The 57,671-nt window shown below is 60.6% G+C and carries 46 protein-coding genes (2 of these 46 only partly in view); 26 read left to right on the top strand and 20 right to left on the bottom strand.

What is annotated here, in order from left to right; all coding sequences use genetic code 11:
- Together DMY87_RS10500 and htpX are read right to left on the bottom strand one after the other, a co-directional pair.
- Nucleotides 1-326: the start of an RsmB/NOP family class I SAM-dependent RNA methyltransferase gene (locus DMY87_RS10500; protein ID WP_110791247.1), read on the bottom strand. It extends 1,066 nt beyond the left edge of the window; 326 of the gene's 1,392 nt are visible here — the first part of the coding sequence; it begins with the start codon at nt 324-326; the stop codon falls past the left edge of the window.
- Nucleotides 317-1,276: a zinc metalloprotease HtpX gene (htpX, locus tag DMY87_RS10495; protein ID WP_110791462.1), complete on the bottom strand. Its 960-nt coding sequence runs from the start codon at nt 1,274-1,276 to the stop codon at nt 317-319. Before htpX ends, DMY87_RS10500 begins: the two co-directional genes overlap by 10 nt.
- Nucleotides 1,277-1,398: 122 nt before the next feature.
- Here htpX and DMY87_RS10490 point away from each other — a divergent pair, with 122 nt between their 5' ends.
- Entirely contained in the window at nt 1,399-1,605 is a 207-nt protein-coding gene (locus DMY87_RS10490) for a DUF1674 domain-containing protein (protein ID WP_110791246.1), read from the top strand.
- A gap of 40 nt (nt 1,606-1,645) precedes the next feature.
- Entirely contained in the window at nt 1,646-2,110 is a 465-nt protein-coding gene (locus DMY87_RS10485; RefSeq protein WP_245408884.1) for a thermonuclease family protein, read from the top strand.
- Between the two features lie 42 nt (nt 2,111-2,152).
- Here the strand turns inward: DMY87_RS10485 and DMY87_RS10480 are convergent, their stop codons facing one another.
- Entirely contained in the window at nt 2,153-2,899 is a 747-nt protein-coding gene (locus DMY87_RS10480) for a GntR family transcriptional regulator (protein WP_245408883.1), read from the bottom strand.
- A 122-nt stretch (nt 2,900-3,021) separates the two neighbouring features.
- On the opposite strand from DMY87_RS10480, the gene DMY87_RS10475 reads away from it, so the two are divergent.
- Complete coding sequence (locus DMY87_RS10475) at nt 3,022-3,708, top strand: type 1 glutamine amidotransferase (RefSeq protein WP_110791244.1); 687 nt, start codon at nt 3,022-3,024, stop codon at nt 3,706-3,708.
- On the opposite strand, the gene DMY87_RS10470 is transcribed toward DMY87_RS10475, so the two are convergent.
- The gene (locus DMY87_RS10470; protein ID WP_110791243.1) at nt 3,691-4,626 is read right to left on the bottom strand and encodes a LysR family transcriptional regulator; all 936 of its coding nucleotides are present in this window, start codon (nt 4,624-4,626) and stop codon (nt 3,691-3,693) included. The genes DMY87_RS10475 and DMY87_RS10470 overlap by 18 nt on opposite strands.
- Nucleotides 4,627-4,749: 123 nt before the next feature.
- On the opposite strand from DMY87_RS10470, the gene DMY87_RS10465 reads away from it, so the two are divergent.
- Together DMY87_RS10465 and DMY87_RS10460 are read left to right on the top strand one after the other, a co-directional pair.
- Entirely contained in the window at nt 4,750-5,682 is a 933-nt protein-coding gene (locus DMY87_RS10465; RefSeq protein ID WP_110791242.1) for a ring-cleaving dioxygenase, read from the top strand.
- Nucleotides 5,683-5,741: 59 nt separating this feature from the next.
- On the top strand, nt 5,742-6,350 hold the full coding sequence (locus DMY87_RS10460; RefSeq protein ID WP_110791241.1) for an alpha/beta hydrolase: 609 nt from the start codon (nt 5,742-5,744) through the stop codon (nt 6,348-6,350).
- Between the two features lie 62 nt (nt 6,351-6,412).
- Here the strand turns inward: DMY87_RS10460 and DMY87_RS10455 are convergent, their stop codons facing one another.
- From DMY87_RS10455 to DMY87_RS10425, 7 genes are all read right to left on the bottom strand, one after another.
- Nucleotides 6,413-7,429 carry a zinc-binding alcohol dehydrogenase family protein gene (locus DMY87_RS10455; protein WP_110791240.1) on the bottom strand — a complete coding sequence of 339 codons (1,017 nt, stop codon included), beginning with the start codon at nt 7,427-7,429 and terminating at the stop codon, nt 6,413-6,415.
- Between the two features lie 79 nt (nt 7,430-7,508).
- A complete protein-coding gene (locus DMY87_RS10450) occupies nt 7,509-8,480 on the bottom strand; it encodes an ABC transporter permease (RefSeq protein ID WP_110791239.1) in 972 nt (323 codons plus the stop codon).
- A 50-nt stretch (nt 8,481-8,530) separates the two neighbouring features.
- The gene (locus DMY87_RS10445) at nt 8,531-10,084 is read right to left on the bottom strand and encodes a sugar ABC transporter ATP-binding protein (protein WP_110791238.1); all 1,554 of its coding nucleotides are present in this window, start codon (nt 10,082-10,084) and stop codon (nt 8,531-8,533) included.
- A gap of 100 nt (nt 10,085-10,184) precedes the next feature.
- Complete coding sequence (locus DMY87_RS10440; RefSeq protein ID WP_110791237.1) at nt 10,185-11,171, bottom strand: ABC transporter substrate-binding protein; 987 nt, start codon at nt 11,169-11,171, stop codon at nt 10,185-10,187.
- Between the two features lie 189 nt (nt 11,172-11,360).
- Nucleotides 11,361-11,807: an RbsD/FucU family protein gene (locus DMY87_RS10435; RefSeq protein ID WP_110791236.1), complete on the bottom strand. Its 447-nt coding sequence runs from the start codon at nt 11,805-11,807 to the stop codon at nt 11,361-11,363.
- A gap of 9 nt (nt 11,808-11,816) precedes the next feature.
- Entirely contained in the window at nt 11,817-12,836 is a 1,020-nt protein-coding gene (locus DMY87_RS10430) for an aldo/keto reductase (RefSeq protein WP_110791460.1), read from the bottom strand.
- A 28-nt stretch (nt 12,837-12,864) separates the two neighbouring features.
- A complete protein-coding gene (locus tag DMY87_RS10425; RefSeq protein ID WP_110791235.1) occupies nt 12,865-14,370 on the bottom strand; it encodes a UxaA family hydrolase in 1,506 nt (501 codons plus the stop codon).
- A 249-nt stretch (nt 14,371-14,619) separates the two neighbouring features.
- On the opposite strand from DMY87_RS10425, the gene DMY87_RS10420 reads away from it, so the two are divergent.
- Nucleotides 14,620-15,507, top strand: a complete 888-nt coding sequence (locus DMY87_RS10420; RefSeq protein ID WP_110791234.1) for a GntR family transcriptional regulator — start codon at nt 14,620-14,622, stop codon at nt 15,505-15,507.
- A 3-nt stretch (nt 15,508-15,510) separates the two neighbouring features.
- On the top strand, nt 15,511-16,599 hold the full coding sequence (locus DMY87_RS10415; RefSeq protein ID WP_110791233.1) for a mannitol dehydrogenase family protein: 1,089 nt from the start codon (nt 15,511-15,513) through the stop codon (nt 16,597-16,599).
- Nucleotides 16,600-16,610: 11 nt separating this feature from the next.
- Here DMY87_RS10415 and DMY87_RS10410 read toward each other — a convergent pair whose 3' ends face one another.
- On the bottom strand, nt 16,611-17,534 hold the full coding sequence (locus tag DMY87_RS10410) for a helix-turn-helix domain-containing protein (protein ID WP_110791232.1): 924 nt from the start codon (nt 17,532-17,534) through the stop codon (nt 16,611-16,613).
- Nucleotides 17,535-17,683: 149 nt separating this feature from the next.
- On the opposite strand from DMY87_RS10410, the gene DMY87_RS10405 reads away from it, so the two are divergent.
- From DMY87_RS10405 to DMY87_RS10360, 10 genes are all read left to right on the top strand, one after another.
- The gene (locus DMY87_RS10405) at nt 17,684-18,916 is read left to right on the top strand and encodes an ABC transporter substrate-binding protein (RefSeq protein WP_110791231.1); all 1,233 of its coding nucleotides are present in this window, start codon (nt 17,684-17,686) and stop codon (nt 18,914-18,916) included.
- Between the two features lie 85 nt (nt 18,917-19,001).
- Nucleotides 19,002-19,910 (top strand): carbohydrate ABC transporter permease, encoded by a 909-nt coding sequence (locus tag DMY87_RS10400; protein WP_183041950.1) that lies wholly within the window; start codon nt 19,002-19,004, stop codon nt 19,908-19,910.
- A complete protein-coding gene (locus DMY87_RS10395; protein ID WP_110791230.1) occupies nt 19,910-20,761 on the top strand; it encodes a carbohydrate ABC transporter permease in 852 nt (283 codons plus the stop codon). Before DMY87_RS10400 ends, DMY87_RS10395 begins: the two co-directional genes overlap by 1 nt.
- Nucleotides 20,758-22,863, top strand: coding sequence for an alpha-galactosidase (locus DMY87_RS10390; RefSeq protein ID WP_110791229.1), 2,106 nt, complete (start codon nt 20,758-20,760; stop codon nt 22,861-22,863). The genes DMY87_RS10395 and DMY87_RS10390 overlap by 4 nt, the downstream gene beginning before the upstream one ends.
- On the top strand, nt 22,856-23,947 hold the full coding sequence (locus tag DMY87_RS10385; RefSeq protein WP_110791228.1) for an ABC transporter ATP-binding protein: 1,092 nt from the start codon (nt 22,856-22,858) through the stop codon (nt 23,945-23,947). Before DMY87_RS10390 ends, DMY87_RS10385 begins: the two co-directional genes overlap by 8 nt.
- On the top strand, nt 23,947-25,878 hold the full coding sequence (locus DMY87_RS10380) for a beta-galactosidase (protein ID WP_110791227.1): 1,932 nt from the start codon (nt 23,947-23,949) through the stop codon (nt 25,876-25,878). The genes DMY87_RS10385 and DMY87_RS10380 overlap by 1 nt, the downstream gene beginning before the upstream one ends.
- Nucleotides 25,879-25,995: 117 nt before the next feature.
- Nucleotides 25,996-26,853 (top strand): SDR family oxidoreductase, encoded by an 858-nt coding sequence (locus tag DMY87_RS10375; protein WP_110791226.1) that lies wholly within the window; start codon nt 25,996-25,998, stop codon nt 26,851-26,853.
- A 42-nt stretch (nt 26,854-26,895) separates the two neighbouring features.
- Nucleotides 26,896-27,702: an alkaline phosphatase family protein gene (locus tag DMY87_RS10370; protein WP_110791225.1), complete on the top strand. Its 807-nt coding sequence runs from the start codon at nt 26,896-26,898 to the stop codon at nt 27,700-27,702.
- 68 nt (nt 27,703-27,770) lie between these two features.
- The gene (locus tag DMY87_RS10365) at nt 27,771-28,487 is read left to right on the top strand and encodes an SDR family oxidoreductase (RefSeq protein WP_110791224.1); all 717 of its coding nucleotides are present in this window, start codon (nt 27,771-27,773) and stop codon (nt 28,485-28,487) included.
- Nucleotides 28,481-30,019, top strand: a complete 1,539-nt coding sequence (locus tag DMY87_RS10360; RefSeq protein WP_110791223.1) for a cryptochrome/photolyase family protein — start codon at nt 28,481-28,483, stop codon at nt 30,017-30,019. The genes DMY87_RS10365 and DMY87_RS10360 overlap by 7 nt, the downstream gene beginning before the upstream one ends.
- Before the next feature lie 15 nt (nt 30,020-30,034).
- On the opposite strand, the gene DMY87_RS10355 is transcribed toward DMY87_RS10360, so the two are convergent.
- Nucleotides 30,035-31,780 carry a glucan ABC transporter ATP-binding protein/ permease gene (locus DMY87_RS10355; protein WP_110791222.1) on the bottom strand — a complete coding sequence of 582 codons (1,746 nt, stop codon included), beginning with the start codon at nt 31,778-31,780 and terminating at the stop codon, nt 30,035-30,037.
- A 288-nt stretch (nt 31,781-32,068) separates the two neighbouring features.
- Between DMY87_RS10355 and DMY87_RS10350 the strand changes: the two genes are divergently transcribed.
- Nucleotides 32,069-32,806 (top strand): LuxR family transcriptional regulator, encoded by a 738-nt coding sequence (locus DMY87_RS10350; protein ID WP_110791221.1) that lies wholly within the window; start codon nt 32,069-32,071, stop codon nt 32,804-32,806.
- Nucleotides 32,807-32,921: 115 nt separating this feature from the next.
- Nucleotides 32,922-36,383, top strand: coding sequence for a pyruvate carboxylase (gene pyc / locus DMY87_RS10345; protein ID WP_110791458.1), 3,462 nt, complete (start codon nt 32,922-32,924; stop codon nt 36,381-36,383).
- An 89-nt stretch (nt 36,384-36,472) separates the two neighbouring features.
- On the opposite strand, the gene DMY87_RS10340 is transcribed toward pyc, so the two are convergent.
- The 3 genes from DMY87_RS10340 to DMY87_RS10330 form a co-directional block, all read right to left on the bottom strand.
- Complete coding sequence (locus DMY87_RS10340) at nt 36,473-44,968, bottom strand: glycoside hydrolase family 94 protein (RefSeq protein ID WP_110791220.1); 8,496 nt, start codon at nt 44,966-44,968, stop codon at nt 36,473-36,475.
- Nucleotides 44,969-45,254: 286 nt separating this feature from the next.
- A complete protein-coding gene (locus DMY87_RS10335; RefSeq protein ID WP_110791219.1) occupies nt 45,255-46,427 on the bottom strand; it encodes a pyridoxal phosphate-dependent aminotransferase in 1,173 nt (390 codons plus the stop codon).
- 13 nt (nt 46,428-46,440) lie between these two features.
- Complete coding sequence (locus tag DMY87_RS10330; protein WP_110791218.1) at nt 46,441-47,085, bottom strand: TetR family transcriptional regulator C-terminal domain-containing protein; 645 nt, start codon at nt 47,083-47,085, stop codon at nt 46,441-46,443.
- Between the two features lie 145 nt (nt 47,086-47,230).
- Between DMY87_RS10330 and DMY87_RS10325 the strand changes: the two genes are divergently transcribed.
- On the top strand, nt 47,231-48,394 hold the full coding sequence (locus DMY87_RS10325; protein WP_245408881.1) for a M20 aminoacylase family protein: 1,164 nt from the start codon (nt 47,231-47,233) through the stop codon (nt 48,392-48,394).
- Nucleotides 48,395-48,401: 7 nt separating this feature from the next.
- Here the strand turns inward: DMY87_RS10325 and DMY87_RS10320 are convergent, their stop codons facing one another.
- Nucleotides 48,402-49,265 (bottom strand): DMT family transporter, encoded by an 864-nt coding sequence (locus tag DMY87_RS10320; protein ID WP_110791456.1) that lies wholly within the window; start codon nt 49,263-49,265, stop codon nt 48,402-48,404.
- A gap of 215 nt (nt 49,266-49,480) precedes the next feature.
- Here DMY87_RS10320 and DMY87_RS10315 point away from each other — a divergent pair, with 215 nt between their 5' ends.
- The 4 genes from DMY87_RS10315 to DMY87_RS10300 all read left to right on the top strand — a co-directional run bounded on the left by DMY87_RS10315 (nt 49,481) and on the right by DMY87_RS10300 (nt 53,464).
- Nucleotides 49,481-50,671 carry an MFS transporter gene (locus DMY87_RS10315; protein WP_110791217.1) on the top strand — a complete coding sequence of 397 codons (1,191 nt, stop codon included), beginning with the start codon at nt 49,481-49,483 and terminating at the stop codon, nt 50,669-50,671.
- A 104-nt stretch (nt 50,672-50,775) separates the two neighbouring features.
- Nucleotides 50,776-51,363, top strand: coding sequence for a TetR/AcrR family transcriptional regulator (locus tag DMY87_RS10310; protein ID WP_165826200.1), 588 nt, complete (start codon nt 50,776-50,778; stop codon nt 51,361-51,363).
- A gap of 93 nt (nt 51,364-51,456) precedes the next feature.
- The gene (gene ispG, locus DMY87_RS10305) at nt 51,457-52,722 is read left to right on the top strand and encodes a flavodoxin-dependent (E)-4-hydroxy-3-methylbut-2-enyl-diphosphate synthase (protein WP_110791215.1); all 1,266 of its coding nucleotides are present in this window, start codon (nt 51,457-51,459) and stop codon (nt 52,720-52,722) included.
- A gap of 76 nt (nt 52,723-52,798) precedes the next feature.
- Nucleotides 52,799-53,464 (top strand): YiaD family glycine zipper/OmpA-like lipoprotein, encoded by a 666-nt coding sequence (locus DMY87_RS10300; RefSeq protein ID WP_110791214.1) that lies wholly within the window; start codon nt 52,799-52,801, stop codon nt 53,462-53,464.
- A 61-nt stretch (nt 53,465-53,525) separates the two neighbouring features.
- Here DMY87_RS10300 and DMY87_RS10295 read toward each other — a convergent pair whose 3' ends face one another.
- From DMY87_RS10295 to DMY87_RS10285, 3 genes are read right to left on the bottom strand one after another with little or no spacing between them, the layout of a single operon-like run.
- Nucleotides 53,526-54,158: a LysE family translocator gene (locus DMY87_RS10295; RefSeq protein WP_110791213.1), complete on the bottom strand. Its 633-nt coding sequence runs from the start codon at nt 54,156-54,158 to the stop codon at nt 53,526-53,528.
- Nucleotides 54,159-54,217: 59 nt separating this feature from the next.
- On the bottom strand, nt 54,218-55,273 hold the full coding sequence (gene hisC / locus DMY87_RS10290) for a histidinol-phosphate transaminase (RefSeq protein ID WP_110791212.1): 1,056 nt from the start codon (nt 55,271-55,273) through the stop codon (nt 54,218-54,220).
- A gap of 1 nt (nt 55,274) precedes the next feature.
- Nucleotides 55,275-56,189 (bottom strand): polyprenyl synthetase family protein, encoded by a 915-nt coding sequence (locus DMY87_RS10285; protein WP_110791211.1) that lies wholly within the window; start codon nt 56,187-56,189, stop codon nt 55,275-55,277.
- 228 nt (nt 56,190-56,417) lie between these two features.
- Here DMY87_RS10285 and mtgA point away from each other — a divergent pair, with 228 nt between their 5' ends.
- Nucleotides 56,418-57,071 (top strand): monofunctional biosynthetic peptidoglycan transglycosylase, encoded by a 654-nt coding sequence (gene mtgA / locus DMY87_RS10280; RefSeq protein WP_425353493.1) that lies wholly within the window; start codon nt 56,418-56,420, stop codon nt 57,069-57,071.
- Between the two features lie 71 nt (nt 57,072-57,142).
- On the top strand, nt 57,143-57,671 hold the 5' portion of the coding sequence (locus DMY87_RS10275; RefSeq protein WP_110791209.1) for a glutathione S-transferase family protein. 119 nt of this gene lie beyond the right edge of the window; only the first 529 of its 648 coding nucleotides appear in the window; its start codon is at nt 57,143-57,145; its stop codon lies beyond the right edge, outside the window.

The raw sequence follows: 57,671 nt of genomic DNA, 5'->3' as shown, positions 1-57,671 counted from the left end.
GCGCCTTCCGGGAGAGGGCTATCGAGGAGTTCCTTCAGGATCAGTTCGATGCGAGGCAAATGCCGCAGCGCCGTCTGCAGGATGGCTCGCACGAGACTCCTGTCCGCATCATTGAGGGCGGTGAAGGCAGGATTGCCATGTTCTGCATCCAGCATCCCGTCCAGAGACGTCTTGCGGTCGATGACCGCGGCAAGAATGCGGCTGGCCGCCATGCGAGCGTCGAGACCAGGCTTCGCCTCAAGTTCCGGACGCTGGCGTTCACTGCCGCTCCTCGGTCCGTGACGCTTCGAATTCGGCTTGCCTGTGCTTTTGTCGTTCAAGACCACGGTCCCCTGGATGAATCGGTCGGCCCTCGACCCCAGCCTGTAGTGGGAACGGAACGCGCTTTGCGCGTTGCCTTAACAGCGGGTTCGGGCGACGTCGATCCCCTTGCGTCGATATCGGTCATTGCGAGCAAGGCCTCGATGCGGTTGCGGGTGTCTGGATGGGTTGAAAAGAGGTTGTCCATCCGCTGGCCGCTCAAGGGGTTGATGATGAACATGTGAGCGGTCGCGGGATTGCGCTCGGCATCGATGTTTTCGATATGGGATGCGTCGCCGGCGATCTTCTGCAAGGCGGATGCAAGCCATCGGGGATTGCCGCAGATTTCGGCGCCTCTGCGGTCCGCCGCATATTCGCGGGTACGGCTGATCGCCATCTGGACCAGCATGGCGGCCAGCGGAGCCACAATCATGGCGATGAGCACTCCAATGAACCCAAGCGGATTGCGGTTGTCACGGCCGCCCGAAAACAGGAACGCAAAATTCGACAGCATGGAGATGGCGCCTGCCAATGTCGCCGTGATCGTCATCGTGAGCGTATCGCGGTTCTCGATATGGGCAAGTTCGTGGGCCATAACGCCTGCGACTTCTTCAGGTGTCAGGCGCTGCAGAAGCCCTGTCGATGCCGCCACCGCAGCGTTTTCCGGGTTGCGGCCGGTCGCGAAGGCGTTGGGCTGAGGGCTGTCAAACACATAGACCTTCGGCATCGGCAGACCCGCCTTGGCGACAAGGTCTCGCACCAAGACATAGAATTCCGGTGCCGTGCGTTCATCAACCTGCTGGGCGCGGTAAGCACGCAGGACCATGCTGTCGGAATTCCAATACGAAAAGAAATTCATGCCCGCTGCGACCAGAAAGGCGATCATCATGCCGCCACGGCCGCCGATCAGGAAGCCAACCCCCATGAAGAGGGCTGTCATGAAAGCGAGCAGCATCGCAGTGCGCATGGTGTTCATGTGAAAGTCCTCCGGCGGATGATGCGGCAACGCGAACATTGCCGTTTTCGCCTTTTGATTTAAAAAGCGGATGCTCCAATTTCAATGCAGGAGCGGAAATAGCGCATCCGAGGTTGTTTACCATGCAAGACGAGCAAGACAGTACACCGCCCGTTGAAGAGGCGACACGCGCATTGAGCCCGGCGGCTCTGCGGGCGCTGGCGGAAGCGGAGAAGCGCCGCAAGAACACAGAGCAGGCGCAGCCCGCTCCGGAGATCGGTGGCCGCGGCGGCGCGGATCCTGCTCGTTTCGGCGACTGGGAGATCAAGGGTCGCGCGATCGACTTCTGATAAGAAAAAATACCTATTGAACTTGGTAATATTCGGGAATATGTTCCTTTTTATGGGCAAATTCTCGGTTTCTGCGATTTATTTCCTGATCCTCGGCTTCGGAACCAGTTCTGAAGCCGCAACTCGTTTCATTGATGGCCCTGTGGAGGCCCAAGTGATCAGGGTAATCGATGGTGATACCGTCCTAGTCGACGCGATGCCCTGGCCGGATCATCACATCAGCACCTATGTACGCCTGCGCGGTATCGATGCACCTGAGCTTAAGTCCAAATGTGCAGCATTTCGAAATGCTGCGCGGCAGGCGCAAGAGCAACTGATGACTTTAATGGTGGGACAACCACGGGTGACGCTGACGGCAATCTCCGGTGACAAATATTTCGGACGTGTGGTCGCTGATCTCAATCTCGACGACGGCAGACGTCCCGCAGATCTTCTTCTCGAAGGCGGACTGGTGGAGCCGTATCACGGCAAGACGAAGTCCAAGCGGCCCTGTCCGGATTCATGAAGGCGGGTGAATTACGTGCCCGTCCAGTCCATACCCAGCCATCTAAACTTTCGGCGAGATCGCGCCGTCATTGAGAAAGTGGCGTCCGAGGTGGCCGATCCCATCCTGGATATCGGCGATGATTGCAGCTTTCAGGGCGCCGGCATCCCTGAATCTGATCGCTTCCATCGCCTCGGCGTGCCGGTCGATCCTGTAGCTTTCTTCCAGGTTCGCGGTTGCGAGGCGCATGAAGGGTCCGAGGCGCAGCCAGACGGATTCCATCAGGTCTATGAGGACCGTGCCGGCTTTGGGTTCGTACATTGTCCGGTGAAAAGCGAAATTCAATTCGGTGGAACGCAGCAGGTCATCTGCGGCATAGGCGTCGCCGATATCAGAATCAATCTTTTGAAGAAGAAGAAGGCGATCTTCGTCGATATGCGGCAAGGCTCGCTCAGCAGCGAGGGGCTCCAGCGCCAGGCGTGCTGCGATGATTTCCTCGAATTTGGCCGGCGTCATGCGGGGTACGCGGACGCGGCGGTTGTCCAAATGTTCAAGTGCGCCTTCGGCCACCAAGCGATGCAGCGCTTCACGGACAGGCATGGTGCTCACACCGAGGTCGGCCGCGACACCTTGCATCGTGATGGCCAGGCCCGGTGCTACAGCGCCGCACATGACGCGCGCGCGCAATGTCCGGTAAACTCGTTGCTTGACCGATTCCTCCGTCTTGCGATCGCCTGCTACCATTTCGTGTTCAGATCCGTGCTTGAATGCCATCTCTATAAAGGGCTGGCGAAGCGTTGATACAAGCATATTTTACCTTGTCCCCATTGCTTCCCTTGAAATTTGATCAAACTCGCATTTGTTATAATTATCAGGCATAGCGCTGCTTCGCTGCGCGTGGGAGATGCCCCGACCAGGGCCAAGGATCAAAGATGACAGAAAAGACCATCGGCATTCTCGTAACCGGCCACTCTCCGGCCGAGTTGGCAGAGACCTACGGCAACTATGCCGACATGTTCGCTCGGCTGCTGGGCGGCTTCGATTTTGCCTTCAAGCGCTACTTCGTGGTCGACGGAGAATTTCCTGCGTCACCACGGGACGCCGATGGTTGGCTGCTGACGGGCTCCAAGTTTGGCGTTTACGAAGATCACGACTGGATCCGCCAGCTTGAGGGTTTCATTCGACAGGTGCATGCCGAGAAAGTGCCCATGGTGGGGATCTGTTTCGGCCACCAGGTGATGGCCAAGGCGCTCGGTGGTCATGTCGAAAAGTTCAAGGGCGGCTGGTCTGCCGGTCCCGTGTCCTACAAGCGGTCCGACCTCGACGAAGAGCAGGTCCTGCTGGCTTGGCACCAGGATCAGGTTCTTCGTGTGCCCGATGGCGCCGAAGTGGTCGGTAAGACCGATTTTTGCGAGAATGCTGTTATCCGCTATGGCGATTGGGGCCTCTCCTATCAGCCGCATCCGGAGTTCTCGCCACGCTTTTTCGAAGGCCTTGCGGAGGCCCGCAAGTCTGCCATTCCTGAGCCGCTTTTCGAGCGGGTCAAGAAGGTTGACGTGCCGATCGCAACCGATCGGATCGCTCGAGAGATTGGCGAATTTTTATCCCGTGACCGGTGATGGAGCTGAGCGCGGTTGTTCGCCGTCCCAGCTTTCCTTGATGAAGGCTTCGAAGAAGTCCGAAAAGGTCGCGACCCTAAGGGGTAACTGCTCATAGGGCGGGTAGTAGAGCGTCAGCCAAATTTCCGGTGTGCTCCATCCCGGCAACACTTCGACCAGTTTGCCCGCGTACAGGTCTTCCTCGACGATGAAGCGCGGCAGAAGCGCTATTCCCTCGCCGGCAACAGCGAGCCGGCAGAGGAAATCTCCGTTGTTGATCGAGAAACGGCCTTTGGCTTCGACCGTTCTCACCTGGCCGGGTCGGCTTAGCTCCCAGGTCTCAGTTTTTAGTTGGTCATGGTAGCTCAAACACTCCAGTGTCGTCAGATCCTCGGGCGTTTTCGGGGTGCCGTGACGATCGAGGAATGACGGGGAAGCCACAAGCAGACGCGACACGGGGCGGATCTTCCGCCAGATTGTCGATTTATCCGTCGGTGGACCCGAAATGCGGATCGCCAGATCGTAATTCTCCTGGACGATATCGATGAAATGGTCCGAGAGCTCGATCGCGACGCTGGTACGCGGATGGATGATCGAGAACTGCGACAGTACCGCCGGTAGAACCTTCATGCCGAGCGACATCGGCGCCGATACACGAAGGGAGCCTGCCGTCACCTTTTGAAGGTCCTTGGTCTCCTCCGTTGCGCGGGCCAAGCCTTCAACGAGAGGGGCGACACGGGCCGCATAGGCTGCGCCAGCGGACGTAAGGGAGACCTTCCGCGTGGTCCTCAGCAGGAGCTGAATCCCGAGCTGATCCTCGAGTGTGGAGATGGTGCGTGTGACCGAGGCTGGAGTCATGCCGAGAAGGCGCGCCGCCGCGCTGAAGCTGCTTTGGTCAGCGACAGTCAGAAAGGTCCTGATGGCTTCGAGTTCGCCCATCGGATTGTTGCTCCCAATGAAATAATATCCGCAATATTACAGCTATTCTCAACCGAAAAGCCATTACCCATATTCGATCCAACAGAACAAAGCCGGCGTGATTGCCGGGAAAGGATCAGAGCCATGCTTACCCAGATCAAAGGCCTGCACCACGTTACCTCGATGGCTGCAGATGCCCAGGAAAACAATGACTTCTTCACCAAGACGCTCGGTCTGCGCCGCGTCAAGAAGACCGTCAACTTCGACGCTCCCGATGTCTATCACCTGTATTATGGCGACGAAGTCGGTAATGCGGGATCGGTCATGACCTATTTTCCATTTGCCAACATGGGCAAGGGTGGTCGCGGAGCGGGTGAAGTCTCTGAGACCGTGTTCTCGGTGCCGAAGGGCACACTCGGCTTCTGGCAGGAGCGCCTGTCGAAGGAAAGTGTGAAACAGCTCGGCTCCTATTCGCTCTTCGGGGAAGACCGTCTGCGCTTTGCCGGTCCCGATGGTGACGGTTTTGCTCTCGCGGAAGTCGATGGTGACAACCGTCTTCCCTTCGCGGGTGGCCCGGTTGCGGTATCGGAAGGCATTCATGGCTTCCGCGGCGTGACCATGCGTCTTCGCGATGAAGGTGCCACCGGAGAACTCCTGACATTCATGGGCTATCAGCCGATCGACAGGCAAGGCGAATTCATCCGTTATGCCGTACCTGGCGGTAACGGTGCCGACTATATCGATCTCGAAGTTCTGCCGGGTGCTTCGCGTGCCATGCAGGGTGCCGGTTCGGTCCACCACGTCGCGTTTGCAGTCGAAGACCGCGCGGCGCAGCTCGAAGTGCGAAAGGCCCTGCTCGATACGGGTTACCAGGTGACACCGGTCATCGACCGTGACTACTTCTGGGCGATCTATTTCCGCACGCCGGGCGGCGTGTTGTTCGAAATCGCCACCAACGAACCGGGGTTCAACCGCGACGAAGACACCGCCCATCTCGGCGAGGCGCTGAAGCTGCCGACCCGCTACCAGCCGCATCGCTCGCAGATCGAGGCCCATTTGCCCCCGATCCACGACTAATCGCACACGGCGGACGATGCCTGAATTCAAGGCATCGTCTCTGCCGCGGAGGAACTCTCATGGCAATTGACAGCTATATTCACCATTCTCAGGCCCCGCAGGGAGCCGCACCCCTCGTTTTCACCTTCCATGGTACAGGTGGAGACGAAAACCAGTTTCCGGGGCTGGTGAACCGGATCCTGCCGGAGGCAGGCATTGTCTCGCCGCGCGGAGATGTCTCGGAATACGGGGCTGCCCGCTTCTTCAAACGTACCGGGGAAGGCGTCTATGATATGGCCGATCTCGCCCGGCGGACCGTCCAGATGGCGGCCTTCGTCCGCGCCCACAAGGAGAAGCACCCGGGTCGACCGATTTACGGCCTCGGTTATTCCAACGGCGCCAACATTCTGGCTTCCGTCTTGTTCGAGGCACCAGAACTCTTCGACCGAGTCGTGCTGATGCACCCGCTCATCCCGTTCGATCCTCCGGCGCAGCCGGGGCTTTCGGATGTTGCGGTGCTCGTGACTGCCGGCCAGCGGGATCCGATCTGCCCACTGCCTCTTACCGAGCGACTAGCTGGCTATCTGGGAGCGCAAGGCGCGTCTGTGCAGACATTCCTTCATTCCGGCGGTCACGAAATCTCGCAAGCCGAAATCGATGCCGTCGCGGGCTTCCTGCAGAAGGCGTGACATGTAGACTTGAACGCAAAAGGCCCGCAGCAGATCTGCGGGCCCTTTGGTGTCATTGAAGCTCACCCGATCTGGATCAAGGCCTTGATAAGGCCTGACTTCTCTCTCGCCCAGCGCGGCAGATCCGTTGCAAGATCCGGAAGCGTCGTGCGGTGGGTGATCAGTTGGTCGATCGGTACGAGGCCATCCGCAATCGATTTGCGGACATGGTCAAAGTCTTCGCGTGTCGCGTTGCGGCTCCCAATCAGCATCATCTCGCGCTTGTGAAATTCAGGGTCTGAGAAAGTGATGTCTTCCTTCACAACACTGACAAGGACGAGGCTGCCGCCATGGGCGACGAAACGGAAAGCGCGCTCCATGGATGCGCGATAGCCTGTGGCATCGAAGACCACATCAAAGCCATCCCCCCCTGTCAGTTCCGCGACTGCTTCCTCAAGCGTATCATCAGCCAGCAGCCCCGATGCAAAGTTCAGGCGATCTGCTGCCATCGCCAGGCGCTCGCGGCTTGTGTCGAGCAGCGTTACCGCGTGGCCGGCAATGCGGGCAAAGATCGCGGTGCCGAGGCCAATGGGGCCGGCGCCGATGACAAGCGTGCGTGAACCCGAAGGCGCCATGGAACGGCGAACGGCATGTGCGCCAATGGCCAGGAACTCCACCGTAGCGGCGGCTTCCGGCGATAGGTCGTCTGCCGGATAAAGATTGCCGGCTGGAACCGTGATCTCCTCGCACATAGCGCCATCGGTGTGTACGCCCAGCACGCGAATGTTGGTGCAGCAGTTGGGCTTCTCCTTTCGGCAGGCGATGCAGGTGCCACAGGCGATGTAGGGATTGACGATGACCTTCGTGCCGGCGGTCAGGTGAACGCCTTCCCCCGCTTCCAAGACCGTGGCCGAGATCTCGTGACCCATCACGCGCGGGTATTCAAGGAAGGGATGCTTGCCTTCGAAGATGTGGTAGTCGGTCCCGCAAATGCCGACATGGCTGATGGCGATGCGCGCTTCACCCGCTTTCGGGTGCGGCGCCGAATCGCGATCGACGATTTCTAGACGGCCAGGTTCGACACACAATGCGGCCTTCATGCTGGTTCCTTTCGGCTGCCCGGCAAGGGTTCGGAGAAAATCGGGGATGTCATTCGCGACATCCCCGCCTCGGGAATTCTCACCGGCTTCCGCGACGGCGGAGCTGGTCGAAATAGACGATGAGGATGATCAGGGCGCCGGTGATGATACGTTGCCAGAACGAATTGACATTCATCAGGTTGGCGCCGTTGTTGATGGTCGCCAGGATGAAGGCGCCGAGAAGCGGACCCTGGACCGAGCCGACAGCGCCGAAGAGGCTCGTGCCGCCGATCACCGAGGAGGCGATGGCCTGGAGTTCCCAGCCCTCAGCCTGGGTGGCATTGCCAATCCCGATGCGTGAGGCGAGCAGGATGCCGACGAAGGCTGCGCAGGTCGAGGACAGGATATAGGCCATGTAGATGGTCCGGTTGACGTTCACACCGGATAGCCGCGCAGCTTCGCTGTTGGAGCCGACGGCAAAGAGATAACGGCCCCAGCGGCTCAGATGCAGGAAGACATAGGCCGGGATCGCCACCACGATGACCATCCAGAAGAGGCTCGGTACGCCCAGGAAATCGGCGCGGGCAAAGTTGGTGAAGGCCTCGTCACTGATCGAGATGGTTGACCCATTGGTGATCAACAGGCCGATGCCGCGCAGTGAGGTCAGCGTCGCCAGTGTTATGATGAAGGGTGGCAGGCCCATGCGCACAATGCCAAAGGCGTGGAACATGCCAATGGCAACGCCCATCAACAGCGTCAGAACGATGGCCAGCCAAACGGGCAGGCCGACAGAGAGCAGCCAGGCGATGATGACACTGGCAAAGCCGACCACCGCTCCGACTGACAGGTCGATGCCGGCGGTGATAATGACGAAGGTCTGGCCGACGGCCAGGATCGCTGTCATTGCGCCCTGACGCAGTAGATTGCTGATGTTATTCGGCGTCCAGAAGCTGTTTGTGGCAAAGCCGAGAAGCAGCCAGAGGAAGAGCAGAAGTCCGAGCAGCGTGAGGCTGAAGAGGATGCTCATGCCCCTCTTCGGTGCAACCTTGGTCTCGGTGGTGTCGATGCTCATTTCTGTCCTCCCAGTCGTCTTTTCATGTCTTTGTGTTCGGAGATCTCGTCTCAGACGCCGATCGCCTCAGTCAGCACGTCTTCATGCGATGCAGTCCGGTAATCATGGCTCGCCACGAGTTTGCCCTGGCGGAAGACGTGAAGGCGGTCTGCCAATTCGTAGACCTCGGGCAGGTAGGACGAGATCAAGATGATGCCGGCGCCCTGTTTGAGGAGTTCGGCAAAGAGGCGGTAGATTTCAGCCTTGGTCCCGACGTCGACGCCGACGGTCGGTTCATCGAAGATGAAGAGGCGGGCGCCATGGCTCAGCCACTTGCCGATGACGATCTTCTGCTGGTTGCCCCCGGACATTGCCGAGGCGAGCACACCGCGTGTCGGGGTCTTGATCTTGAGGTCGTTGATCTGCTTGTCGGCATTGCCTGCTTCGAGCTTCGGGCTGATGGTCAGGCCCCGGCTCAGGCGGCCGAAAACCGGCAAATTGATGTTGAGGCCGATCGGCAGGTTCAGGCAAAGCCCCTGGTCGCGTCGGCTTTCAGGCGCCAAGGCAATGCCGAGGTCCATTGCCTTGCGTTCGGTGTCGATGGTGACCTTCTTGCCGTCCCAGAAGATGTCACCGGCTGTCGGCTTGTGGCGGCCATAGAGCCCGAGCGCAAATTCGCTGCGGCCAGCGCCGATCAGGCCATAGAGGCCGACAATCTCGCCTGAGCGGACGGCAATCGACACATCCGAGAAGCCTGGGCCGGACAGGCCTTTGGTCTCCAGGATGGTCGCGCCGATCGGCAGCTTTTCCTTGTGGTAGATCTGCTCGATCGAACGATTGATCATCAGGGAGATGAGTTCGGCATCGTTCGTCTCGCCGATCAGCCGGGTGCCGACATGGGTGCCGTCGCGCAGGACCGAGACGCGGTCCGCCAGTTCGAAGACTTCTTCCATGCGGTGGCTGATATAGACAATCGTCACACCTTCGGACTGCAGGCGGCGGATGAGGCGGAAGAGCTGGGCCGATTCCTGGCGCGTGAGGTAGGCGGTCGGCTCATCGAAAATCAGGAAGCGGATACCGCGCATGGCGGCGCGGGCTGTGGCGACGAGCTGTTGCTGGCCGATCGTCAGATTGCCGAGGGTTTCCCCGGCCGGTAGGTTGAAGCCTAGGTCGTCAAGGACATTCTGGGCGGCTGTCGTCATGGCACGCTTGCGCATGATGCCGCCTGATGACATCTCGTCGCCGAGGAACATGTTTGCGGCGACGGAGAGATGCGGGCAGAGAACGACCTCCTGGTGCACCGCATTGATGCCGCGCTGGATCGCCTCGTTCGGCGTAGCAAGCGCAACCGGCTTGCCGCACCAGCGGATTTCGCCTGAAGTGCGCGGAATGACGCCGGTCAGAAGTTTGATGAGCGTGGATTTGCCGGCCCCGTTTTCGCCGACGATGGCGTGGATCTCTCCGGCGAGGAAGGTGACGGTCGCGGGCTTCAGCGCCTCGACGGCCCCATACTTCTTTTGCAGGCCGATGAGCTCCAAGATCGGCGTTCCCGGCGGAATGCGATCGGTCTCCAGCAGTTCCGGCTGGCCGTCGTGCCGGTGGCTCACATCGTGCAGCGAAGTCATGTCATTCCTCCCGTCCTATGGCGAAAGCGGCCGGCGCCTCCTGCGCCGGCCGTTTCCGGTCCGGCACGCGCAGCAGGTGCCGCGCGTGCCGAGATCTCGATCAGTTGACCTTCGGGTTCAGAAGGGCGTCGATCTTCGGATCGGCCATATTGGCCTTGGTCACCAGGTTCGCGCCGGTGTCGACGAAAGTTTCGACCTTTTCGCCCTTCGACACGGCGAGAGCGGTTTTCACGCCGTCGTAGCCCATGCGGTACGGATCCTGGACGACTAGGCCTGCGAGAACGCCTTCCTTGAGGAAGCCGACGGTCTTCTCATCCGAATCGAAGCCGATGACCTTGATCTTGTCACCGAGCTTGTTTTCGGCGATCGCCTGGCCGACGCCCTGGGCCATGATCAGGTTCGAGGCGAAAACACCGACAAGGTTCGGGTTGGCAGTGATCAGGTCGGTCATCATGTTGAGGCCGGTGGTTGCCTGGCCGTCAGCATATTTGTCGGCGACAACAGTCAGACCCGGATACTTCGTCTTGATCTGATCCATGAAACCTTCACGGCGCTGATCGAGCGAGCCGACGCCCGGCAGGCTGGTGATGATGGCGATTTCGCCTTCTTCCTTGCCTGTTGCTTCCTTGATCGCCGCAGCAAGACCGTCAGCGGCGATGCGGCCGCCCTGGACGTTGTCGGTGGTCAAGAACGAGGTGAAGGCCTTGGAATCGGCGCTGGAGTCGATACCGATGATCGGAACGGACTTAGCGGCTTCATCGATCGGCTTGCCCAGCGCCTTGAACTCGGTCGGCGAGATGACGACGGCGGCCGGCTTGCCGGCGACGGCGTTTTCGAGAATGCTGATCTGGCCGTTGATGTCGGATTCAGATTGGGCACCCAGTTCCGGTACGCTGACACCGAGATCCTTGCCTGCGGCGCGGGCGCCGGCGAGCACGATCTGCCAGTAGAAGGACGTGGTGTCCTTGACGATGATCGGGATGGTCACGTCCTGGGCGAAGGATGCGGCCGGCATCATCGACGTCATCATTGCTGCGCCGGCGATCCCCATCAGGGCGCGGCGAGTCATGCTCTTCAGAATGGTCATTGTGGTTCTCCTCTCAACGCGTCCTGTTCCTCCGGTGAGATCGGCCCGCAGTACGCAACCAGGTCGATCTTTATCGATAAAAAACATTTTATCGAGGCACGCTACTCCAGCAATCTGGAGAATGCAAGGGGCAAAAGACGGCTCCTCCGAACCCCTCAGGCCCTGAAAATCAAGGCTTTCGCGCGCAGCTCACACCCTGTGCACTTCCTCCGGGTAGACGACGCCCTTCTTCAGGATAACGTTGCCGTAGATCCTCAATTCTGTCGTTGCGACGATATAGGCGGCTGTCTGCGCGCGTTCGTAAAAGGCGAAGCGTTCGAGACTTTCGAGCCTGAAATCGCCGGCCAACCGCGTGATCAGCGACTGGAATTCGGTGCAGATTTCGGGGACAGCATGCGGGTCGCCGACGACCTGCATGCGCCAGGCCGCATCTTCCACGAACTGGTCGAGCGGCATGTGAGCCAGGATCGCTTCAAGGACTTCCACAGCGCCGACGCCATCGGCACGGATGACCGGCGGACCGATGGTTGAGGCCGGGAAGTTGCCATCGGCAATGACGATCTCGTCTCCGTGTCCCATTGTGGCAATGGCGTGCAGCAGATCGGGACCAAGCAGGGGATGGATGCCTTTCAGCATGGTCTGCTCCTATTCCCGGACCGGCGCATCGCCGAGCGGTGGTGCGACGAGCGTGTGGGCGTCAAACGGGGTGAAGGCGGAAGCCGGCAATTCTTCGGTTGTCAGGGCCATGTTCCGGTCCAGGCTTTCGGGTTTCGCTGTGCCGATGATGACGGAGGCAACTGCCGGATGGTGGAGCGGGAACTGCAGAGCAAACTGTGCGAGCGGCTTGCCGGCCTGGGCGGCAAGCGCTTCCATGGCCCGGACCTTTTCCAGAATCTCTTCCGTGGCCGGTGTGTAGTCGAAATGCGCGCCCGGGACGGCGCCTGTTGCCAGGATTCCGGAGTTGAAGACGCCGCCTGCAGTGATCGAGGTGCCGCGTTTTTCGCACAGCGGGAGAAGTTCCTCGACGGCAGAGCGATCGAGGAGCGAATAGCGGCCGGCCATCAGAATGACGTCGATGTTGATATCGGCCATCATCTCCAAGCATGCTGGCACTTCGTTGACGCCAAGGCCGAAGGCCTTGATCGCGCCCGAGGATTTCAGCTGGTCGAGAGCCTTGTAGCCGCCGTCGCGCAACTGCTTCACATAACGGTCGTTGACTTCGCGCCCGTGGGTATAGACGCCGATATCGTGGACATAGAGGATGTCGATGCGGTTCAGGCCAAGGCGTGCATAGCTGAAGTCGACCGAACGCATGATGCCGTCATAGCTGTAGTCGTAGACCAGCTTGAAGGGGAGCGGATCGACGAAGCCGACATTCGGGATCTGGTCCTTCGGCACGGGCGCCAGCAGGCGACCGACCTTGGTGGAGAGCACATAGCTGTCCTCCGGCTTGTCGCGCAGGAAGTCACCGACATAGCGTTCCGCCTGACCGAAACCGTAATGCGGCGCCGTGTCGAAATAGCGGATTCCGTGATCCCAGGCCGTCTGCAGCGTGGCGATGCCGACATCGCGGGGGCAGGGGCGGTAGAGGCCACCAAGCGGTGCCGTGCCGAAGGAGTATTCGGTCACTTCGAGGGCGGTTTTGCCGATGCGTCTCGTCTTCATGCTGATATCCGGATCCCTGTTGTCGAGGTCAGAGCGTGGCACCGAGGTGCCATGGCACGAATTCATTGTCTCCGTAGCCGAAGAGCTCGCTCTTGGTCTTTTGACCCGAAGCGGTCTCGATGATCAGGTCGAAGATGTCACGGCCGAGGCCTGAGACGGTGGCATCGCCCGTGGCAATGACGCCGCAGTCGATATCCATGTCTTCCTCCATGGACTGGTAGAGCGCGGTATTGCTCGTCAGCTTGATCGAGGGCACGGGGCGTGAACCGAAGCAAGAGCCGCGGCCCGTGGTGAAGGCAATCACGTTGGCGCCGCCGGCCACCTGGCCTGTCGCCGAGACCGGGTCGTAGCCGGGCGTGTCCATGAAAACGAGGCCGTGTTCGGTGACGCGTTCGGCGTAGTTGTAGACGGCAGTGAGCGGCGAGCGTCCGCCCTTTGCGACGGCGCCGAGCGACTTTTCGAGAATGGTGGTAAGGCCACCCTTCTTGTTGCCGGGTGAAGGATTGTTGTCGAGCGAGGCGCCGTGCTGGGCAACATAGGCCTCCCACCAGGAGATCAGCCCGTCCAGCTTGACCGCGACCTCCTCGTTGACCGCACGGCTACGCAGGAGGTGTTCGGCGCCGTAGATCTCCGAGGTTTCGGAGAGGATGGCCGTACCACCGGCACCGGCCAGGATATCGACGGCAACGCCGAGCGCCGGATTGGCGGTGATGCCGGACAGGCCATCCGAACCGCCACATTGCAGGCCGACGATGATCTCGCTGACGGAGATCGGTTCCCGGCGCATCGTGCCGACTTCCGCTGCGATCTCCTTCAGGATCGACAGGGCATTTTCAACGGCACGACGCGAGCCGCCGGCGTCCTGGATGTTGAAGTGACGCTTCGACGCGCCGGTGCCGCTCTGACCGTAGAGCGTCAGCTGGTTCACTTCGCAGCCGAGCCCCACCATCAGCACGCCGCCGAAATTCACGTGTCTCGTGTAGCCGGCTATCGTTCGGTGCAGTGTGCGCATGCCGTCGCCGGTCGAGCTCATGCCGCAGCCCTGGTCGTGGACGATCGGGACAAAGCCGTCGATACCCTCGTAATGCGGCAGGATCGTCCGGTTTGCCGCATCTGCGATGGCGCGACAGACCGTGGTGGAGCAGTTCACGCTGGCGATGATGCCGATGTAGTTGCGGGTCGCCGCACGCCCATCGGCGCGGCGATAGCCCATGAAGGTGCGGGTCTTGTCAGCAGTCGTTGCGGCTTCCGGCTGGGCGAGGCCACTCACAGAAAGGCGATCTTCATCGAAGGCGAGATTGTGGGAATGGACGTGCTCACCAGCTGCGATGTCTATGGTCGCGCGGCCAATGGCCTGGGCATATTTAACGACCGGCTCGCCCTGGCGGATGGCGCGGACCGCCACCTTGTGGCCAGGATCAATCTTCGTTGCTGCCGGTGCACCGCCCGGCAGAATATGGCCAGCTTCGATGGCAACTGTGGTCACGGCAACATTGTCGTCCTGCGAGAGCAGGATGCAGGCTGGTTTCGACACCCGATGTTTCTCCCATGTGTCCGGCGATACCGGATCCTGTGTTTTGTCTTTTATCGGCAATAGACAGTTTCCCGTCAATGGGTATGATATCGATAAAGAACAATTTGCTCCAGCACGGAGCAGGAGGAACTGAGGCCCGAGACAAAGGGAGGACGGCCGCCACATTCGGCGGTTTTCGTTGCACGCGGCCGCGACTTCGGCCAAGAGGCGAATGTTTCAAATGCCGCCTTCCATCAACTAGGCAGATCCATGGCCAAGCAGAATACCGTCTTCAAAGACGCCTATAACCGTACGCTGAAACTGATCGAGGAAACGGATGCGCTTCCCTCGGAGGCGGAGCTTTGCGGTATGCTGAGCGTCAGTCGCACGACCGTGCGCGCGGTGTTGACCCGCCTCGGCGAAGTTGGGTTGGTCGCTTGGGACAAGCGTTCAAAAACGGTCCTGCGGCGACCGGTTGTCGGAGATTACTTTCCCGATGAAGAGACAAATTCCCTGTCCGATATCATCGAGCGAAGCTTCATGCGCCGTATTCTTGCCGGTGGTGCGCAGCCGGGTATGCAGATCAACGAGCTGGAACTCGCGCGCGAGATTGGCATCGGTACCACCAGTGTGCGAGAATTCCTCATTCGCTTCAGCCGGTTCGGGTTGATCGAAAAGCGTCCCAACAGTCATTGGGTGCTGAAGGGTTTCACCCGGGAGTTCGCGCTCGAACTTACAGAAGTGCGCGAGATGTTCGAGCTTCGGTCGGCAATGAGCTTCGTCAAGTTGGCAGAAGAGCATCCGGCCTGGGAAGAATTGAGGAAAGTCGAAGCGCAACATCATGCGCTGCTGGGCGACATCGACAACCGCTACACGGACTTTTCCGAACTCGATGAGCGCTTTCACCTGCTGGTCCAGAAGGCATCGAGCAACCGCTTCATCATCGACTTCTACGACATTATCGCCATTGTCTTTCATTACCACTACCAGTGGAACAAGACGAATGCGCGTGCCCGGAACCAGCGGGCGCTCGAAGAGCATCTCGATTATATCCGTGCTCTCTTTTCGCGCGATCCCTCATCAATCGAGAGGGCGTGCCGTCAGCATCTGAAATCGGCGCGCGAGACATTGCTACAATCCATCCAGGAGACCGCCTGAGCCATGACGACACCCATCCTGCAATTCGGTACCAGTCGGTTCCTTCAGGCCCATGCCGATCTCTTCGTCAGTGAAGCCCTGGAGGTGGGAAAGGCGCTTGGATCGATTACCGTGGTCCAAACGAGCGGCGATCCCGCGCGCGCCGGTCGGATTGGTGCCTTGTCGGCCGCAACCGGCTTTCCCGTTATCATCCGGGGCCTTGAGGATGGCATTGCCATCGAGCGCGAACTGCGTGTGCGGTCGGTCACCAGGTCCCTCTCAACCGCCAGCGACTGGGCTGAAGTAGCCCGCGTCTTCGTCGAGGAGGCGAGGGTCGTGATCAGCAATACCGGAGACAAGGGATATGCCCTCGTCGAAGGTGACAGCCTCGATGGCGTGCCGCGATCATTTCCCATGAAGCTTCTGGCGCTTCTTCATGCACGCTTCCGCAGCGGCGGCGCATCGCTCACCATTCTGCCATGCGAGCTGATCTCGCGGAATGGCGAGGTTCTACAACGGGTGATCCTGGACCTTGCAAGTCGACATGTTGCCGATGTGAACTTCCAGTCCTGGCTGTCGGATCGTGTCATCTGGGGCAATACCCTTGTCGATCGCATCGTCTCGGAGCCGATCGAGCCGGCAGGGGCGATCGCTGAACCCTATGCAATATGGGCGATCGAGCGTCAGCCGGGGCTCACGCTTCCCTGCGAACATCCTTCCATCAAGGTCGTTGAGGATCTGACGCCCTATGAAAGGCTTAAGCTGCATATCCTCAATCTTGGTCACACCGTTCTTGCCGATCGCTGGCAGAGAGAAGGGCGGCCCGAGGCCGAATGTGTGAAGGATATTCTCGCGGATACCGCGATCCGTTCCGATCTTGAACGCATATACCGTGACGAGGTGGTGCCTGGTTTCCGGGTCCATCACCTCGGCAAGGAAGCCGAAGTCTATGTCGAGACGACTCTGCAGCGTTTCCTCAATCCCTATCTGGACCATCGCCTACGTGATATCGCGGGAAATCATGCGGAAAAGATCGTCCGCCGCATCATCGGGTTCCAGCAATGGTGCCCGGGTGTTCCGATGCCGCGATTGTCTGAAATTGCTGCCCGCTAGAAAGTGCGCACTCAGGCCGGAGGCAGGCCCTTGGACCGCATCCGGCGGCGAAACGCGGTCGGCTTTTCCATGAAGCGGCTGCTAAATGCCTCGTAAAATCGGGACACCGAACCGAAGCCGCTTTCGAAAGACACGTCGGTGATCGAAAGATCCGTCGAGATCAGCAGTGACTGCGCGGTGTCGAGGCGATGGCGCACAATCGCCTGATTGATCGTGTGCCCGACGGCACGCTTGAAGATTGACATCGCGTAGTTCGGATGCAGGTTTACGGACCGACCGACGTCTTCTGCGGAAATGTCTTCCAGTGCATGTTCGGCGACGTAGCGAAGCATGCGTTCGATGTGATCGAAGCGCTCGCTTTCGCTGGCATTGAAGCTTGCTATCGCGGAACCTTCTTCGCGCAGATCGCGCCAGCCGTCGCGCTCGATCCTGAGAACGCGCGCGGTGAGTTCGTTGCGGACGATCTCTGCGAGACCTTTGTCACCCGACAAAAGTTCATCGCGCCACCGCATGAAGATATCCCTGTCATAAGGTCTCAGTTCCAGCGCCTCGATCATTGCGCCGCGGAAGACGGCGTCCCGAAACCGCTCGAGATTGGCAAGGCCGAGAAAGACCGACATCGGGATGTAGAGGCAGATGAAGGTAGTCTCTTCGCGGCGATCGATCACCTGGTGGGGTATCATGCCCCAGAACAGGCAGAGGCGCCCCTCGTTGACGGTCAATTCGCGACCGTCGAACCAGTAGGTCATTTGGCCGGACAGCACGAAATTGAGTTCAACCTGACTGTGCATGTGAGGGCCTGCCATGCGGTGGACCGTCAGGCATTCGCCGGCGCAAAATCGATGATCTCCGAAGATGACAAGCGGGTGTCGTGGGTCATGTTCCGGATGCACCGGAACGGATTCATCTAACAATAGAGGCTTCAGTTGTTCCAATCTTAGGATCCCGGAAAAGTTCTGCCAAAACTCGGTAGAATATTACGGGTTTGGGGAGGATGATCAAGCCGAGCTGAGAATTCTGCTCGGGTGGGATCCCGCGCGCAAGCTCCGCACATGCCATGCATCACGGTCATAGGGAGGAAAACATGACCTTTTTCAAAAGCCTGAGCAGCCTTGCTCTGGGTGCTGCCCTTCTGTCGTCCACCGCGTTTGCCGGTGAAATCGTGCTCAATTCCGACCATTCCGATCCGGCGCCGAAGAAGGCGATGGAAGAGCTGATCGCCGATTTCCAGAAGGCCAATCCTGATATCACGGTCAAGTGGAACAACTTCGACCACGAAGGCTACAAGTCCGCCATCCGCAACTTTCTGACCGCTGACGCGCCCGATGTCGCCGCATGGTATGCCGGCAACCGGATGGAGCCTTTCGTCAAGGCAGGTCTCTTCGAAGACGTCACGGATGTCTGGGAAGCCAATGGCCTGAATGATCAGCTGAAGTCCGCGTCTGCCTCGATGACCATCGACGGCAAGAAGTGGGGCGTCCCCTACACCTATTACCAGTGGGGCATCTACTATCGTAAGGACATCTTCGCCGAACAGGGCATCGCCCCGCCGAAGACCTGGGCCGAATTCCTGGCGGCTTGCGAAAAGCTGAAGTCTGCTGGCGTCACCCCGATCACCATCGGTACCAAGGCTCTGTGGCCGACTGGCGGCTGGTTCGATTATCTCGATCTGCGCGTCAACGGCTACGAGTTCCACATGGAGCTGACCTCCGGCAAGGTGCCCTATACGGATCCGCGCGTGAAGGCCGTGTTCGAAAAGTGGGGTGAGCTGGTCAAGGCCGGTTACTTCAACGAGAACCACGCCGCGATCGACTGGCAGGATGCCATCCCACAGATGGTTCAGGGCAAGGCTGCCATGTATCTGATGGGCAACTTCGCTGTCGCCACGATGAAGGACGGCGGCTTGAAGGAAGAGCAGATCGGTTTCTTGCAGTTCCCGGAAATCACCGCCGGTATTCCGATGTCCGAAGAGGCTCCGACCGACACGTTCCACATCCCGTCGGGCGCGAAGAACAAGGAAGATGCGAAGAAGTTCCTCGCCTACCTCGCTTCGCCTGAAGCCCAGACGAAGATGAACGCGACGCTCGGTCAGCTGCCGGTCAACAACAAGGCCGAAAAGCCAGCGGATCCGTTCCTCAAGGCCGGCTTCGAGATGCTGTCCAACGCCCACGCACTCGCGCAGTTCTATGACCGTGACGCCAATGCCGAAATGGCAAAGGCCGGTATGGAAGGCTTCCAGGAGTTCATGGTCAAGCCCGACAGCCTGGACAAGATCCTGGAGCGGTTGGAGAAGATCCGCGCCCGCGTCTACAAGTAAGCCTTAGAGCTCCCTGCGCCGGATGCTGTGGTCTTCTTGGCCATGGCATCCGGTTGCCTCTCCCCGTTTTCTCAGAGGTGCCGCCATGCGCAACACCGTTCCGTCGACTTCCGGCTTCTGGAAGCGCAACCAGCAGACACTGGCGCCGTTTCTCTTTCTGGCGCCGGGCCTCCTGATGTTCCTGGTCTATGTGCTTGTGCCGATCTTTGAATCGATCTGGATCAGTTTCCACGACTGGGACGGTCTGGGTGCCATGACCTGGATCGGCTTCGGCAACTATGTCGAACTGATCGACGACGACACCTTTTACACGTCGCTCTACAACAACCTGATCTGGCTGGTGCTCTATCTCCTGTCGATTCCGGCGGGTCTTGCGGCAGCACTCTTCCTCAACCAGACCGTCACCGGCATCCGGCTCTACAAATCGCTCTTCTTCTTCCCCTTCGTTATCAGTCAGGTCGTCGTCGGGCTGATGTTCACGTGGTTCTACGCGCCGGATTTCGGCCTCTTCTCAAAGCTCACGGAAATGCTGTTCGGCGAGCAGATCGCCGTTCTCGCCGACGAGCGCTACGTGACTTACGGCATCATCATTGCCGGGCTCTGGCCGCAGACAGCCTATTGCATGATCCTGTACCTGACGGGTCTCAACAACATCAATCCGGAGCAGGTTGAAGCCGCCCGCATGGACGGTGCCAAGGGGCTGAAGCTGCTCTGGTATGTGATCCTGCCGCAGCTGGCACCTGCGACCTTCATCGCGATGGTCGTCACCGTGATCGGCTCTCTACGTTCCTTCGACCTCGTGTCGATCATGACGGCCGGCGGCCCCTACGGCTCGAGCTCAGTCCTCTCCTACTTCATGTATGAGCAGGCGCTCTCCGAATACGGCTTCCGCATGGGCTACGGCGCGTCGATCGCGGTCGTGCTGTTCCTGATCATGATGGTCTTCATCTCGCTCTTCATCGTCCGCATGCTCGCTCAGGAAAGGAACGCCTGATGTTCCCCACTCCGATACAGAAGGCCTCGCCGTTTGTGCAGATGGCCTACAAGATCCTGCTGCCGGTCGCGCTCTTCCTCTGGCTCCTCCCGCTGATCGGCGTCGCCATCACCTCGGTGCGCCCTGCGAGCGACCTTGCAGCCGGCAATTATTTCGGCATTCCCTCGGGTTTCGCCGGTTTCGAGAACTATTCGGCGGTCTTCAACAACTCGCCGATCGGCTACTACATCCTGAACTCGTTCAAGGTGACGATCCCGACGGTGATCGGCGCGGTGGCGCTGTCCTGCCTCACCGGCTTTGCGCTGGCGGTCTACAAGTTTAAGGGCAATCTCGTCCTCTTCTTCATGTTCGTTGCCGGCAACTTCATCCCGTTCCAGATCCTGATGGTTCCAGTGCGTGATATGACGCTGCGCGCTGGTCTCTACGACACCACGATGGGCCTCGTGCTCTTCCATGTCGCCTTCCAGACCGGTTTCTGCACGCTGTTCATGCGCAACTTCATCAAGGGTCTGCCCTTCGCACTCATTGAATCGGCCCGCGTCGAGGGTGTCTCGGAATGGCGGATCTTCCGCTACATCGTGCTACCGCTGATGCGCCCGGCGATCGCCGCGCTCTCTGTCCTCATCTTCACCTTCGTCTGGAACGACTACTTCTGGGCGACGGTTCTCGTGCAGGGTCAGCATGCCATGCCGGTGACCGCCGGTCTTTATTCGCTGAACGGACAATGGGTTGCTGCCTGGCATCTCGTATCCGCCGGCTCGATCGTCGCGGCCCTGCCGCCGGTCGCGATGTTCTTCCTCATGCAGCGCCACTTCATCGCTGGCCTCACACTCGGAGCGACCAAGGGATGAGCGAAATCGTCATCATCGATTCGGGCCAGCTGGCCTTAAGCCTGCGCCTGCCGGAACTCGGCATGCCGGAAATCCTGTCTTTCGGCTCGGAACCTGTTGAACCCGACCCCCTGTTCGAAATCGAGCGTTCCAGCCGGGTCAACGGCATGGATATCGCCGTGCCCTCGAATGTGCTCCTGCCGGCGGGCGGCATGGGCTTCTTTGGCTGGCCGGCGATTGCAGGTCACCGCGGGGGTCGCGATTTCGTTGCGCAGTTCGGTGGCTGGACCGTCCTGCGTGACGGCAATCAGACGGTGCTGAAAGGTGTCGATTCGGTCGCCCGGCTCGGCATTGCCATCACGCTCACGGCGCATGATTCTGGCCTCATCTCGATGGCGACGGAGTTAAGCAATCTCGGCGACGCGGATTATCAGCTTGATCGCTGCATGGCGGCGACCTTCCTGGCACCGGCCGGCGATGTGCAGGTCATGAGCTTCACCGGCATCTGGGGTCGCGAATTCCAGACCCGCCGCGAGCTTCTCGGCAATGGCACCTGGATCCAGGAAAACCGGCGCGGGCGCACCTCGCATGATCGCTTCCCGATGCTGTTCATCGAGAGCGAAACCCAGATTTTCGGTGTCACGCTTGGCTTCAGCGGCAACCATCAGATGGTCATCGACCGCATCGATGACGGTCGACGCCTTGTCCATCTCGGAGAGCTCTTCGAGCCGGGTGAGATGATTCTCGCTCCGGGCGAAAGCTATGAAAGCCCGACGGCCTATGCCGGTGCCGATAGCGAAGACTTCCACGCCTTCGTGCGCGAAGAGCTGACCACCTGGCCCGGTGGCACCATGAGCCCGCGCCCGGTGACGCTGAACACCTGGGAAGGCAATTACTTCGACCACCAGATGGACTCGCTGAAAGCCCAGGCGACAGCGGCCGCCGAGCTTGGCATCGAGCGCTTCGTGCTCGACGACGGCTGGTTCGGCAAGCGCGACAACGACACCACGAGCCTTGGCGACTGGGATATCGATGCACGCAAATATCCCGAGGGACTGAAGCCCCTGGTCGATCATGTGACCGGGCTCGGCATGCAGTTCGGCATCTGGTTCGAACCTGAGATGGTGAACCCCGTGTCGGAGCTCTACAAGGCGCATCCCGATTGGGCGCTGACGATCGAGGGGCGTCCTATCCTGGAATCGCGTACCCAGCTGGTGCTCGACCTGACCCGTCCCGAAGTCTCCGATTATCTCTTCGGCAAGATCGACGCGGTGCTGTCCAACCATGCTGTCTCCTACATCAAGTGGGACATGAACCGCGATCTGACGCATGCGGCCGGTCGCGATGGCAAGGCGAAGACATCAGCCCAGACCCGCGCCGTCTATGCGCTGATGGACCGGATTCGTGCCGCTCATCCCGACGTCGAAATCGAAAGCTGCGCCTCCGGTGGCGGACGGATCGATTACGGTGCCTTGAAGCGCACCCATCGCGTCTGGACGTCCGATTGCACGGATGCGCTGGAGCGGCTGGAAATTCAGCGCGGCGCTTCGGTTTTCGTGCCGCCGGAAATTCTCGGCAGCCATATCTCGGCCTCGCCGAACCATCAGACTGGTCGCCGCCACACGCTTGCCTTCCGGGCGCTGGTGGCCATCGCCTATCATCTTGGTGTCGAGCTCAATCCGCTCGAACTCACCGATGCGGAGCGCGACGAACTCAAGGTCTATATCGAGACCTACAAGCGGCTGCGCGATCTCTTCCATGCGCCGGGCGCCAGCTTCCGCATGGAGCCGCTCGACGGTCGCTATGTCTGGGGTGCAGCTTCCGGCGAGAAAATCGTGGTGATCGTCGCGCAGGGTCCGCAGATGGTGGGCGAACAGCCAGCGCCTCTGCGTCTGCCCGATGAGGTCACTCAGTTCGGTGGCCAGTGGCGGATCAAGACCGTGTTGCCGGCAGAACCGCAATTCATCCGTATCTCCGAGGGCCAGAAAGCGCTGCTTTCCGGTGCTGTCACCTTCGCGCTTTCCAGTGCCGGACTTGCCGGCCTGCCGCTGCCGATGCTGACGCCTGAAAGCGCACTTCTGCTCGAACTCGAACCGATCAAGGGAGGCAAGACCCATGGCTGATGTAAGCCTGCGTGGCGTCAAGAAACAGTTCGGCGCCTTGAGCGTCATCAAGGGTGTGGATCTCGACGTCAAGGACGGCGAGTTCTGCGTATTCGTCGGCCCCTCCGGATGCGGCAAGTCCACGCTTCTGCGCATGATTGCCGGGCTTGAAGAGATCACCGAGGGATCGCTTGCCATCGGCGGCCAGGACATGACCAGCATCGGCCCGTCAGAGCGCGGCGTTGCCATGGTCTTCCAGTCCTATGCGCTTTACCCGCACATGACCGTCGAGGAAAACATCGGCTTCGGTCTGAAGATGACCGGTCATCCGAAGGCGATGATTGCGGAACGTACAGCCGCTGCCGCGAAGATGCTGCAGCTTGAGCCGCTTCTGCAGCGCAAGCCCGGCCAGCTTTCCGGCGGCCAGCGCCAGCGCGTTGCCATCGGTCGCGCCATTGTGCGCAATCCGGAAGTCTTCCTGTTCGACGAACCGCTCTCCAACCTCGATGCGGCGCTGCGCGTCCAGATGCGCACGGAGCTTTCCAAGCTGCATCAGGACCTGAAGGCGACAATGATCTACGTGACGCATGACCAGGTCGAGGCCATGACCATGGCCGACAAGATCGTCGTGCTGTCGGCTGGCCAGATCGAGCAGGTCGGTTCGCCGCTCGAACTCTACCACCGCCCGAACAATCTCTTCGTTGCCGGCTTCATCGGCTCGCCGAAGATGAATTTCCTGAAGGTTCAGGCCTCGACTGCCGACGGTGTTGCCGTGGTGCGCCTGCCCGGCGCCGAGATCTCGATCCCGACGCATGGGGCAAACGTTCCGGCCGGCGAACTGACCTTCGGCCTGCGTCCCGAGCATATCGATGCGACCGGCAAGGGCGATGTCGTGATCGAGGCGACCGTCAAGCTCGCCGAATATCTGGGCTCTGAGACGCTGTTCTTCGTCACGCTTGCCGATGGCTCGGAGCTTTCGGTGAAGGCCGATGGCCTGGCCAGCGAGAAGCCCGGCCAGACGCTGCGCCTCGGCATCAATGCCAAGGCCTGCCATCTCTTCGACAAGGACGGCAAGGCCGTCATCAATGGGGATCTGACACGATAATGCTGGGCGTCTGCTACTATCCGGAACACTGGGACGAAAGCCGGTGGAAAACCGACGCGCGCCGTATGCGCGAACTCGGCATATCCTTCGTGCGCATCGGTGAGTTTGCCTGGTCTCGTCTGGAGCCCTCGCGCGGCAATTTCACCTTCGAATGGCTCGATCGGGCGATTGACGTGTTGCATGAAGCGGGCCTTAAGGTCGTGCTCGGCACGCCGACTGCAACCCCGCCCAAGTGGCTGGTGGACGAATGCCCCGATATCATCCCTTATGACGAACAGGGCCGCCCGCGCGGCTTCGGTTCGCGCCGTCACTACACCTTCTCATCGGAAACCTGGTGGAAGGAAAGCGCGCGGATCGTAGAGATCGTCGCCAAGCGCTATGGCGAGCACCCCGGCATTGTCGGCTGGCAGACGGACAATGAATATGGCTGCCATGACACGACGGTTTCCTGGGGCCCTGAAGATCTGAAGAGCTTCAAGCGCTGGCTGCGGCTGCGCTACCAGTCGACCGACCAGCTGAACGAAGCCTGGGGGTCGGTCTTCTGGTCGATGGAGCTCAACAGCTTCGACGATGTCGCCCTGCCGAACCTCACTGTGACCGAGCCGAACCCGGCAACGCGTCTCGACTTCTGGCGCTTCCATTCGGATCAGGTCGCGGCTTACGACAAGATGCAGTGCGAGATCATTCGCAAGCATTCTCCAGGTCGCTGGATCACGCATAACTTCATGGGCTTCGTCTCCGATTTCGACCACTTCAAGGTCGGCGATAATCTCGATCTCGCCTCCTGGGACAGCTATCCGATCGGCTTCGTCGAGAAGTTCCCCTTCACCGAAGACGAACGCAATCGCTGGGCCGAAACCTCGCATCCCGATATCGCGCCCTATCACCACGATCTCTACCGCGCCGTCGGCAAGGGCCGCTTCTGGGTGATGGAGCAGCAGCCGGGTCCGGTCAACTGGGCGCCGTGGAACCCCGTGCCGAAGCCCGGCATGGTGCGTCTGTGGACCTGGGAGGCGCTGGCACATGGGGCCGATGTCGTCAGCTATTTTCGCTGGCGCCAGGCGCCGTTTGCACAGGAACAGATGCATGCGGGTCTGAACCTGCCCGGCCTCGACGAATGGTCGCCGGGCGGCAAGGAAGCCATGCAGGTCTCAGACGAGCTGGCCGCCCTCGGCGCGCTTCCCGAAACGAGCCGGGCACCGGTGGCGCTGGTCTTCGATTACCAGAGCTACTGGTCGACGATGATCCAGCCGCAGGGCAAGGATTTCCGCTACGAGGAACTGTGTTTCCGCTGGTACGAGGCCCTGCGCCATCTTGGCCTCAACGTCGATTTCGTCCGTCCGGGTGCGTCGCTCGAGGGCTATCCGCTGGTCGTCGTGCCCTGCATGACGGAAGTGAGCGAAGCCGCACGGGCCGAGCTTGAGAAGGCTAGGGGTGTCGTCGTGATCGGTGCGCGCACGGGTTCGCGCGACCGCAATTTCCGCATTCCGGAAAACCTGCCGCCTGGTCCACTGGGCGCACTCACAGGCAATCGCGTCATCCAGGTTTCCTCCATGCGTCCGGGGCTGTCGGATGGCATCTCCGGAGCAGTTTCGGGTCATGCGATCCGCTGGCGCGAATATCTGGAGACCTCGGCCTCGGTGCTCGCGACCTTCGACAACGGCGATCCGGCTCTCACCGAGAAGGGCAATGTGCTCTATCTTGCCTGCTGGGCGGACTCCGGGCTGTTGGCCGAGGTGCTGGAACTGGCAACGAAGAAGGCAGGCGTTGCGACGCTGCGCGTGCCCGACTTCATACGTATCCGTCGCCGTGGCGACCTCGTCTTCGCCTTCAACTACGGAACCGAGGACTGGGCGCTGCCAGCAGGTGCGGATCCGTTGCTCGGCGAGACTATTTTGAAACCGCAGGCGGTTGCCGCCTGGCGCACCTGAGATAAAGCATTCGGGGCCGGCATCACGCCGGCCCTTTGTTTTTGGTACCACCGATTTCCGGAACTCATCCATGGCTCGCCGGTTTGACCCTCGAACCCACACGAGGAGACAGACAAGATGGCCGATTATCCGACGCCTCCGTTTTCGCAGGACAAGGTCCCGATGCCGGGCCGAACCGCAGACATGAATCCAAGGCCCGACCATGGCGAGGAAAGCTACAAAGGCTCTGGAAAGCTTGAGGGCCTGAGGGCCATTGTCACCGGCGGCGATAGCGGGATCGGCCGCGCGGTTGCCATTGCCTATGCGCGGGAAGGCGCAGATGTGCTGATTTCCTATATCGAGGAAGACGAGGACGCCCGGGATACCGCGCGTTGGGTGGAAAAGGCCGGTCGCAAAGCCGTCCTGGTGCGCGGCGACATCCAGAATGCCGATCATTGCCGCGAGATTGTGGACATGGCGGTCCGCGAACTTGGCGGCGTCGACATTCTTGTCAACAATGCTGCCCATCAGGCGACATTCGAGGGCATCACTGAAATCCCGGATGAGGAGTGGGAACTCACCTTCCGCGTCAATATCCATGCGATGTTCTATCTGACCAAGGCTGCCGTGCCGCATATGAAAAACGGCGGTTCGATCATCAACACGGCGTCGATCAATTCGGATAGTCCGAGCCCGCATCTTCTCGCCTATGCGACGACCAAGGGCGCAATCCAGAACTTTACCGCGGGGCTTGCGCAGATGCTGGCGGAGAAGAAGATCCGGGCGAATACCGTGGCTCCGGGGCCGATCTGGACTCCGCTCATTCCGTCGACGATGCCGGAGGACAAGGTGAAGAACTTCGGTCAGCAGGTGCCGATGAAGCGCCCCGGCCAGCCGGCGGAATTGCAGACGGCCTATGTGATGCTCGCTGATCCGCTCTCCAGTTATGTGTCCGGCGCGACGATTGCAGTCACCGGTGGCAAGCCTATTCTCTAAGTCGGCCTTGCCTTTGGCGCGCAGCATGGCAAGTTGCGCGCCATGAACAAAGTGATCCTCATCGTTCTCGACGGGCTGCGCTACGACGTAGCCCGCTCCTGTCTCGGCTATATGGAAGGCTTAGTTGCTGCGGGCCGGGCCGATGTGCGCAAGCTGACCTGCGAACTGCCGGCCATGTCGCGGCCGATCTACGAGACCCTGCTGACCGGGCGCAAACCCGTGGACCATGGTGTGGTGAGCAATGGCGTGGTGCGCCGCTCGGTGGGGGACAATCTCTTCTCGCGGGTTCGTGCGCGGGGCGGCGTGACGGCAGCCGCCGCCTATCACTGGGTGTCGGAGCTCTATGTGTCCTGCCCGTTCGACCGGTATCGCGACCGCATTCTCGTCGATGGCACAGGCGATATCACCCATGGCGTTTTCTACTGGGACGATGCCTATCCCGACAGCCACCTCTTCGCCGATGCCGAATGGCTTGTCAGATCCAAGGCGCCCGATTTTCTCCTGCTGCACCCGATGAATGTCGATGATGCCGGCCACAAGCATGGGGGCGACAGCATCGGCTATCGGAACGCGGCCCGCATGCAGGGCGATCTGCTGGCGCCGCATGTGCCTGATTGGGTCGAGGCCGGTTACAGCGTCATAGTCACGGCAGATCACGGCATGGGCGATGACGGCAATCATGCAGGGCCGACACCGGAGGAAACGGAAGTGCCCTTCTACACGGTGGGCTTCCGGATCGAGAAAGCAGCCCTGTCGCAGCAGATCCAGATTGCCGGCCTTGCCTGCCGGTTGATGGACATCGATCCGGGTCAGATGCCCGCCTTCGAAGGCACCATCGAGCGCCTCTGAGACAATCTGTGCCTGATCCGGGTTGGCTGGCTGCCGTAATGGGTAGCACAGACCTGCAGGAGATCCAGATGTCCGACTTTTCCGGAATGACGTCCCTTAATCCCGGTTACGGCGCGCTTGTGCTCGGGGCGAGCGGTGGTATCGGCGGCGCCTTTGCCGCTGCCATCAAGGCTGATCCTGCCTGCGGTAGCGTGGTCGAACTCTCCCGCAGCCGCGACGGTTTCGACATCACGGATGATGCCTCTGTCGGCGCTGCGGCTGCCCGGTTCTCGGAAGCAGGCTACAAATTCGATCTCATTGTCTGTGCGACGGGTGCGCTTGTCATCAATGGCAATGGCCCGGAAAAGACGATCAAGGCGATCCAGGCCGATGTGATGGCGGCGCAGTTTGCGCTGAATGCGATCGGCCCGGCGTTGGCGCTGAAGCACTTCGCGCCTCTTCTTTCCAACGAGGGCAAGAGCGTGTTTGCCACGCTGTCGGCGCGGGTCGGTTCGATCGGCGACAACAAGCTTGGCGGCTGGATCTCCTATCGCTCGGCGAAATCGGCTCTCAACCAGATCACGCGCACCTCGGCGATTGAAATTGCCCGTCTCAGACCGAAGAGCGTGGTGGTGGCGCTGCATCCCGGTTCCGTCGATACCGGCTTTTCCGGCGGCTTCTCGAAGACGCATGACAAGATCCAGCCGACTGAGAGCGTCGCCATGATGCTCTCGGTGCTTGATGGACTTGAGCCGGCGCAGACCGGTGGCTTCTTTGCCTATGATGGCCAGCCGATCGAATGGTGAAGGCGCAGCGCATCCATCTCGTTCTCGGCGACCAGCTCAGTCATTCGCTGTCTGCGCTTGCCGATGCCGATCCGAAGACCTCGCTGGTGCTGATGGCGGAAGTCATGGACGAGGCGACCTATGTGAAGCATCACAAGAAGAAGATCGCCTTTCTCTTTTCCGCCATGCGGCACTTTGCTGAGGAGTTGCGGGAGAAGGGGTTCCAGGTCCGCTATGTCAGGCTGGATGATCCCCAGAATACGCAGAGCCTCAAGGGCGAACTGACCCGCACCCTTGCCGAGAGTGGCGCCTCTGCAGTCATCACCACGGAATGCGGGGAATGGCGTCTGGCCGAGGAGATGCGGGGCTGGGAAACTGTTCTCGGGGTGCCCGTCGAGATCCGCGAAGACGATCGCTTCCTCTGTTCGATCGAAGACTTCCGCACCTGGCGCAAGGGCCGCAAGCAGCTGCGCATGGAATACTTCTATCGCGACATGCGCCGGCGTCACCGGGTGCTGCTGGAGGGCGAGGAGCCGGTCGGCGGCAAATGGAATTTCGACGCCGAGAACCGCAAGCCGCCGGCTGCAGGCCTGAAAGGGCCAAAGCGGATTAGCCATAAGAAGGACCAGATCACGAAAGCCGTGCTGGCGCTCGTCGACGAGCGCTTTGCCGGCCACATGGGTTCGCTCGACCGCTTCGATTTTGCCGTGACCGCTGATCAGGCGGAGATGGAGCTGCAGCAGTTCATCGACGAGATCTTGCCCAACTTCGGCGACTACCAGGACGCGATGGTCAAGGGCGAGCCCTATCTCTACCATTCGCTCATCTCGTCCTACATCAACGCCGGATTGCTACTGCCGATCGATGTCATTCGCCGGGCGGAGGCCGCCTGGTTCGAGGGGCGGGCGCCGCTCAATGCCGTCGAAGGCTTCATTCGCCAGATCCTCGGCTGGCGCGAATATGTGCGTGGCATCTACTGGACGGAAATGCCTGATTATGCGGGTCTGAACCATCTCTCCGCCTCCCGCCCGCTGCCGCAGATGTACTGGACGGCGAAGACCGAGATGGCCTGTATGCGGGGTGCGATCGGCGACACCATCGAACATGCCTATTCGCATCACATCCAGCGGCTGATGGTGACAGGTAACTTCGCGATGCTGGCCGGGATCGATCCGGCCGCGGTCTGCGACTGGTATCTCGCCGTCTATTCCGATGCCTATGAATGGGTCGAATTGCCGAACACGCTCGGCATGGCGCTCTATGGTGACGGCGGGGTCATGGCCAGCAAGCCCTATGCCGCAAGCGGCAAATATATCGACCGGATGAGCAATTTCTGCGGCGGTTGCCGTTACGATCCGAAGCTGACGACCGGGCCGAAGGCTTGCCCGTTCAACGCCCTCTACTGGGATTTTCTCGATCGCAACACGGAAAAGCTGGGGCGCAATCCACGCCTTTCCAACATGTATGCGACTTGGCGCCGAATGGATCCGTTCAAGCAGGACGCGATCCGCAAACATGCCGTCCGAGTGCTGGAGACGCTCGATACGCTCTGAGCGATCCAGTCGACCTCAAATGGCTGGGCTTGGCTCTTCCTTGAGCAGGCCACTGGTCCGAAGCAGCGAGCTGAATCGGCCGCCGAGCGCGCTCAACTGGTCGTAATTGCCCATTTCGATGACCTTGCCGTGGTCGAGGAAGACGACGAGGTCGGCCTCGCGGATCGTCGAGAGCCGGTGGGCGATGATGAAGGTCGTGCGGTTCTTGCGCAGCCGGTCGATCGCCTCCTTCACGCGTGCCTCGGTCTCGACGTCGAGCGCGCTGGTTGCTTCGTCGAGCACCAGGATCGGCGCGTTCTTGAGGATCGCCCGGGCAATCGCGATACGCTGGCGTTCTCCGCCCGACAGGCGGTTGCCGCGTTCGCCGACATGGGTGTCGTAGCCGATCATGCGGCTTTCGATGAAGTCTGTTGCCGCAGCAGCCTCTGCTGCCTGAATGATCTCTTCTTCGGTCGCGTCTTCGCGGCCAAGGCGGATATTGTCCTTGATCGAGCGGTTCAGCAGGCCTGCGTCCTGGAAAACGGTTGCGATGGCATGGCGGAGCGACTTGCGGGTCACTTTGGAAATGTCCTGCCCGTCTACCAGAATCTGCCCGGACTGCGGCTCGTGAACCCGCTGCAGCAGATTGATCAGCGTGGTCTTGCCGGCACCCGTCGGACCGACAATCGCCACCGTCTGCCCCGCCTTCACGGCAAAGGACACGTCCCGGACACCCTGCGTGGTCGACGCGAAATCGAAACACACGTCGCGGAATTCGACATCGCCACGCACATTTTTGAGTTCGGTTGCGCCGGCGCGCTCTTCCCGCTCCTGGACCGCATCTTCCAGAAGATAGAAGTCTTCGAGCTTCGAACGAGCCTCGAAGATCTGGTTGACGAAGGTGATCATCTGGTCGAGGCGGGCGATGAGCAGGCCGGCAAAGCCGGTAAAGGCAATGATATCGCCCACCTTCAGTTCACCGCGCTGAACAAGCAGGGTTCCGATCACGAGGATAACCAGCATCGAAAGCGTCGAGGCAATGCGATTGAGCGCGCCGGCCAGCGCCCACCAGTCGAGGACCGGATACTGGGCCGACAGGAGCTTCGTCGTGTATTCCTTCAACGCTCGAGTCTCGGCCTCGATCCGGTTGTAGCTGTGCAGCACTGAAACATTGCTGATCGAATCGCTCACATGGGAAAAGACCGTATGGTAGTGACCCTCGACCGAAGCCTGGCCCTCCTTCGTCTTCACCATCACTGTGCGCCCGATGATGACATAGAGGATGGCAAGGACCACCAGAACCGAGGTCAGGCGCATGTCCATCGAGAAGGCGGTTGGTAGCAGCAGCGTCAGGGCGACGGCTGTTGCCAGATGTGTGCGCATGAATTCCAGCCAGAGACCGAAGAGGGTCTCGCCGGCGCGAAGCAGCGTATGGAGGGCATTCGACGTGCCGCGCTTGTGGTGCCAACTCAGTGGCATCGAAATGATCTTGGCGAACGATGCCGTCAGCAGGTCCGCACGACGACCATGCGCCAAGCGATCGGCCTGGCGTGCGACCAGAACATAGGCGACCGTGTTGAAGACTCCGAAGCATCCCCACAGGATCAGGATCTGAGTTGCGTCCCGTTTCTCCGAGATCGCATCGATGATCCGTCCGAACAGGATCGGCTCAATGATGGTGACGGCGGCCAACACAATGTTCGCGATCACGACCAGGGATACGCGAAGCCTGTAGGTCGCGAGATATTTCAATGCTTTGAAGTAAACCTGGAGCAGGGACACGCAATTACCTCCGGCTGGCGCGGCACGCGCCAATGCTGGGATTTACCATGTCGCTACCGCATCGGGTAGCGAAGCCTCGACTGCCTAACGCCGAGGAAGGCCGTGCGCAAGATACTGTCTGACAAACAGGAATTTGACACACTAATGGTTGCAAGATTCAAGCGCTCAGTTTTAAACTTCATCGGGCTCATTTTGACAATGAGCGCTCATATTGCATCCGGCATTCGACAAAGCGTTCGCTCGTGGCTTTTTAATGTTATTTCAGTGCTTATCTTTTGGGGGGGATTGGTGAATATAAACCAGTTGCTGCATTTTTTGGTCGTCATCGACGAATGCCGTTCTGCTTCCGATATCGTGGCGGAACTCGAAAAGCTCGTCCGTTCGTATGGCTTCGAATACTACGGAATTGTTCGCCAGCCCAAACCGGATGAAAACCCCATGCAATTGGTGCTGGCAGGTCATTGGCCCGATGGCTGGCCGCAACTCTATATTGCCAAGAAATATGTGTTGATCGACCCCACCATTCGTTATCTTGGTCAGGCGAGAGGTGGCTTTCGCTGGCGCGATGCTTTGCATGCGTTTCGTTCTGACCCTCATCGCAAGCGCATGGAGCGCATGCTGTCCGATAGCGTGCGTTACGGCCTGACGGACGGCTATATTTTCCCCGTCCATGGGCGTGGCGGATTGATGGGCAACATGACCGTTGGCGGCAAGCCGATCGATCTGTCGCCGATCGAGATCAGCCTTTTCGACGCGGTTGCCAAAAAGGCTTTCTGGCGTCTGCTTGAGTACAAGCATGGTGACCTGGCGGAAATCACCAAGCCTGTCGATACGCGGATGACACGTCGGGAGATGGAAGTTCTGAACTATCTTGCTGATGGTTTGACATCAAACGAGATCAGCCGAATTCTGAAGATCTCAAACCACACTGTCGACTGGTACATGAACGGCATTCAGGACAAGTTGAACGCCAAAAATCGTCAGCACGTGGTTGCCCTGTCCTTCAGACTTGGGCTTGTGACCTGACGATTCGGGATTTTTATTGGCTTCGATCAAGGGAAATTGAACTTCCTAAAACAACGCGCTATGACTTTTGTTCGCAGGTGCACAATGCCCTGGCATGTCGTTTGGGGAGATCGAATTGCCAATATCCAAGATCCTTGTCGCCAACCGTTCGGAAATCGCCATCCGTGTCTTTCGTGCGGCCAATGAGCTGGGCCTGAAAACGGTTGCCATCTGGGCCGAGGAAGACAAACTCGCGCTGCATCGGTTCAAGGCGGACGAAAGTTATCAGGTCGGGCGCGGTCCGCATCTGGCACGGGATCTCGGACCGATCGAAAGCTATCTGTCGATCGAGGAAATCATCCGGGTTGCGAAACTTTCCGGGGCTGATGCCATCCACCCGGGTTATGGCCTTCTTTCTGAAAGTCCCGAATTTGTAGAGGCCTGCAACGATGCAGGTATCATTTTCATCGGACCTCGAGCCGAAACCATGCGCCAGCTTGGCAATAAGGTTGCCGCCCGCAATCTGGCCATTTCCGTCGGCGTTCCCGTTGTTCCTGCGACCAATCCGCTGCCGGACGACGAGGCCGAGATCCATCGCCTTGCCGAAGAGATCGGCTACCCGGTTATGCTCAAGGCCTCCTGGGGCGGCGGCGGGCGCGGCATGCGCGCCATTCGCGACCCGAAGGACCTGCTGCGCGAGGTGACGGAGGCCAAGCGCGAGGCAAAGGCTGCCTTTGGCAAGGACGAAGTCTATCTTGAGAAGCTCGTCGAGCGCGCGCGACATGTCGAAAGCCAGATCCTCGGCGATACCCACGGGAACGCCGTTCACCTGTTCGAGCGTGATTGCTCTATCCAGCGGCGAAACCAGAAGGTGGTTGAGCGTGCGCCAGCACCCTATCTGTCGGACGTGCAACGCCAGGAACTGGCGGACTATTCGCTGAGGATCGCCAAGGCGACCAACTATGTCGGTGCCGGCACGGTCGAATATCTGATGGATGCCGATACCGGCAAATTCTACTTCATCGAGGTCAATCCGCGCATCCAGGTCGAGCATACCGTCACCGAAGTCGTGACGGGCATCGATATCGTCAAGGCGCAGATCCATATTCTGGATGGCTTTGCGATCGGCACGCCGGAATCCGGCGTTCCACAGCAATCGGATATCCGGCTGAACGGCCATGCCTTGCAGTGCCGCATCACGACGGAAGACCCCGAGCAGAACTTCATTCCGGACTATGGTCGCATCACAGCCTATCGCTCCGCTGCTGGCTTCGGCATCCGTCTCGACGGCGGCACCGCCTATTCCGGCGCGATCATCACGCGCTATTACGATCCGCTTCTGGTCAAGGTCACAGCCTCCGGCAGCACCCCGCAGGAGGCGATCAGCCGTATGGACCGCGCATTGCGCGAGTTCCGTATCCGCGGCGTCGCGACCAACCTGACCTTCCTCGAGGCGATCATCGGTCACCCGAGCTTCCGGGACAATTCCTACACGACGCGCTTCATCGATACGACGCCGGAGCTTTTCCAGCAGGTCAAGCGTCAGGACCGTGCCACGAAACTTTTGACCTATCTTGCCGATGTGACCGTCAATGGTCACCCGGAAGTGAAGGGACGCCCGAAGCCGCCGGAAGATGCGGCAAGACCCGTCATTCCCTTCATCGACAAGCAGATCCCGTCGGGCACCAAGCAGTTGCTCGATGAGCTCGGTCCGAAGAAATTCGGTGAATGGATGCGCAGCCAGACGCGCGTGCTGATGACCGACACGACGATGCGCGACGGGCATCAGTCGCTGCTGGCAACCCGCATGCGCACCCACGACATCGCGCAGATCGCTGGCACCTATGCCCGTGCACTGCCGGAACTGTTGTCCCTGGAATGCTGGGGCGGTGCGACCTTCGACGTGTCCATGCGCTTCCTGACGGAAGATCCGTGGGAACGCCTGGCTCTGGTACGTGAAAGCGCGCCGAACCTGCTTCTCCAGATGCTGCTGCGTGGTGCGAACGGCGTCGGCTACAAGAACTATCCCGACAACGTCGTGAAGTACTTTGTTCGCCAGGCGGCGAAGGGCGGCATCGACCTCTTCCGTGTCTTCGACTGCCTGAACTGGGTCGACAACATGCGCGTGTCGATGGATGCCGTGGCCGAAGAGAACAAGCTCTGCGAGGCGGCGATCTGCTACACCGGCGACCTGCTCAATTCGGCTCGTCCGAAGTATGACCTGAAATACTACACTGCACTGGCTGCCGACCTGGAGAAGGCCGGCGCGCATATCATCGCCGTCAAGGATATGGCAGGCCTGCTGAAGCCGGCGGCCGCCAAGGTGCTGTTTAAGGCGCTTCGCGAGGCGACCAGCCTGCCGATCCATTTCCACACGCATGACACGTCGGGCATTGCGGCTGCGACGGTGCTTGCGGCTGTTGATGCCGGCGTCGATGCCGTCGATGCCGCCATGGACGCCTTCTCCGGCAACACCTCGCAGCCCTGCCTCGGTTCGATCGTGGAAGCGCTGCGCGGTTCCGAGCGTGATCCGGGTCTCGACCCGCATTGGATCCGTCGCCTGTCGTTCTACTGGGAAGCTGTGCGCACCCAGTATGCCGCCTTCGAAAGCGATCTGAAGGGTCCAGCGTCCGAAGTCTACCTGCATGAAATGCCGGGTGGCCAGTTTACCAACCTCAAGGAGCAGGCGCGCTCGCTGGGTCTGGAGACCCGCTGGCACGAGGTGGCGCAGGCCTATGCCGATGCCAACCAGATGTTCGGCGATATCGTCAAGGTCACGCCGTCGTCGAAGGTTGTTGGCGACATGGCGCTGATGATGGTGAGTCAGGACTTGTCCGTGGCCGATGTCGAGAACCCGGCCAAGGACATCGCCTTCCCGGATTCCGTCGTGTCGATGCTGAAGGGCGACCTCGGTCAGCCCCCGGGTGGCTGGCCGGAAGCGCTGCAAAAGAAGGCTCTGAAGGGCGACGCAGCCTATACGGCCGTGCCGGGTTCGCTTCTGCCGGATGCCGATCTCGATGCCGAGCGCAAAGTGATCGAGGAGAAGATCGGGCGCGAGGTCTCCGACTTCGAATTCGCCTCCTACCTGATGTATCCGAAGGTCTTCACCGACTATGCGCTCGCGGCCGACACCTATGGTCCGGTCTCGGTCATTCCGACGCCGCAGTACTTCTACGGCCTGCCGGCTGGCGAAGAACTGTTCCTCGACCTGGAAAAGGGCAAGACGCTTGTCATCGTCAACCAGGCGATCGGCAACACCGACGACAAGGGTATGGTCACCGTGTTCTTCGAACTGAACGGCCAGCCGCGCCGCATCAAGGTGCCGGATCGCGTCCATGGTGCCTCGGGTGCTGCCGTCCGCCGTAAGGCGGATCTTGCTAACGCTGCCCATCTGGGTGCGCCGATGCCCGGCGTCATCTCGACCGTTGCCGTCGCCGCGGGTCAGGCCGTGAAGTCGGGTGACGTGCTGCTGTCGATCGAAGCCATGAAAATGGAAACGGCGCTGCATGCCGATCGCGATGGCACCATTTCGGAAGTCCTGGTGCGGATTGGTGACCAGATCGACGCGAAGGACCTGCTGATCGTCTATTCCGCCTGATAGACTGGGTCAGTGACCTACATCAAAACGCAAAAGGCCTCGCCGGATGATCCCGGCGAGGCCTTTTCGTTTTCGTTCAATGGTTGGCTTTACGTCGTCTTGGGACGGCGCGTGGCTTTCTTTGGCTTTGCAGGCGTCGCGGCAACCGTTTCCGTCGGCTGTGGTTCACCGTCGATTGTGATATCGTAGCCACTCGCCGTCCGCTTGACGTCGATCTCCACCTGACGGCCATCGAAGGAGACCGTCGACTTGTAGCCCTGCCAATGGTCCGGCAGGGCGGGATCAACATGGATGGCACCGGCCTTGCGGGTGACGCCGAGGATGCCTTCGACCGCAAAGCGGTAAAGCCAACCGGCAGATCCCGTATACCAGGTCCAACCGCCACGCCCGGCATAACCCTCGCCGCCGTAGATGTCTGCGGCCACGACATAGGGCTCGACCCGGTAGCGCTCGGCTGCGTCAGCATCTAGCGCGTGGTTGATCGGATTGAGCATCGTGAAGACGCGCCAGGCGTCCGCAATGCGGCCCGCCTTCAGCAGTGACAGGCCGAGCCAGATGGCCGCATGGGTGTACTGGCCACCGTTTTCACGTACGGCCGGCGGGTACGCGCCGATGTATCCCGGATCGAGCGTCGATTTCTCGAAGGGCGGTGTGAACAAGCGAACGATATCGTGTTTCTCATCCACAAGGCGTGACACGGCTTCATCCAGGGCTTTCGCCGTATGCTCCTGATCGCCGAGACCCGAGAGTACACTCCAGGACTGGGCCAGAGAATCAATCTGGCACTGGAGTGATTCATTCGAGCCAAGCGGTGCGCCGTTGTCGAAATAGCCGCGCCGATAATGCGTGCCGTCCCAGCCCACCGTTTCGAGCGCCGCCTTCAGCGTATCGACATGGGCGGCCCAGCGCTGGCGGCGTTCCTTGTCGCGGCGCTTGTCGGCATAGGGCAGGAAGTTGGTGAGCGTGCTGGCGAGGAACCAGCCGAGCCAGACGCTTTCGCCCTTTCCTTCGATGCCAACCCGGTTCATGCCGTCATTCCAGTCGCCGCCGAGGATCAGCGGCAGATCATGCTCACCGGTGCGTTCGACAGCGAGGTCGAGCGCTTTGGCTGCATGTTCGTAAAGGCTGACCTTGGTTTCGGAGGTGCCGGGCTGGAAGAAGGAATCGTGCTGTCCGGCTTCGAGGGCGGCACCCTCGATGAAGGCGAGTTCCTCATCGAGAATGGTCTCGTCGCCGGTCGCCGCGACATACTGGTCGATGGCATAGGCCAACCACACCACGTCGTCGGAGATCATGGTGCGGACGCCGGCGCCGGTGCGCGGCAGCCACCAATGCTGCACATCGCCTTCCGGGAATTGCCGGGAGGCGGCGTTGAGGATCTGCCGGCGCGCAAGCTTTGGATCCGTCAGCAGGAACGCAAGCGTATCCTGCAGCTGATCGCGGAAGCCATAGGCGCCGCTTGCCTGATAGAAGCCGGCACGGGCGAAGATACGGCAGGCGAGTGCCTGGTAGGGCAGCCAGCCGTTGACCAGGTGATCGAAGGCCTTGTCTCCCGTCTGGACCGAGACCTGGCCTGCAACGCCCTTCCAGAAGGTGCTGTTCTCCTCAAGCACGGTCTTGAACCCGGTTGTGCGGACCTGCTTGATGAGGTCGATCGCCCCCTCCATAGTGTCGGTCTCACCGAGGAAGAAGGTCAGTTCGCGCGACTGGCCAGGTGCCAGTTCGATGTCGAAAGCGAGCGCAGCACACGGGTCGCTCTCGCTGTCGACCACGTCGGACAGTTTCGACAGGCGGGCAACCGCCTGTGGCAGCTTGATCGAACCGTTTCTGCCGATGAACTCACGGCGGCTGGTTGTGTAGCCGATGGGTTGATCAGGGCCAGCGAGGAAGGCGAAGCGGCCCGGATAGTTGATCTCGTAAGGGTTTGAGGCCAGCAGCGCCCCGGTCTCTGGGTCGTAGGACGACAGAACAAAGGGCGCCGTTCGGGCTGCATTGTTGCCGAGGACCCATTCTGCATAGCCGTAGACCCGGAAGGTTCTTGCGGCATCGCTGGCGTTCTTCACCCGGACTTTGGCCAGCTTGACCGGCCGATTGCGATCTACCGTCTGGGTCATCTCGATTTCGAGATCATCATGAGTGCTGGCGAATGTCGAATAACCCAGGCCATGGCGGGTTTCGAACTGTGCCGCCGGATCGGCATTCAGTGCGCTGACAGTCGCATAGGAACGGCCAGTCCCAAGATCGGTGACATAGAAGGCTTCGCCGGGGCGATTGACGACCGGGTCATTCGTCCAGGGTGTCAGCTGGTAGTCACGCGAATTCTGGCTCCAGGTGAAGGCTGCACCCTCGGCCGAAACGTGAAAACCGAACTGCTCGTTGGTGATTACGTTGATCCAGGGCTGCGGTGTCGCGGCTGTTCCGGACAGGCGGACGATATATTCGCCGCCATCCCTGGAGAAGCCTCCCGTACCGTTCCAGAAGTCGAGATCGCTGCCGTCAATCGCGGCTGCTTCCGATACCGGTGCCGACAAGGTGGGCGGCAGACCTGCCCAGTCGCCGTCGCTGTCGGCGGCGCGCGGTGCCGCGAACAGCGAGACGGCGCGGTTGATCTGGTCGACGATCTTGCCATTGCGGGTGTGCAGCACGACGCGGGCGGCTGCGAGCAATGCAAGTGTCGCGCCTTCGTCCATCAGGTCATCGCGGACAGTGAAGACATGCGGACGGCCTGGCGGCAGACGGTGCTTCAGGTTCTCGGCCAGATGGTCGAGCGCGTGCTGCATATCCTGCGCATAGGAGGTGGCGCGCTCGTTGATGATCGCGAGATCCGCGACCACGCCGCGACGGCGCAGATATTCAAGCGCGCTCATCGCTTCGCGGGCGATGTCCATGTCCATGTCGTCGTTGATGCGCAGGGCAAAGATCGGGTGGTCGCCCGAGATCGCCATTGGCCAGAGCGCCGACTGCGACCTGAGGCCCTTGCGGACTGTCTCCGGATCAGCTCGCAGATGGGTGTCCGGATAGACCAGATAACGGCCGAGATGCTGGAAGGCGGCAGCCTGCTGCGAGGTGATGCCAATGTGGCGCAGCTCGACCTGGGTGCGGGTCCAGGCATGGATCAGCTCATGGCTGAAGGCGTCCGGGTGGCGATAACGTTCGATCGCCTTGTCGATCTCTTCGCGGTTCGGAGCTGCCATTGTCCAGAAGATGACGGAGACCTTCTTGCCCGCCGGTACACGCACGACGCGGCGCAGGCTGAGGATCGGATCGAGGGTGAAGCCTTCGGTTCCGGATAGGGTAGAGCCCGGATCGAAGGCAGCCGCTTCGCCGAGTGTCCGACCACGGCCGAGGAAGCGGCGACGGTCCGTCTCGAATTCGGTCGGGCGGCCCTGACCGGCGCTGTCGACCACGAGGTGGGCGACGCACATATCCGGATCGCCCGGGCTGCGCTTGTTGCGCTCGGCGCGGATGACATCGCGTCGACGGCCGAATTCGGTCTTGACGAACATGCGCGAGAACAGGGGATGGGCGCTGTCTGTGTCGTCATAGGCCAGCACCGGCTCGAGATAGGAGGTCACTTCGATGAAGCGGTCCTCGGTTCCGGTGTTGAGGATGGTCAGGCGGCGCCCTTCTGCATCATGTTCAGTGCCGACGATGCATTCCAGGGTGGTTGCGATGTCGCCGACGGTCTTGAAGAACTCGGCCTTGTCGTCACCGAAGATGACCTTGCTCTTCTCGTCCTCGGCACGGCGCGGGGCAGCCGTTGCCGACCACCACTGATTGCTCGCCATATCACGCAGGAAGAGGAAAGTACCCCAACGATCTTCCGTCGGATCGGGTTTCCAGCGGGAGACCGACTGGCCGTTCCAGCGGGAGAAACCGGAACCCGTTGCCGTCAGCATGACCGAGTAATGGCCGTTCGACAGGAAGACGAGTTCGCGGTCCTTTGTGGCAGGATCGTTGATCGTGCGGATTTCGGCGCGCAGCAGGTCTGCCTGGCCCTTGCCCGGCGTCTGCGGCTCGTATTTCGCGCTCATCACGGGGATTTCGCGCGGGGCCTTTTCCTGCAGCAGCAGTTCGGCAGCCTCAATCACCGGATCGGCATGGAAGAGGGCGCGCAGGCGTCCGTTGAAGGCGACGTTGGCGATGGCCGCGATCGACATGCCATGGTGGTGGGCATAGTAGTTGTAGACGACCGCACATTTCTTGCCGTCGGGCAGACGGGTTGGCGTGAAGTCGACGGCATCGTGGAAGCCGTAGGCACCGAGCGCGCCGAGCTTGCGCAGCCGCTGCAGATTTTCCAGCGAAGCTTCCGGATAATACTGGCTGGCCAGAATCGAGGCATAGGGCGCGATGACGGCGTTCTGGCCGAGACCACGCTTGAGGCCGAGCGTCGGGACACCGAAGTTGGTGTACTGGTAGTTCATATCATGGTCGCGGGCGTTGAACGCCGCTTCCGAGATGCCCCAGGGGATGTTCAGGCGACGGCCGTGATTCATCTGCTCGACGACCACAAGATTGTTGGTCTGGTTCAGCACGCCACCCTGACGCTCCTGCATGACGAGCGGCGGCATCAGATATTCGAACATCGAACCCGACCACGAGATCAGCGCGGCCCGCGCACCAATCGGCACGACCTGACGGCCGAGGCGATACCAGTGTTCGGTCGGCAGATCGCCCTTTGCAATCGCAAAGAGGCTGGTCAGTCGGCATTCGGATGCCAGAAGGTCGTAGCAGGCTTCGTCCAGTTCCCGGCCGTCGACGCGGTAGCCGATCGACAGCAGGCGCCGTTCAGGTCGGAAGAGGAAGGTGAAGTCCATCGAGAATGCGATGCCGCGAGCCTTCTCGGAAAGCTGGCTGAGGCGCTGGCGCAGTGGATCGATGTTCGACAGGTCGAAACTGGTGTCGGCGATATGGGCTTCGCAGACCGAGACCAGCGACTCCGTCCAGCGGACAACTTCGGCGCTCTGGTCCGAGCGCAGTTCGTGATGCAGGTTGGCGGCAAGCTTCTGCACGTCGCGCGCCAGCACCGCGAGATTGATGATGCGGATAGAGGCAAATTCGTGCTCGCGCTTGACGGCAGCCAGCGCAGTGTTGAAGCCGATGATGCGCTCTTCCAGGCGACGACGCAGAGGGCGAACGGTCTTGCGGTCGTCGGGCAGCTTTTCCAGGACTTCAAACAGGATGCCGCCGACATCGCCAATGCCGTCGATATTGCCTTGCAGATGCGCAGACGGGGCTTCTGCCCATTCGCGGCAGGCGGATGCGATTGCGATCAGATGGCCCGCGAGGTTGCCGCTGTCGACTGCCGATATGTAGCGCGGGCCCAGCGGCTTCAGGGTGTCCGTATAATACCAGTTGTAGAGATGGCCACGATACTTCTCCATCCGGTCGATGGTGGAAATCGTCTGCTCCATGCGCTCGATGGTCTGCTCGAAGCTCAGCCAGCCGAAGTGGCGGGCGGATACAACGGAGAGCAGGTACACGCCGATATTGGTCGGCGAAGTGCGGTGGGCGACCAGAGGTTCCGGCGTTTCCTGGAAGTTGTCCGGCGGAAGGTAGTTGTCGCCGGCGGTGGTGAAGGTTTCAAAATAGCGCCAGGTCCGCCGCGCGATTTTGCGCAGTTCGGCTGAGACGTGGTCCGGGACTTCAAGGCTGTCTTCGGTTTCCGCCGACTGGCTGACATACCAGGCGACCATGGGAGACAGGACCCAGAGAAGCGCGAAGGGCAGGCCGATCAGATAGCCGTAGCCGCCTGGCAAGGCAGCAACCCCGACCGAAAGGATGGCGAGGATCGGCGCATGGCGCATGCTCTGATAATAGGATGCGATCGAGCCCTGAGCGGCCGACTGGACGCTGGCCGCCGTGCGCCACTCGAGCAGGAGCTTGCGGCTGACCAACATGCGGTACAGCGAACGTGCGATCGCATCGGCCATCATGCAGGCATTGTCGGCAATAAAGACGATGCGCAGCGCAACCTGCGCATTGATCGAGCGCACTTCCGACCAGAGGGTCTGGAAATGGGCCGCCGGCACGATGTCGGTCTGGCGCGGAATGATACCGGAAAGGAGCGAAAGCGTCGGGGCAACGAAGAGGCTGAAGATCAACAGCAATTGCCAGATCGTGGCGCCGACCGGCTCCATGGTGGCCCAGCCGAGAACGGATGCCATGAACCATGCGATCGGAGTTAGCGAGCGGCGCAGGTTGTCGATCATCTTCCAGCGGCCCAGCGCGGTGATGCCGCGGCTGGGATCGCCGATATAGGGCAACAGCTGCCAGTCGCCGCGTGCCCAGCGATGCTGGCGCGAGCTTTCCACTTCGTAACGGGTCGGGAAGTCTTCGACCAGTTCGACATCGGTCACGAGCGCGCAGCGCGCAAACGAGCCTTCCAGCAGGTCATGGCTGAGCACGGAGTTCTCGTCGATGCGGCCCTTGATGGCGGTCTCGAAGGCGTCGACGTCGTACAGACCCTTGCCCGTGAAGGTGCCTTCGTCCGTGATGTCCTGATAGACGTCGGAAACGGTGAAGACGTAAGGATCAAGCCCTCGGTTCATCGAGAAGATGCGCTGGAAGACGGAGGCGTCTTTGCCAGTGGTCAGCGACGGTGTGACACGCGGCTGAAGAACGCCATAACCGCTGACGACGCGCCCACTTTTGGGATCGATGACCGGGCGGTTGATCGGATGATGCATCTTGCCGACCAGTTTGGTCACGGCATCGCGCATCAGCCGGGTGTCTGCGTCCAGCGTCATGACGTAGCGGACATTTTCCGGCACCATGTTGGCGCCCGGCAGGTAGGATGTGTCGCGGTCGCCCCGCAGCAGGAGGTTCAGCTCGTGCAGCTTGCCGCGCTTGCGCTCCCAACCCATCCAGCAGCCTTCGGCCGGATTGTGGAGGCGGCGGCGATGCAGGAGATAAAAGCGGGTCTTGCCGTCCTGGTTATAGCGGCTGTTCAGCTGTGCGACTTCGCGTTTCGCATAGTCGAGAACTTCGAGGTCGGCAGGCGTCTCTTCGACCTGACTGTCCTTCCAGTCACTCAGCAGGGCGAAATAGATCTCGCCGTGCGGGTTGGTCAGGTGGTGCACTTCGACATTGCGGATCAGTTCGTCAACGTCGTCACGCTTGGAAATCATGCAGGGGACGACGACCAGCGTGCGGGCTTCTTCCGGAATACCCTGCTTGAACTCGTAGCCGGTCAGCCGCGTCGGCTTCATGAAAAAGGTGATCAGGGTGTTGAACAGCCCCGTTGCTCCTTCGGAGACGGGCAGCGAAACCATGACCAGCAACACGAAGATCAGGGGCGTCGAGACCCCAGCCTGACCGAGGAAGTGTCCGATGATTGCAAGCGCCGCGATGGTCAGGCCAATTACCGGAGCTGCAATCGAGAGCCAGTTCAGAGACCTGATGGCGGAGGTCAGAATGCGGGAGACGGGCACGCGGTAACCGATGGCCGCCTCAAGCTCCTCCCGATGCGAACCGACGAGATAGTTTCCGACGTCGAGCTTGCCATCTGGCCCAGCGCTTTCCGTTGCCAGGTCGATGGCGGTCTGGGCAATCTCGATTTCGCTGAGGTCAGACCGGCGGGCCAGCTTTTCGATGGTGTTGCGATAGGCATTGCGCGAACCGAAATCGAGCTCGCGGTAATCCGTGTGCTGGCCAAGGATGTGGTCGACCTGGCTGACCTCTTCCACCCAGACCGACCATTCCTTGTCGTCGATCTCGCGCAAGCCGCGCACGATGTTGCCCATCGTGACATTGCCGGAGGACAAGCGATTGTGCTCGGCGTCCATCGCCTCTTGTGCGGTCCGCCCTGCAGCTTCCAGCCGGCCTTCGAGCCATTCGACGGCAAAACTCGTATTCTGCGAACCGTTGCGCAGACGATAAAGGAATTGGGTGGCGAAGGTATTGTCGTCCGCCAGTGGCTCGATCTGGCGCAGATAGGCGGCGGCCGCGACCGGGTCGTTGAGGCGGATGATTTCGTCGGCGACCTCGTTTGCCTTGCCACGCATGCGGCGTGAGCGATCGACACGCGTCGAAATGCGCCGAAGGTTTTCAACCAGGACGAAACGTACGATCGAGGGGAGCGCCCAAAGCTCGCCGATCTCCAGCGTCTGGTGTCGTTGATAACCGTCGACCAGCGCCGTCATGCTTTCTTGGCTGACGGTCGAATGGGTGTGGGCAACATAGAGCCAAGCCATCGCCATGGTGCGCGGGATCTCGCGCGAACCGACCTTCATCGTGGGCAGTTGCCGGTAGAACTTCTTCGGGAAGTCCCGGCGGACCTCCTGGATGGCCTCTTCGATGACGTAGTGGTTGTCCAGCAACCACTCGGCCGCCGGCGTGATGGTGGCGCCGGCCTCGACATCAGCGGCTGTGGCTCTGTAGACGCGCAGGATTTCCCGCTCGTTCTCCTTGTGGCGGGCGAAGAAATCGAAGTCGATCAACCCCGGTAGTTCGTCAGCGCCGTTCAGCGCGAGCGAAGCCGCGCTCTCCTGCAATTCCTCGATGGTGAAATAGGCAGATCTGATGGAATCGTTGTGATCGATCTGCTTGGTTTCGAGGTCGCGCGATGGGACATGCAGCGTCATGAAGGATTGAATCTCGGTTCAAATGTGGTTGATGGATCGCTCAGGCAGACCGCAGTCGTCGGAACAGTTCACGAAGCCGGGCTTTTGGATGACAATCGAGGCAGAAAAACGCCGCAATGCGTCTGAGACCTTTGGCGGTTGAACTCTATCGACTGGCTTCGGGTTCCCGGACGTTGAATTGGCGTTTTTATGCCTTATTTCAAGCGGGTGGCCAAGCCCCCCGCTTCAGGCTCGATGTCACCGCATAAAGGACGGCCTCCCCCATCCAAGCGCGCCGTGAACTAGCTCAGGCAGCCAGTCTTTCCGCCAAGCATAGCATTCTTCGTGCCGCTTCCTCCAGGCTTGTTTCCGGAACGGTCAAGGAGATGCGAACGAGGTTCCGGGCGCCTTCGCCGAAGGATGATCCCGGCATCACCGAGACCTTTTCCTCCTGCAGGAGGCGCGTGGCGAAGTCGTGGCCGGTCAGGCCTGTGCCCGACACATCAAGCACGATGAACATGCCGCCTTCCGGGCGATGCGGTCGAAGTGCAGGACTGCCTGAGAGGCGATCTACCATCAGGTTGGCCCGGGATTGGTAGTTGGCACGCATGGTCGCCGACGTCCCGATGGGCTGGGTCAGAGCCATGGCCGTCATGTCGGCGATAAACGGCTGGACGCCGAACAGCATAGTTTCGGACACGGGTAGCAGGTGGTCGAAGAACTCTGCAGGTCCCGCTGCCCAGCCACTTCGGAAACCCGGAGCGGCGTGTGATTTCGAGATCGAGGAGACGACAATGGTGCGGTCAGCCAGAGCCGGGTTGTCGAACGGCGAGGCGAAACGGTCATCAAAGGTCAGTTCTTCATAGACCTCGTCACACACGATCCATAGGTCGTGGCGGCGGCAGACTTCGCCGATCGCCGCAATTTCCGCTGCCGACAGAACAGCGCCGGTCGGATTGTGGGGTGTGTTGAGAAGAAGCGCACGGCTTCTCGGCGTGATCGCCGCCTCAAGGTCGGCAGCGTCAAGATGGAACCCATTTTCGGCCCGAAGGGGTACCGGGACAAGGCATCCGCCTGTCGCGGCTGCGACGCCCTCATAGGTCGCATAAGAAGGGTCGGCGGCCAACACCTCATCTCCGGCGTCGAGCAGTCCCATCATGACGACGAAGAGAGCGCTCTGTGTCCCAGGAAAGCAAAGGATGTTGCGCGCCGTGATGCCTTCCCTGCGCTTTCCATATTTGCTGACCAGCGCATCCACGACCGACGGTTCGCCACGGCCGTTTGAATATCGCGTGCGGCCGGCATTCATGGCACGGGCGCATTCAGCCAGAAGTGCCGGATCCGGCGGCATGTCCGGTTCGCCGATCGTTAACTCAATGACGGGAATGCCTGACGCTGCCATGCGACGGCCTTCGATATGCAATGCCCATTTGCCCGAGCCCAATCCGGCCAGGCGTTTCGTCACGGCGGCGTATTTCATCAAAATTTCCGTTTCAGTTCATGCCCACAGCAGGTCTCAAGGCAATCCCGCCCAAAAGTGCCTCGACGGCGTCAAGCGCGATCTGTGGTAGGCGGTCTTCGTCGAAGAGATCGCTTGCGAGCGAATTTTCGAGCCAGAGGCCGTCGATCAAGCCGTTGATGGCGATCGCCAGATGCCTGCATTCCGATGGGGTAGGTTTGCGGCCATGGCCGGAGAGGAGCGAAGCGACGAGATTTTCCAGGATCTCCAGGAAAAGCATGTAATTTTCGCGGTGGATCCGTGCCAGTTCCTCGTCCGACCGCACTCTCCCGATGAAGGCGGCCCAGAGAGAAAGTGCCTTGGGATCGGCGATCGGCGGGCTGACATTGGCGACGATGAAGCGGTGAAGGCGGTGATGTGCGTCCTCACCGGTATCGGCCATCGCATCGACCGCCGTCCTGGTCATGGTTGCCAGCATTTCCCGGTAGGCTGCCTGGACCATCTGGTCCTTGCCGGTGAAGTAGTGACGGATCAGCCCGCCGGTGACGCCGGCCCTTGCCGCGATATCGCGGACGGTCGCGCCTTCCAGTCCGTGCTCGGAGATGCTGTCCAGCGTGGCGGTAATCAGATCCTGGCGACGTTCGGCCTCCCCAGCCCGCTGGAATGTGCGTCGCGTCATCGGCATCTCCCAACAGTTCGCAATGAGGACAAGCGGGCCGGTCTTGGCCTTATGCCTTTTTATACGGTTGAACAACAAGGTCGCAAGTGCGAAAGTCGGCGCCGTCCATTGAAGGTAGAGAACGTCCGATACGAGGAAGTATTTTATGTCGATCCAGTTTCCCAATGTCATGGCGGATGTGCTGGCGACGCGCCGCCACCTGCACCAGTTTCCCGAGATCGGATTGTCGGAATTCAAGACGTCGGACTATGTCGCCGACCGGCTGCAGGCACTCGGCTATGCGGTGACGCGTGGACTTGCCGGAACGGGGGTGGTCGCCACCTTGCGCCATGGCGACAGTCCGCGCAGCATCGGCATTCGCGCGGACTTCGATGCTCTTCCCATCTTGGAGGAAACAGGGTTGGACTATGCCAGCAAAGTGCCGGGCGTCATGCATGCTTGCGGCCATGACGGGCATACCGCCATGCTGCTGGGCGCGGCGCAGATCCTGGCGGAACGGCGAAATTTCGATGGTACCATCCATCTGATCTTCCAGCCGGCTGAGGAGAATTTCGGTGGCGCAAGACTGATGATCGAGGACGGATTGTTTGAAAAGTTTCCGTGCGATGCGGTTTTTGCCCTGCACAACGATCCTGATATCACCTTCGGCCATATCGCCGTGCGGGAGGGGCCAATCATGGCGGCGATCGACGAATGCAAGATCACTGTCAATGGGCGTGGCGGACATGGTGCAGAGCCGCAGTCGACGGCCGATCCAATCGTCTGCGGCGCTTCCATCATCATGGCTCTTCAGACCATCGTGTCGCGCAACATCCACCCTCTGGACCCGTCAGTGATTACTGTCGGCGGCTTCCATGCAGGGGCCGCCAGCAATGTCATTCCCGAGCGGGCCGAGATGGTCCTTTCCATCCGATCCTTCGATGCCAAGGTCCGAGACCAGCTGGAACAGCGGATCCGGGCCGTGGCTGAAGGGCAGGCGGCCAGCTACGGCATGGGTGTCACGATCGACTACCAGCGCGGCTACAATGCGACGATCAACCACAAAGCCGAGACCGATTTCGTCCGCGACCTTGCGGTCAGTTTTGCGGGTGCCGACAAGGTCTTCGACCTGCCCCGCCCGATGATGGGCAGCGAGGATTTCGCCTATATGCTCACGGAGCGTCCGGGCAGCTACTTCTTCCTCGGGACCAAACGCACGGAGAACGATCCGCCGCTCCACCATCCGCGCTACGACTTCAACGATGATGCGCTGCCGATCGGCACGACCTTCTGGGTCGAGTTGGCCGAGCGCTATCTGCAGGCGTCTTGACGTCTGCTCAGGCGGAGGCCCGCCGCCTTTCGGCGAAGAGGATGATGACGCCGGCAGTGGCGATCAGCACGGCCCCAGCAATCACGTTCGGGCCGGGAATATCACCCCAGATCGCGTAACCCAGCGCAAAGGCCCAGATCAGCGCCGTATACTCGAACGGTGCGATGATCGAGATCGGTGCGCGTCGCATGCTCTCGAAATAGGCGAGTTGCCCCAGTCCGCCGATGAGCCCGACGGCGATCAAAAGGATCTGCGCGCCGCCCGCTGGCATGGTCCAGGTGCTGAGCGCCACCGGAGCCGTAAGCGCCAGGAAGAAGACGTTGGTCATTGCCATCTGCACCATGCTGCTGGCGTCCTGCGACGTCCGCCGCAACAGGATGGTGGCAATCGCCCAGCAACAGGCTGCGAGGATGGCCAAGTAGACCGGCCAGCCGTCCGCCATGCCGGTCGGATCGCTCGCCACGATCACGCCGACGAAGCCGGTGATCACGGCGGCCCAACTCGCGAACGAGACATGTTCGCCCAGCATCGGGATCGACAGGACAACCGCCACGATCGGTGCTGCGAAGTAAAGCGTCGTGAGGTCTGCGAGCGGCAGGAACTTGGCCGCATGGAAATAGCAGAGCCAGGCTGCGAGGAGAAACAGACTGCGGACCATCATCGGCCGCCTGACCGGGGAGGCGATGGTCTCGCGCACCAGACCGCGACCGCCCATGAACAGGCAGCCGATCAGGATCGCAATGCTGCGGCAGAACAGGATTTGCCAGACGGTCGTGGTTTCCACCAGCAGCTTGATCATGGCGTCATGCATAGCAAACAGGAAATAAGCCAGGCTGGACAGGAGGATGCCGGCGCCAATGGTCGTCTTCACGAGGTCATGACTTTCAACGAAGGAATGATCGCTGCGGCAGGCAACCGACGCAGGCGTGGCGCCATCTGTCGCGGCAATCCGCGGCTGTGTCAATCTGCCGGCGCCGCATCAGCGATCGTCATGGGCGGAAACAAAATGTTATGCGCGGAAGGCGGATGGATGATTGTCGTCTAAATCGATTTAAGTAGAGTTCCGCCGGTTGCATGGAGGACGAGATGAACGACACACTATCGATGAAGGCATCGGCCGAGGCGGCTCCCATCGTTACCCGGGAGAGGGCAGCTGTGGCACTGCTGTTTTTTCTCAACGGCATGGTCATGGGTGCGTGGGCGCCAAAGATCCCGTTCTTCTCGCAGGCGCTGGGCCTCACTGAATCGATGCTGGGCATCATGCTGTTCGTCTTCGGTGTGGGTTCGCTGGTGATGATGCCTGTTGCCGGAATGCAGATTGCCCGGCTCGGGTCGAGCCGCGTCGTGCAGATCACAACGCTCCTCTACATTCCGACGATCGTGTTGCTGACCCTGGTGGACAGCATCTGGACCGGCGTCATTGCGATCTTCCTGTTCGGCGGGCTGACCGGGGCGATGGATGTCGCGATGAATGCCAATGCGGTCGAGGTCGAGCGGCAGATGCGGCGTTCGATCATGTCGTCTTGCCATGCGTTCTGGAGCTTGGGTGGACTGTTCGGGGCTGCCACTGGCGGAGCGTTGATCGCGACGCTCGGCGTCCTGGGCCATGTCCTTCTGTTGGCAGCCATCTGTGTGGTGCTTTTCCTCGTGGCACGCCCGATGATCCTTGCCGACGCGCCGCATCCCAGCGACGAACCGGCACGGGCAAGGCTGCCGCTGACGCCGCTTCCTTGGTTGATCGGTCTCATTGCATTGTTCTGCATGGTTCCGGAAGGAACGGTTCTCGACTGGAGCGCCCTCTATCTGCGCAACGAACTCAATGCATCGACAGAATTTTCCGGCTTCGCCTTTGCCGCGTTTTCTCTGACGATGGCGACGTGCCGCTTTGCTGGTGACTTCGTGCGCGATCGATTCGGCGGGGTCAAAACACTGCGGGTCTGCGGGGTGCTGGCGACGCTCGGTCTGCTGATTGCCGGCCGCTCGGACAGTGTCACGCTTGCCCTGATTGGGTTTGCCATTGCCGGCATCGGCATTTCCAACATGGTGCCCATCGCCTTTTCGGCGGCAGGCAACATCCCAGGACTGGCGCCAGGAGTCGGCCTCTCGGTCGTCACCACCATGGGTTATTCAGGTATCCTCTTTGCGCCATCGCTGATCGGTTTCGTCGCGGAGCATACGACGCTGTCCACCGTTTACACTGCTATCCCCGCCCTGTTGCTGGTGGTGCTCGCCCTGTCCCATCTCGCCCGATATGCCGACAGGGTCACGGAGACCTGATCCTCGGTCGTTTCGAGGTGAGGGCCGTCGCAGGGCTTGGCGACTGAATCGGTGCATCAAAAAGGGCGGTTGACGCGATGACGAAAATCGTCAATGTGTCAATAATGTCAGAGATCAGTGTAGGCGAGCGACGGGCGCTCATTCTCCAGGCGGCGTATGGAACCTTCGTCAGCTATGGGTTCAAGCGAACGACCATGGACGATATCGCCCAGGTCGTCGGCCTGTCGAGGCCGGCGCTCTACATCCATTTTCGCAACAAGCCCGACATCTTCCGGGCCTTGATGCGATCGATGATGGAGGAGGCGCTTCTGAAGGTCAGATCCAGCCTCGAACAGGATCTGCCGCTCGAAGACCGGCTTTTCCTCGCCTTGAGTGAGGGTATCGTCGCCCCGCAACGCCAGATCCTGGCGACGGCGCATGGCGCTGAACTGTTCGACACCAGCCACGAGTTCGGGGCGGACCTCTTTCTCGACTGGATGAAGGCAGTCGAGGAGGAAATCGCGCGGGAGCTCAGCCGGTCCGAAGCGGCGCAGGTCATCACATTTCCGTCAGGCCTGTCGTCCGAGATCGTCGCGTCTCTTTTGATCGACGCAGTGGAGGGCATGAAATGCCGCCGTCAGGATATCGAAGAGTTGGATGACACCATCCCGCACCTTCTGAAACTGGTTCTTGGCGCGATCCAGCCGCGCTGATCGTCCGCCATCGTGGCCGGCGGGATCGGTTGACAAGCGGCGTGCTTTGATCCACCTCCAGAGCATCATTCGAAGGTGCGTAGAGATACAGCCATGTTCGCAGGAACCATACCGTCCGCCGATGCCTATGACCCGAAGCCACGACGGTCCTCCGTCGCCGTCGATGTCGGCGGGGTGATCATCGGAGGCGGCGCCCCTGTCGTTGTCCAATCGATGACGAATACCGATACCGCTGATATTGATTCAACCGTCGCGCAGGTGGCAGCTCTGTTCAAGGCTGGCTCCGAAGTGGTTCGCATCACGGTCGATCGCGACGAGAGTGCAGCAGCAGTGCCGAAGATCCGCGAGCGTCTTTTGCGGCTGGGCATGGACGTGCCGCTGATCGGCGACTTCCACTATATCGGCCACCGGCTGCTGGCCGATCATCCTGCCTGCGCCGAAGCCTTGGCCAAATACCGGATCAATCCGGGCAATGTCGGCTTCAAGGACAAGAAGGACAAGCAGTTTGCGGAGATCGTCGAAATGGCGATCCGTTACGACAAACCGGTGCGCATCGGCGTCAACTGGGGCTCGCTGGATCAGGAGCTGCTGACCCGGCTGATGGATGCCAATGCCGAAAACGGTTCACCGCTGTCGGCACGCCAGGTCACGCGTGAGGCGATCGTGCAGTCGGCACTGCTGTCGGCGGAACTTGCCGAGGAAATCGGCCTGCCGCGCAACCGCATCATCCTGTCGGCCAAGGTCAGCCAGGTGCAGGACCTGATCGCCGTTTACCAGATGCTGGCCGATCGTTCCGATCACGCGCTGCATCTGGGGCTGACGGAAGCCGGCATGGGCACAAAGGGCATCGTCGCTTCGTCCGCTGCCATGGGCTACGTCCTGCAGCACGGGATCGGTGATACGGTGCGTGTGTCCCTGACGCCGGAACCGAACGGGGATCGTACCCGTGAAGTGCAGGTGGCGCAGGAGCTGCTGCAGGTCATGGGCTTCCGGCAGTTCGTGCCTGTGGTTGCGGCATGTCCCGGCTGTGGCCGCACGACATCGACCGTTTTCCAGGAACTTGCCCAGAAAATCCAGGATGACCTGCGCAAGAACATGCCGGTCTGGCGGGAAAAATATCCGGGCGTTGAAGGACTGAACGTCGCGGTCATGGGCTGCATCGTCAACGGTCCGGGCGAAAGCAAACATGCCGATATCGGCATCTCGCTCCCGGGAACTGGCGAAAATCCGGCAGCGCCTGTCTTCATCGACGGTGAGAAGGCGATGACGCTGCGTGGCCCGAACATTGCCGGCGATTTCGAAGCCTTGGTCGCCGACTATATCGAGAAACGGTATGGGCGCCGCTCGGCGGCAGAATGAGGCTGCACGGCAACTTTTTGTTGCCGTAATTTCACTGTTCAGGAATCATCAGCCTGTTCTTGGAGGGACATCGAGCATGATCAAGAAGATTGCCATCGTCGCGCTGTGCGCGACCTATCTGAGTGCCTGCACGACGACGGATCCCTATACGGGCCAGCAGAAGGTTTCGAATACGGCCGGCGGTGCAGCACTTGGTGCGGCCGTCGGTGCTCTGGGTGGCTTGGCGGTGGGCGGCTCGCCCGTCGGCCGGCGCAATGCCGCATTGATCGGTGCCGGTATCGGAGCGCTCGCGGGTGGTGCCATCGGCAATTATATGGACCAGCAGGAAGCCGAACTGCGCGCCCAGCTTGAGGGCACGGGTATCTCGGTCACGCGCGTCGGCGACCGCATCATCCTGAACATGCCGTCCAACATCACCTTCGCCACGGACCAGGATGCGGTGATGCCGCAGTTCTACCCGACCCTGAATTCCGTCGCGATCGTGCTGCGCAAGTTCGACAAGACGCTGATCGACATCAATGGACATACCGACTCGACCGGCAGTCTCGCTCACAACCAGGCTCTGTCGGAGCGTCGCGCCATGTCGGTCGCTGGCTACCTCAATGGCCAGGGCGTCGACCCGCGTCGCGTCTCCTCGCTTGGCTTCGGTCCGAGCCAGCCGATCGCGTCCAATGCGACGGCCGACGGCCGGGCTCAGAACCGCCGCGTCGAGATCCAGATCTCGCCGCTTAAAGAGGGCTGATCAGCCCTCATCCGCCGAGGCTTCACGAAAGGCGCCGCCACGAGCGGCGCCTTTTCTCGTTTCAGCGCTGCAAAAGTAGCCTGGCCCCGGCCGCCGCAAACAGGACGGCGAGTGTACCGTCAATATAGCGACGCGCGGAGCGATATGCTTTGAGCGCGCCGGGCAACGAGAGCAGCCAAGCATAACCCATGAAAACCGTGAAGCCGGTCACCAGGCATCCGGCCACGATCACGGCAACCGTCACGCCAGTGGCACCAACCGGCAAACCGAGCGACAGGATCGCAAGCCAGGCGAAGATCGCCTTCGGGTTCGTCAAGTGGATGGCGTAGCCGCGCAGGAAGGTGCGCCCATAGCTTGCCCCGACCACACCTTTTGCCAGGGGATCTGTTGCACTTGCCGCCGAGCGGAAGGCGCGCCAGGCAAGGTACAGCAGATACAGTCCGCCGACGATCCGCATGACCGTGAGCGCATGGGCGTAATGGGTCAAGACGGTGGCGAGACCCGCAGAGGCGGCCAGAGCCCAGCTCATGGAGCCGCAAAAGACTCCGGCTGCCATGGCAAAGCCGTGGCGCCGTCCCTCGCCAAGAGACGTTGAGGCGATGGCCATCGTGGCCGGACCAGGGCTGAGTACGGCGACGAGATAGACCACATAGGCGCTGAAGACCTGCGGCAGGTTTTCCAGGATGACTTGCATGGGACACTCCAGCAAAGGGAAAGGTATGAACCTTATCCTCGGCGCATCCCGTGCACACGTCAGATGATTTGATCGATCGCAGTCAAAAACTGATGGCATTCCTCTGTGGTGCCGATGGTCACCCGGAGGAAGTCAGAGATGCGCGGTTTGCCAAAATGCCGGACAAGCACTGCGCGCTCGCGCAGACCCCGTGCCAGATCGGCGCCCTGGTGCGCGGGATGGCGGGCAAAGACGAAGTTCGCCGAGGACGGCAATACGTCGAAACCCCGTGCCTGAAGTTCCGCCGTCACCATGTCGCGGTTTGCGATGATCTGGTTGCGGGTCTGCTCGAACCAGGACTTGTCTTCGACTGCAGCGTTGGCGGCGGCCTGGGCGAGTGTATCGAGCGGATAGGAATTGAAGCTGTCCTTCATCCGTTCCAGCGCCTCGATCAGCGGACGTTGGCCGAGTGCGAAGCCGACGCGAAGGCCCGCCAGCGAGCGCGATTTGGAGAAAGTGTGCACGACCAGCAGGTTGTCATAACGAGGAATGAGGCTTGCTGCCGTCTCGCCGCCGAAGTCGACATAGGCTTCGTCGATGACCACCACCTGATCCGGGTGGGCGGCGACGAGGGCCTCGATCTCCGAGAGAGGCAGCGCAATGCCTGTCGGGGCGTTCGGGTTGGCGATGATGACGGCGCCGCAAGGACGGTCGTAGTCACCGATGCGGATACGCATGCCTTCATCGACCGGCACTTCCTCTACGTTGATTTCGAAGAGCCGGGCGTAGGTCTTGTAGAAGCTGTAGGTGATGTCGGGATAGAGCAGCGGCTTGTCGTGCTTCAGCAGCGCTGCGAAGGTGAAGGCGAGAACCTCGTCCGAGCCATTGCCAACAAAGACCTGCTCCGCATCAAGGCCAAAGTTTACAGCAAGGGTCTCACGCAGGCGCGAGGACGATGGGTCCGGGTAGAGCCGAAGACGGTCTCCCGAAGCGGCGGCAATCGCCTCCAGCACGTGCGGTGAAGGGCCGAACGGGTTTTCATTGGTGTTGAGCTTCACCAGGCCCGGGATCTTCGGCTGTTCGCCAGCCACATAGGGCTCAAGCTCATGGACGGCGGTCGACCAGAAACGGCTCATGTCAATTCTTCCTGTATGCGATGAAACGGGCTGCTTCGGTCAGTGCGGTCGCTGCCTCTCCATAGGTGGCGAGTTCCTCGCTGGCGGCATCCACCAGGCGCTTGAGTTCGGCCTCAGCCCAGGCTTGACCCTTGAGCGCAACGAGCGTGCCCTTGCCTTTGGCCGCATCCTTGCCGGTTGCCTTGCCCATGGTGGCGGCGTCCGCCGTCAGATCCAGCAGGTCGTCTGCCAGCTGGAAGGCGCGACCAATCACTTCGCCGAAACGGCGCAGCTTTGCCCGGTCCTCGCCACCGCGTCCGGAGATGATGGCGCCGGCCTCACAGGCAAAGCGCAGGAGGGCGCCGGTCTTCATCGACTGGAGCAGCACAATGCCGGCTTCGTCAGGCGCTTGCGTTTCGGCTGCCAGATCGAGCGCTTGACCACCCGCCATGCCGCCAATGCCGGCTGCGCGGGCGAGTTCCAGGATCAGGGCCGCCTTTGCGCTATCCGGCAACGGTGTTTCGGGGGCCGCGATAATGTCGAAGGCATAGGTAAGCAAGCCGTCGCCGGCGAGAATTGCGGTCGCGTAGTCATAGGCGATGTGCACGGTCGGCTTGCCGCGCCGCAGGTCGTCGTCGTCCATGGCCGGGAGGTCGTCATGAACAAGCGAATAGCTGTGCAGGCATTCGAGCGCACAGCCGACCTGCAGGGCCGCTTCCTCATCGCCGCCGAACAGGCGGGTTGCTTCAAGCGCGAGATAGGGCCGCAGGCGCTTGCCACCGTTCAATGCGCCGTAATGCATCGCTTCGATCAGTCTCTGCGGACGTGCGATTTCGCCAGCGCGGGGCCGCGCATCAAGGAGCAAGCCCAGGCGGGCTTCCACCGATGCTGCATGGCGCGCAAGATTCTGCTCGAAGGAGGTCGAAGACGGGCTCATGGGGGCTATTTCGCACGGGACCCCTGGAGTGGCAACGGGAAATTCCGTCACAGGCCCGGGAGTTTGGCCCTCGTCTACTGGTCAATCGCCGAGAGGATGCGTATGACAGGCGAGCCCCCGAGATGAGTGGATCGATCTTCTTTGACAGCGGACGTGCAGACCTTGGAGCAGGAGAAAGAGGAAGCCCCGGTTGAGGAAGGCCAGGAGCGCTCGAAACTATGGCGTCGTATCGCCATCGGTATCGTCGCCTTTGTCTTTGCGCCTTATGTCCTCATCCTGCTTTACCGATTGGATTTCATCCATCCGGTATCCACCCTCATGCTTGCCGATCTCGTGACATTGCAGGGGTATGATCGCCGCTGGGTCGATTTCGAGGACATCTCTCCCAATGTGGTGCGGGCTGTGATGATGTCCGAAGACGGACAGTTCTGCAGCCATGATGGTGTGGATTGGGGCCAGTTAAAGGGTGTCGTTGACGACGCGATCGCCGGCGAGGCGACCCGTGGTGCCAGCACGATCCCGATGCAGACGGCGAAGAATCTCTTTCTCTGGAACAGTCGTTCCTTCATCCGCAAGGGGCTTGAACTGCCCCTTGCGCTTGCCGCCGATGCCGTCTGGCCGAAGGAAAGGACGATGGAGATCTATCTCAATATCGCCGAGTGGGGTCCCGGCATCTACGGCATCGAGGCTGCGGCCCGATATCACTTCAAGACATCTGCGGCGAAGCTCAGCGCCCGTCAGGCGGCGCTGCTTGCCGTCGCGCTCCCCAATCCGATTGATCGCGTTGCCAGCAAACCGGGCAAAGGTATGCAGCGTCTCGCGAATGTCGTTGATCGGAGGGCGAAGCGCTCGGGCGAATACATCACCTGCCTGTATGAGTGAGATCAGCAAGTCTCGTTGGTCGTTCGGCGGCAATACATCTAACGTATCCGTGACCTGAACCGGAGGCGCCGATGTCCGACCTGACCCTCTACATTGCCAACAAGAACTATTCGTCGTGGTCCTTCCGGCCCTGGATCGCGTTGACTGCGGCAGGGATCCCTTTTCGTGAAGTGTTGATCCCCTTCGGTCCCGGTGCGACGAACCCGCAGTTTCGCGAATTGTCGCCCACAGGGCGGGTACCGGTCCTGCGCCATGGCGGGATTAGGGTTTGGGAATCGCTCGCCATCATCGAATATGTCGCCGAACTCTTCCCCGATGCAGGGCTTTGGCCGAAAGATCCAGGATTCCGCAGCATGGCAAGGTCGGTGTCGATGGAGATGCTGTCGGGTTTCCATGCGTTGAGAGGCGCCTGCCCGATGAACATGCGCCGGCCCGTGCGGGCCATCGAACTGCCGGTCGGGGTCGAAGCCAATGTACGGCGGATCGAGGCGATCTGGCGCGACATGCGGCAGATGTCCGGCGGCCCCTTCCTGTTTGGCCCGTTCAGTGCCGCCGATGCGATGTTCGCGTCGGTGGTCAATCGGTTTTCAGCCTATGATC

Source organism: Peteryoungia wuzhouensis (assembly GCF_003205195.1).
Classification (GTDB): Bacteria; Pseudomonadota; Alphaproteobacteria; order Rhizobiales; family Rhizobiaceae; genus Allorhizobium; species Allorhizobium wuzhouense.
Note: the sequence above shows the minus strand (reverse complement) of the source record. Positions and strands in the feature narration are given on the sequence as shown.

Bases quoted from the DNA above. Each gene is read 5' to 3' on its own strand.
- htpX (WP_110791462.1), bottom strand. From the start codon at position 1,276: ATGAACACCATGCGCACTGCGATGCTGCTCGCTTTCATGACAGCCCTC.
- DMY87_RS10490 (WP_110791246.1), top strand. From the start codon at position 1,399: ATGCAAGACGAGCAAGACAGTACACCGCCCGTTGAAGAGGCGACACGC.
- DMY87_RS10485 (WP_245408884.1), top strand. From the start codon at position 1,646: ATGTTCCTTTTTATGGGCAAATTCTCGGTTTCTGCGATTTATTTCCTG.
- DMY87_RS10480 (WP_245408883.1), bottom strand. From the start codon at position 2,899: ATGCTTGTATCAACGCTTCGCCAGCCCTTTATAGAGATGGCATTCAAG.
- DMY87_RS10475 (WP_110791244.1), top strand. From the start codon at position 3,022: ATGACAGAAAAGACCATCGGCATTCTCGTAACCGGCCACTCTCCGGCC.
- DMY87_RS10470 (WP_110791243.1), bottom strand. From the start codon at position 4,626: ATGGGCGAACTCGAAGCCATCAGGACCTTTCTGACTGTCGCTGACCAA.
- DMY87_RS10465 (WP_110791242.1), top strand. From the start codon at position 4,750: ATGCTTACCCAGATCAAAGGCCTGCACCACGTTACCTCGATGGCTGCA.
- DMY87_RS10460 (WP_110791241.1), top strand. From the start codon at position 5,742: ATGGCAATTGACAGCTATATTCACCATTCTCAGGCCCCGCAGGGAGCC.
- DMY87_RS10455 (WP_110791240.1), bottom strand. From the start codon at position 7,429: ATGAAGGCCGCATTGTGTGTCGAACCTGGCCGTCTAGAAATCGTCGAT.
- DMY87_RS10450 (WP_110791239.1), bottom strand. From the start codon at position 8,480: ATGAGCATCGACACCACCGAGACCAAGGTTGCACCGAAGAGGGGCATG.
- DMY87_RS10445 (WP_110791238.1), bottom strand. From the start codon at position 10,084: ATGACTTCGCTGCACGATGTGAGCCACCGGCACGACGGCCAGCCGGAA.
- DMY87_RS10440 (WP_110791237.1), bottom strand. From the start codon at position 11,171: ATGACCATTCTGAAGAGCATGACTCGCCGCGCCCTGATGGGGATCGCC.
- DMY87_RS10435 (WP_110791236.1), bottom strand. From the start codon at position 11,807: ATGCTGAAAGGCATCCATCCCCTGCTTGGTCCCGATCTGCTGCACGCC.
- DMY87_RS10430 (WP_110791460.1), bottom strand. From the start codon at position 12,836: ATGAAGACGAGACGCATCGGCAAAACCGCCCTCGAAGTGACCGAATAC.
- DMY87_RS10420 (WP_110791234.1), top strand. From the start codon at position 14,620: ATGGCCAAGCAGAATACCGTCTTCAAAGACGCCTATAACCGTACGCTG.
- DMY87_RS10415 (WP_110791233.1), top strand. From the start codon at position 15,511: ATGACGACACCCATCCTGCAATTCGGTACCAGTCGGTTCCTTCAGGCC.
- DMY87_RS10405 (WP_110791231.1), top strand. From the start codon at position 17,684: ATGACCTTTTTCAAAAGCCTGAGCAGCCTTGCTCTGGGTGCTGCCCTT.
- DMY87_RS10400 (WP_183041950.1), top strand. From the start codon at position 19,002: ATGCGCAACACCGTTCCGTCGACTTCCGGCTTCTGGAAGCGCAACCAG.
- DMY87_RS10395 (WP_110791230.1), top strand. From the start codon at position 19,910: ATGTTCCCCACTCCGATACAGAAGGCCTCGCCGTTTGTGCAGATGGCC.
- DMY87_RS10390 (WP_110791229.1), top strand. From the start codon at position 20,758: ATGAGCGAAATCGTCATCATCGATTCGGGCCAGCTGGCCTTAAGCCTG.
- DMY87_RS10385 (WP_110791228.1), top strand. From the start codon at position 22,856: ATGGCTGATGTAAGCCTGCGTGGCGTCAAGAAACAGTTCGGCGCCTTG.
- DMY87_RS10380 (WP_110791227.1), top strand. From the start codon at position 23,947: ATGCTGGGCGTCTGCTACTATCCGGAACACTGGGACGAAAGCCGGTGG.
- DMY87_RS10375 (WP_110791226.1), top strand. From the start codon at position 25,996: ATGGCCGATTATCCGACGCCTCCGTTTTCGCAGGACAAGGTCCCGATG.
- DMY87_RS10370 (WP_110791225.1), top strand. From the start codon at position 26,896: ATGAACAAAGTGATCCTCATCGTTCTCGACGGGCTGCGCTACGACGTA.
- DMY87_RS10365 (WP_110791224.1), top strand. From the start codon at position 27,771: ATGTCCGACTTTTCCGGAATGACGTCCCTTAATCCCGGTTACGGCGCG.
- DMY87_RS10360 (WP_110791223.1), top strand. From the start codon at position 28,481: ATGGTGAAGGCGCAGCGCATCCATCTCGTTCTCGGCGACCAGCTCAGT.
- DMY87_RS10340 (WP_110791220.1), bottom strand. From the start codon at position 44,968: ATGACGCTGCATGTCCCATCGCGCGACCTCGAAACCAAGCAGATCGAT.
- DMY87_RS10335 (WP_110791219.1), bottom strand. From the start codon at position 46,427: ATGAAATACGCCGCCGTGACGAAACGCCTGGCCGGATTGGGCTCGGGC.
- DMY87_RS10330 (WP_110791218.1), bottom strand. From the start codon at position 47,085: ATGACGCGACGCACATTCCAGCGGGCTGGGGAGGCCGAACGTCGCCAG.
- DMY87_RS10325 (WP_245408881.1), top strand. From the start codon at position 47,231: ATGTCGATCCAGTTTCCCAATGTCATGGCGGATGTGCTGGCGACGCGC.
- DMY87_RS10315 (WP_110791217.1), top strand. From the start codon at position 49,481: ATGAACGACACACTATCGATGAAGGCATCGGCCGAGGCGGCTCCCATC.
- DMY87_RS10310 (WP_165826200.1), top strand. From the start codon at position 50,776: ATGTCAGAGATCAGTGTAGGCGAGCGACGGGCGCTCATTCTCCAGGCG.
- ispG (WP_110791215.1), top strand. From the start codon at position 51,457: ATGTTCGCAGGAACCATACCGTCCGCCGATGCCTATGACCCGAAGCCA.
- DMY87_RS10300 (WP_110791214.1), top strand. From the start codon at position 52,799: ATGATCAAGAAGATTGCCATCGTCGCGCTGTGCGCGACCTATCTGAGT.
- DMY87_RS10295 (WP_110791213.1), bottom strand. From the start codon at position 54,158: ATGCAAGTCATCCTGGAAAACCTGCCGCAGGTCTTCAGCGCCTATGTG.
- hisC (WP_110791212.1), bottom strand. From the start codon at position 55,273: ATGAGCCGTTTCTGGTCGACCGCCGTCCATGAGCTTGAGCCCTATGTG.
- DMY87_RS10285 (WP_110791211.1), bottom strand. From the start codon at position 56,189: ATGAGCCCGTCTTCGACCTCCTTCGAGCAGAATCTTGCGCGCCATGCA.